Below are 57,671 nucleotides of genomic sequence, written 5' to 3'. Positions count from 1 at the left end.
CAAACATCTCTATCCTCAGGCTAAGTTCTGGGTTGGACCTGTTGTTGCAGAAGGTTTCTACTATGATGTGGATTTGGGTGACGATGTTATCAGAGATGAAGATATCGCTGCCATCGAGAAAGAGATGAAGAAAGTTGCCAAGAGCGGCAAGAAAATTGTTCGCCATGAGATTTCCAAGGAAGAAGCCCTTGAGATGTTCAAGGATGATGAATACAAGATTGACCTGATCAATGGTCTGGAAGATGGCAATATTTCATGTTACACACAGGGCGATTTCACAGACCTCTGCCGTGGACCTCACGTAGACAATGTGAAGTTATGCCGCCACTTCAAGTTGTTAAGACACTCCGGTGCATACTGGAAGGGTGACAGCAAGAACAAGGTGCTTCAGAGAATCTACGGCGTATGTTTCCCTACAGCTGAAGAATTGGAAGCACATATACAGCTCCTTGAGGAAGCAAAGGAAAGAGACCATCGTAAGATCGGCAAGGACATGGAACTGTTCATGGTAGACGATCTTGTTGGCCGTGGTCTTCCGATGTTCCTTCCAAAAGGTTATACTATCTGGCAGGAACTTGAGAACTACATCAAGGAGAAGGAACGCAAGCTGGGTTATCAGCATGTTATGACACCTTGTGTCGGTACTGTGAACCTTTATAAGACATCCGGTCACTGGGATCATTACAAAGAGAACATGTTCCCTGCCATGGAAGTAGATGATGAAGCTTTCGTACTCAGACCAATGAACTGCCCGCATCATATGATGATTTATGCGAATAAGAGACATTCTTACAGAGATCTGCCGATCAGAATCGGTGAGATCGCTCATGATTTCAGATATGAAGCCAGCGGTACACTGAAAGGTATCGAAAGAGGCAGACATTTCTGTCAGAATGATGCCCATCTGTTTGTAACACCTGAGCAGATTAAGGATGAGATTTCAAGAGTTGTAGACCTGATCTTCAGCACATACGAAGATTTCGGCATCACAGATTACAGATGCGTTTTATCTCTGAGAGATCCTGAAGACAAAGCGAAGTATCATGATGATGATGAGATGTGGAACAAGGCAGAGAACGCACTGCGTGAAGTTATGAACGAACTCGGTCTTGAATACACAGAAGAGATCGGTGAAGCAGCTTTCTATGGCCCTAAGCTGGATGTCAATGTGAAGCCTGCTGTAGGTAATGAGATCACATTGTCCACATGTCAGCTCGACTTCTGTCTGCCGGCGAAATTCCAGCTGACATATGTTGACAAAGATGGCGAGATGAAGACACCGGTTGTTCTGCATAGAGCGATCCTCGGTTCTCTTGACAGATTCATGGCGTATATCCTTGAGGAGACAAAGGGTAATCTGCCTACATGGCTGGCACCGATCCAGGTCAAAGTTATGCCTGTTAAGACAGATGATGACGACTTGAATGCTTATGCCAATGAAATCTGTGAACTGCTCGAAGCGCAGAATGTTCGTGTTGATCTGGATGACAGAGCAGAGAAACTGGGCTATCGTATGCGTGAGGGACAGATCCAGAAGGTACCATATCTTCTTGTTATCGGTTTCAACGAGAAGGATAACAGAACGGTTTCCTACAGACTTCACGGCGAGAAAGATACAACAGTTGTGGGCCTTGATGAATTTGTTGAGAAGATTGTTGATGAGATCAAGAACAAAGTTCATTAAAGTCGATTTTGGATGGATCAGTCAGATACTGAATGAAAGTCTTTGTTAGTACAGAAACACGGTTTAACGGCATGGAAGCAATGCCGATGGCACGGTACTGCGGCGGGTCAATAGGACGGATTTCCAAACTGTAATTGAGGTTTCGCAGAATCAGTTCCGGCATGATGGTGATGCCGAATCCGTGAGATACCATGGAGATAACTGACAAATCATCATTCAGGACATAGCGGACATTAGTTTTGCCGCGGGTTGAATTTAATACTGCCTGAATATCATTATCAGAGCCTTTGGTTGGCAAAACCAAGGGCTCTTTTTTGATTTCCGGGAGTGTCAGAACATTCTGCCGGGTCAGGGGGTGCCTTTCAGGAAGAAGGACATTCATGGGATCCTTATACAGCAGGTGAAAGACCAGCGGGTCAGCAACAGGAGCCGTCAGAAAGCCGCAGTCCACGCGGCCGCTTAAAATACGCTCTGTGATTTCATCGTAGTCACCCGCTAGCAGATCAAATTCCACAAGGGGATAATCTGCCTGAAACTTGCGGATGATGGTCGGAAGCCACTGGGTGGAAACACTGGTGAAGGTGGCGATTCGCAGGGTGCCGGCTACCGTTTCGTTGATATCGTAAATGGCCTGAGAAAGACCATGCTGGTCGTTGACCAGAGTTTGTATGTAAGGCAGCAGGCGTTTGCCGTTCTCAGTGAGGGTGACGCCGGAAGCACTTCTTGCCAGAAGGGAAAATCCGGTCTCTTTCTCCAAGGCGGCAATGGCATGGCTGATGCCGGCCTGGGTATAGTGAAGAATCTCAGCAGTCTTTGTAATATTGCCGATTTCGGCGGTTTTCAGAAAAATTTCATAGCGGTTTAAAATCATTGCAGGCACACTCCATAACTTTTGTGAATGATAAGCATTAATATTATTCTCTTTTCAAATGCTCAGATAGTTGTATAATACTCCATGGAAAAAAAAAAAGCAAGGCGGTGTTTTGTAATGCCAAATTAAAAAACACCTTGAAATAAGGATAGAGGAGTAGGATAAGGTTATGAGAGAGTATGGATGGACGCAGCAGAGGGCGGACAGTATGCTGGCGCTGGTTGCGATGGCATGGGGCAGTTCCTATCTGTTGATGAAGATTGGTTTGGATGGTATCCCGCCGTTTTGTATTATTGCATTAAGATTTGGTATCGCGTTTATTGCGGTTTCACTTTTGTTTTTTAAAAAGTTTAAGAAGACAACGAAGCGTGTGATGATGAAAGGTGCAGTTCTTGGCTTGTTCCTTTTTGGGCTGTTTGCGTTTCTGATGCATGGCCTTCAGACAACATCCGCTTCCAATGGCGGTTTTCTGACAAGTACAACCGTTGTGCTGGTGCCGATTTTTCATGCGGTGATTAAGAAGAAAATGCCGGATCACCAGAATGTTTTGAGTATTCTGCTGACGATGACAGGCATTTGTCTGCTGACCCTGCAGCAGTCACTGGTGTTCCACAGCGGTGATATTCTCTGTCTTGCAGGTGCAGCTGTGTATGCGGTGCAGATTCTGTTGACGGATAAGTTTGCACAGGAAGAGGACGGAATGCTCCTTGGCATCTGGCAGCTTGGATTTGCAGCGCTGTATGGTGTCATTTGTACATTTATGTTTGAAACACCGACATTGCCGTCAAGCGGTTTCCAGTGGATTGCAATTTTGGGCCTGGCATTTGTATGCAGCGCCTTTGGATTCGTGATGCAGCCAATGGCACAGAAGTATACAACACCGGAACATACAGGCCTTTTGTTTGCACTGGAACCGGTTTTTTCAGCGGTATTCTCATACATTTTCCTGCATGAGACTTTGTCCGGGAAGGGTTATATGGGCGCAATGCTGGTAATGGCCGGCGTGGTTGCAGCTTCTGTTGTCAGGGAAAAGAGACAGCCGGTACGCGTTGTGGCACATCAGTCCTAAAAGTAAATATAGTATTAATGAATAGAGATAAAAGCACTGAAACCATGATAAAAGCATTGAAATCTTTGGTCGTGGATTCAGTGCTTTTTATCGTTCAGCGCTTATTTTAAATACCGCCACATTGGTATAGGAACTCTCAAGATACAGACGATAGGCAGTGTGGTCTTTGCCGGAATTGATGCATAAAATATAAGATACAGCTGAACACATGAATTTATCGAATCATAAATGTAAGCAAATTGAATCAATCGAATCAAATATGAATTGACTCGATTGGCTCGATTTGCTATAATATAAGCAGAAAGTGATGGAGGGGATGACAAGATGGTATTTCAAGAAAGCGAAACAGTAGAACTCAAAGAAGTTGTTGTTGACGATATCAGTAAAGAAATCATTGCCTTTGCAAACTGCGATGGGGGAAAGTTATATATTGGTGTTCGAGACGATGGTACAGTTGTGGGGGTGGATGATCCTGATCGTACGGCATTGCAGATTAGTAATATGGCTCGGGATGCGATTAAGCCGGATATTACGATGTTCATGCATTATGGGACAATTGAGGAGAGTGGGAAAAAGATTGTTGCAATTGACATTCAGAGAGGAACAGATCGCCCTTATTATATAGTTAAAAAGGGAATGAGACCGGAGGGCGTGTATGTACGGCAGGGATATTCGGCAGTTCCTGCTACAGATACAGCAATTCGGCATATGATTAAAGAAACAGATGGAGACCGCTTTGAGGCTATGCGCAGTTTGAATCAGGAGCTGACTTTTAATGCTGTGAAGAAAGCGTTTGAACAGCGGAATGTTGATTTTGGCGTTCAGCAAATGCGGACATTGAAGATAATTGATTCGGATGGTTTGTATAGTAATCTGGCGATGCTTTTATCAGATCAGTGCACACATACGATTAAGGTGGCTGTTTTTCAGGGAACAGATCAGACCGTTTTTAGAGACCGGAAGGAATTTGCAGGTTCTCTTATGCAGCAGATGAATGATGTGTATGCGTTTATTGATTTCAGAAACCAGACACATGTTGCCATAGAAGGATTGCTAAGAATTGATACGAGAGATTACCCGGAGATTGCTGTCAGGGAGGCACTGCTGAATTTGCTGGTGCATCGGGATTATTCTTTTAGTGCCAGTGCTTTGATCAGTATCTATGAAGATAGGATAGAATTTGTATCCATTGGCGGACTTGTACCGGGGATAGAGCTGGAGGATGTGATGGCAGGAATTTCTATATGCAGGAATCAGGATTTGGCCAATGTTTTTTATCGCTTACAGTTGATTGAGACTTACGGCACCGGCATCAGTAAAATGATGATGGCCTATAGAGATATGCTGCAGAAACCTGTGATTGAGACAACGAAGAATACATTTAAGATTATATTGCCAAATGTAAATGTACAGAAGCAGTATGCTCAGACGAAACCGCCTGTATACAGAGTCGAAGATCAGTCAATGCAATATAGTTATAATGCTGCAAAAATAAAAGGTTTATCCGATGAGGAAGAAATTATTATGGATTATATCAGGAAGCATGATAGATTGACTAAGCAACAAGCAGCAGAATTGCTTGAAGTGAGTGCTTCCACGGCGACAAGATTGCTTAAACGGATGGTTGAGCGCCATATGCTTAAGCGTAACGGTAAGGCAAGGAACACTTATTACACGGAGATAAAATAGCACTTGAGAATAATTTCAGAAAGTTTTTTACGTTAATGTACTAAAAAATAAACATTTTTTGCCTGTGATGGTTGATTTTTGCAGAAATTTAGCGTATCATAATACCATTATTGCTTAATTAACCGGGCTTATTTGTCAGAATCCTGATAGGTTTGTCTATCAGGATTTTGTTTTGTCAATGTGCCGGTTGGAAAGAGGTTTTAACGTTTTTATGGAAGCATTTTCACAATTTGTCGGTCATGTAGACTCCATGATCTGGAGCATGGTTCTTGTGCTGCTCTGTCTGGGTGTCGGTCTTTATTTATCCATTCGCATGAAATTCCCTCAGATTCGTTTTTTGAAGGAAATGGTGCATTTACTTGGAGCCAAAGAGGAGAGTGAGAACGGTATTACACCGTTTCAGGCTTTTGCAACAACAGTGGGTGCTCGTGTGGGCATGGGCAATATTGCCGGTGTGGCATCGGCCATTTATTTCGGTGGCCCGGGATCCGTTTTTTGGATGTGGATCATCACATTGATCGGTGCGGCTTCTGCTTACACGGAATCGGCACTGGGGCAGGCCTATAAGGTAAAGAATCCGGATGGTGAGTATATGGGCGGACCGGCCTACTATATCGAGAAGGGACTTAAATGCAAGCCGTACGCTATTTTGTTTGCGGTGGTGGCATTCCTTGGCCCGGGATTTCTGATGCCCGGGGTTCAGATTAATTCACTGGTGACGGTTTTTGAGGAAGCATTTTCAGTGAATAAGATTCTGGTGGGCGCCATTTGCTGTGTGATCCTCGGTATTGTTGTATACGGCAGTATCAAGCGTATCGCCAAGATCGCCGAGATGCTGGCACCGGTGATGTGCGGTATATATATTGTCGCAGCGGTTGTTATTCTTGGACTCAATATCACAAAGCTTCCGGGAATTCTTGGAATGGTGGTTTCATCAGCCTTCGGCAAACATGCAGTTTTTGGCGGGATTCTTGGTTCTGCTGTTTCCTGGGGCGTTAAGCGAGGTATTTATTCCAATGAAGCAGGTATGGGATGCGGTGCCATCGTCTCCGCGGCAGCAGAATGTTCTCATCCGGCGAAACAGGGACTGATCCAGTCGTTTTCTATTTATGTGGATACCTTATTTATCGGAACAGCAACCGCCCTGATTATCTTGCTGACAGGTACATTTGATGTCTGTGACGGCGCAGGCAATCTGCTTCTTGACCAGACAGGCGGCATTGAAGCCGGTATCAAATGGACACAGTATGCGCTGATGAATACATTCGGTACATGGAGCGGCAAGGCGCTGGCGATCATCATTGTGCTGTTTGTCTTTACATCTATGACGGGGTATTGTTATCAGGCAGAAGCGAATATCCGTTATCTCACTCACAACAGCAAATTGGCTGTCAATATTTGCCGTGCCGTTTTCCTTGCAGCCTCATTTTTCGGAGCCATTGTGAATGCAGATGCTATCTGGTCCATGGGCGATATTGGTTATGGACTCATGGCCTGGGCCAATATCATTGCCATTGCTCTGTTGGCGTCGAAGGCATCGGCCATGCTGGAGGATTACGAACAGCAGAAGAAGGAAGGCAAGAATCCGGTCTTTGATCCGGCAAAGTTCGGAATCGAGGATGAAACAGGGGCCTGGAAACGTAAGTAAATGGTTATACCTGGAACAGATTGCCGTGATGCATCCAGCTTAGAAAAGCTATATTAAGCATAGAGAAGAAAATCAGGCATAGAGAACAAATGAAAGTGAGACAGATGAATGGAACAGGATTATATATATATGGAAGAAACAACTATGAAATCAAGTTCAGAAGTTCGAAACGTTTATATTCGCATTCGGAGTGTTGTGGAAGGTGTTGAGAACCTGTGGGAGACAACCGGAGAATACAAATGGGACGGCAGGCAGCATATGTTGGCCTATACAGATTATACGGGCAATGCTATTACCAAGAACGGTATTTTTGCAGATCATGAGAAAATGCTGCTGCATCGTGTGGGCGCGATTACCTGTGATATGCTCTTTGATCCATTGACAGCAACAATGGTAGATTATAAAGCCTACATGGTGGGGGCAAAGTTTCTGCTGCATACAGAGACATATTCTATGGAAGAGAACGAGGTAGGATTGAATATCCGGGTGCAATATACGCTGGATGACGGCGGTGGTCATACACCGATTGTCGGGGAGCAGGAGATTACCGTAGAGTATTATTGATAAAAAAACACATCAAGCTTTCGTTATTATGAATTGACATGCACCCCCTGGGGGTATATATTGACATATAGAAACAGTATGTCAGCAGGATGATATATCTGCGAGAAAAACAGCATGACTTCCGCGATAAATATGGAATTAGACAGAAGCGGTGAGCCTTGAGTGAATGACGAAAGGAAATGCATAATTATGGTAAAAACAGTATTGAAAATTGATGGTATGATGTGCGGTATGTGTGAGGCACATATGAATGATCTGATCCGCAAGAATTTCAAGGTGAAGAAAGTGACATCTTCTGCCAAGGATGGAGAGACAGTGATCATCAGTGATGCAGAGTTGGATATTCCCTGGGCAAAGAAGCAGATTAAAGATATTGGTTATGAAATGGTAGATTATACAAGTGAACCCTATGAAAAGAAGAGCCTGTTTCATTTCGGACGAAAATAGTCCTGCATATATCTTGTATCCCCGGGAAAAGTGTGATAAGATAATTTTAATGTAGTAAAGTGGTACTATTCCATAGAGGAATCTGAGAAATGTATCAGCTATGGATCAGAGAGTGGAAAATGGACCATCAGAATGGAAGGAGTTATCTGTTATGTATATTACCTGTTTGGATGTTGAAGGCGTACTGGTACCGGAGATCTGGATTGCATTTGCAGAAGCCAGCGGTATCCCTGAACTGAAGAAGACAACCCGTGATGAACCGGATTACAATAAACTTATGAACTGGCGTCTGGGAATCCTGAAGGAGCATGGCCTCGGATTGAAAGAAATCCAGGAGACTATTGCGAAGATTGATCCGCTGCCGGGGGCGAAGGCATTCTTGGATGAACTCAGAACTTTCACACAGGTGATTCTGATCAGTGATACTTTCACACAGTTTGCCACACCGCTGATGGAGAAGCTGGGTTGGCCGACATTATTCTGCAACACACTGGAAGTAGCAGACAACGGCGAGATCACAGGCTTCAAGATGCGTACAGAGCAGTCCAAGCTCAGCACAGTCAAGGCGCTACAGTCCATCGGATTTGAGACCATTGCCAGCGGTGATTCCTATAACGATCTGGGCATGATCCAGGCCAGCAAGGCGGGCTTCCTGTTCAGAAGCACAGACAAGATCAAGGCCGATTATCCGGATATTCCGGCTTATGAGACTTATGATGAACTGTTGGATGCCATAAAAAAGGCGATGGTGTAGAAAGAGAAAAAGAACATATATTTCTTAAATAAAAGACGTGTAAAAGCAAAAAGCTTAAATGTTACTTATCTACTGAAAGGTGAGCATAGCATTTAAGCTTTTTTAAATTATGTATTATTATGACTTTCTGACTCCAAAATGACATTTTCGTTTAATTATATCAACTAGACATTGAAGAACAAAAGATATAATAAAGCCGGAAATGAGATATAAAATCAGATATTGACTAAGTCCTTTTGGGACAATTTGATAATAAACGTTCGTTCGGAACTGTGACCAGTCAAAATAAGCAAGTTTGTGCCCGTGAGAATAATAATTGATGCAGGCATAACAGCAATTAAGGAGAAAGAAACCGCTTAAATGATTGATCATGATAGTGAATGAGTGATCGGCTATCCAATTTATATGTACGCTGTTTTTAGTAACAGGGCTAAGAATTTTGGCGATACGAAGCCAGAATGCAATGCCCAGAGTGCCGGCAATATAAGGCAGATAGAGACTGTCAACATCCTCAAACCATACAAATGCGTAGCCCTTTGTGCCTCCGCATTTTGTAATTAAAAGAAGCTGAAGAAATAATACGATAGTAAAGTAAGTAAAATGACTGAGTGTATCTTTTTCCTCCAGTTTTGAGCGATATAATATGCCAAGACCATAAAAAGGAAGCATGGCTAAAGATCTAGTAAGTGCAAGCCACCATCCATGGGTATATCCAAGCATGGCTAATTTTATTCCACACATACCAAAAACAAGAAAAAGAATAAAGAATATCCAGTCGTTTGCGCGCTTAAGCAATTTACGTATAATGAGATTAAGTAAATATATATAAAATAGTGGAGCGACAAACCAACTAGGACAATTTAAAGCATATTGGTGACCGTTTATTAGAGGGGCAATTATCAGCGAATGAAATGAGATGGTATCGCCAAACTGAAATCCCAGATGATGTAAAATCTGAATAATAATGGCATAGACAAAATTCCATAAATAAAATGGAATTATAAGCTTTTTGATTTTGTGCCAAATTGACTTTGTGCAATTATTGATATCGCTTTTTTTATAAAAGTATCCAGATGCAAATATAAAAAGAGGAAGATGAAATGCATATGGAGTAAACCAATCATAAAAAATAGAAACTCCGCCATTACTGCAATGTCCGGCAACGACTAAAATCATACCGATTGCATATATAAATTTAAAATCATAGTTAATGTTTTTCTTTTCAGTCATAGTTTTTCTCCATATTTCTCTTCAAGTATTCAAAAGTTCGATTTTCAGAACGAATACAGTATATCAAGTGTCATGTATGATTGTCAATTCGGATAACTACCTATTTTAAAGTGACACAAAATGAATTAATATTTATCGATGCTTTGTATGCATTTGCGCATGTAAATGTCTAGTATAAATAAACAAAATATTTTTTTAGTAAATATTATGCATAAAGCTACAAAAAGTGACTTGTAAGTAGTTGACAAAAAATTTATGCCCGTTATAATGGATATGAATATTCTTTTTATTGAAAAGAAAATATTGTGTTCTTTCGCGTCAGATATATAAAAAAGAACTATTGGGGAAGAACCGACAAGACAAGGGAGAATAGGTATGTATAAGAGAGAATCAGGTGGATGGCTGAAACACTGTGATTTTCTGCTACTGGATATGATCTGCCTTCAGATAGCATTTTTATTATCGTTTGTTGTATTAGGCAGATGGGTGAATCCATACAGTCACATATTATATCGTAAAATGGCATTATATCTGGAAGTGGCGGATGTGGCTGTTGCCTTTTTCATTGGCACATTTTCAGATGTATTGAAGAAAGGCTATTACCGCAATTTTGTAATAACTGTACAGCATGCAGCCATTGTTTTAGGATTATCTGTTTCATATCTTTTCCTTTCCAAGGATGGACAGCTGTATTCAAGACTTTCATTGACCATTACATTTATAATGTACGTGTTCATTACATATGCGGTCAGAGAACTGCGCAAGCATGAAATACGCAAGCAGATGGAGAACGGCAGTAAGGAGTCGTTATTTATTGTGACGACAGGAGATGTTGCCGGACAGGTTGTTGACAAGATGATGAAGAACAACTATGCCAGATACAGGATGGCCGGTATGGCAGTGATCGATACAGAGGCAGTTGGTCAGACAATCAATGGTGTGGATGTAGTGGCAGATGCATTGACAACGGTGGATTATGTCTGTCAGAACTGGGTGGATGAAGTATTGATCGTGCTTTCAGATAGTCAGCCTTATCCGAAGAAGTTGATTGATCAGCTGACGGAAACAGGTGTAACGGTGCATTTGAATCTGGCCAAGACATTGAATATGTCGGGTAGAAAGCAATTCGTGGAGCATATTGGCCCATACACAGTACTGACGACAACGATGAATTATGCGTCTGCACGTCAGTTATTGGTCAAGCGTGTGATCGATATCCTTGGAGGCCTTGTGGGATGCCTATTGACAGCAATTATTTTTATTTTTGTGGCACCGGCCATATATATCAGTTCACCGGGGCCTGTTTTCTTTGCTCAGGAACGTGTGGGCAAGAACGGCAAAACATTCAAGATGTACAAATTCCGAAGTATGTATATGGATGCAGAAGCACGGAAGGCGGAGCTGATGAAGGACAACAAGCTCGAGGACGGCAAGATGTTCAAGATGGATTTCGATCCCCGTGTGATCGGCAACAGGATTCTTCCGGATGGCACGAAGAAGACCGGCATTGGTGATTTCATACGACGAACCAGCTTGGATGAGTTTCCGCAGTTTTTCAACGTGTTAAAAGGCGATATGTCGATTGTGGGGACAAGACCGCCGTTAGTATCAGAGACAGAATTGTATGAACCGCATCATTTCGCACGATTAGCCATTAAACCGGGAATTACTGGCCTGTGGCAGGTCAGCGGACGAAGTGATATCACGGATTTTGAAGAAGTGGTACGTCTGGATACGGAATATATAGACAACTGGAATGTGGAAATGGATATCAAAATTTTGCTCAAGACAGTAGCGGTTGTATTAAAAAAAGATGGATCAATGTAAAATTGATTTAAATAAGGAATAATGAAAAATCAGGTGAACATTAAGCAATATTAGAAGATGATGATTGTTTAAGAACTATGAGAAAAGGAGAAAAGCTATATGAAAACAACATTACTTATTATGGCAGCCGGTATTGGTTCAAGATTCGGCGGTGGTATTAAACAGTTGGAGCCGGTTGACAACAGGGATCATATTATTATGGATTATTCTGTTCATGATGCCATAGAGGCTGGCTTTAATCATGTAGTATTTATTATTCGCAAAGATATTGAGAAAGAATTTAAAGAGGTCATTGGTGACAGAATTGAGAAGGTCTGTCAGAAAAATCATGTGAATGTTGAATATGTGTTCCAGGATATCAATGATATTCCGGGTGAACTGCCGGAAGGCCGTACAAAGCCATGGGGAACCGGTCAGGCAGTTCTTGCAGCAAAAAAAGTCATCGACAGTCCGTTTATTGTTATTAATGCAGATGATTACTATGGCAAAGAAGGTTTCAAAGCAGTACATGAATACCTGGTCAATGGCGGCAAATCCTGTATGGCCGGTTTTGTGCTGAAGAATACGCTGTCTGATAACGGCGGTGTCACCCGCGGTATCTGCAAGATGGATGCTCAGAACAATTTGACAGAAGTTGTTGAGACAAAGAATATTATTAAGACCAGTGACGGTGCAGAGGCTGATGGTATCAAGATTGATACAGAATCACTGGTTTCTATGAATATGTGGGGATTGACACCGGCGTTCCTTGAGACGCTGGAAGAAGGCTTCAAAGTGTTCTTTAAAGAAGAGGTGCCTGAAAATCCTATGAAGGCGGAATATCTGATTCCTATTTTCATCGGACAGCTGCTTGATCAGGGCAAGATGTCTGTAAAGGTATTGAAATCCAATGATACATGGTATGGTATGACCTACAAAGAAGATGTGGCAGCAGTGAAAGAGAGCTTTTCTGAGATGCTGAAGGATGGCCTTTACAGGGAAGATCTGTATTCAGACCTTTAAAATACACCCGAAAGGACGACCGGTGAAAGGTATATGGCAAAGAACAAAAAAGATATCAAGATAATCGTTGCAGCACACAAGAAATATCATATGCCGGAAGACAGCTGCTATCTGCCACTGCATGTGGGCAAAAAAGGAAAGGAAGATCTGGGGTATCTGGGCGATGACACGGGAGACAATATCTCAGAGAAAAACCCTTATTACTGTGAGTTGACAGGACTGTATTGGGCATGGAAGAATTTGAAGGCTGATTATATCGGGCTGGTTCATTATCGCAGACATCTGGCTAATGGTATACGTAAGCTAATGTTCTGGAAGAAGAATCCTTTTTATGCGGTTCTGACAGAGAAGGAGATTAGAAATATTCTGAATGAGACGGATATTATCCTTCCGGCCCAAAGGCATTACTATATAGAGAATCTGTATTCTCACTATGCACATACCCATTATGAAGAGCATTTGATCCTCACAAGAAAGATTATAGAGAAGCGAACACCGGAGTATCTGGACGCTTATGATCATGTGATGAAGAAGACATCAGGACATATGTTCAACATGTTTGTTATGTCACGGGAAAAGTGCGATGAATACTGCAGCTGGTTGTTCCCGATTCTGGAAGAACTGGAGCATCAGGTGGATTATAAGCAGTATAACCCATTCCAGCAGCGGCTTTTTGGCAGAGTCAGTGAACTTCTGCTGAATGTGTGGATTGAGCAGAAACATTATGACTATCAGAGTATTCCGTTTGTCAATATTGAGAAGAGCAATTTGATCAAACGAATTCCGGCTTTTCTGAAAGCAAAATTTCTGCATAAAAAATATGGCGGCAGTTTCTAAGGCAAACGGGCTGGGATTGTAACCATAGGCAGGTCTTTAGGTGGCAAAATAAACGTCATGCCACCTTTTGACGTTAAAACAGCCTTGACAGGCTATATATGGATGAAGATGAGAGGAATAGTGAATGAGCAAAAGGGTTCTGGTATTTGGAATGACAGACAACCCCGGCGGCATGGAAAGCTGTGTCATGAATTATTATCGGAATATCGATCTCGATAAAGTTCAATTTGATTTCCTGTGCAACTGGGAGCAAATGGTCTATGCGGATGAAGTTATGAAAAATGGCTCAAAGATTTATACCATACCTCAGAGAAGCAAAGACTATAAGGCATATAAAAAGGCAATGGATAGTTTCTTTGAAAAACATGCCGGAGAATATGATGTGTTCTGGTACAACACCTGTACATTGACAAATATTGATTATTTGGTCTATGCGAAGAGGTATGGCATTAAGAAGCGTATTATTCATGCCCATAATTCAGGCAATGAGACAACGCTGTTAAGAGGCATTTTTCATTACCTGAATAAGGCACGTATTGGCATATATGCAACGGACTTCTGGAGCTGTTCAATGGCGGCTTCGAAGTATTTTTACAGTGACAAAATCATTGCGTCGAAGAAGCATCATATTATTAATAATGCAATACAGACAGATCAATATGCATACAACGAAGAAATAAGAGATGAGATCCGAAAGGAATATGACTTGGATAATCATTATGTTATTGGTCATGTAGGAAGATTTCAGTATCAAAAAAACCATGAGTTTTTGATAGATATTTTTAATGCCTATTTGAAACTGGATGATCAGGCAGTTCTGATGTTGATTGGACAAGGTGAAGGCGAAGAAAATATTAAAAAGAAAGTTTCTGACCTTGGAATAGAGGAGAACGTACGGTTTATGGGCGTTCGTTCTGATGTCAATCAGCTTTTTCAAGCGATGGATACTTTTGTGCTACCATCCCGATTTGAGGGACTTCCGCTTGTATTAATTGAGGCACAGACGGCCGGATTAAAATGTTATGCGTCAAAAGATGTGATAACGGCAGATTCTGACATTACGGGCCATGTCGAATTCATTCCTCTGGCAAATAATGCGGAGGAGTGGGCAAAAAGAATATACATGAATTCAAAAACTGTTGAGGATCGGACAAAATGGAGACAAATGGTTTCAGATGCGGGATTTGATATCCATACAGAAGCAGATAAGCTGATTGCTTATTTAGAGGAGTAAGAGTGAAAAAGTTAGGTGGTTGATATGCAGCAGAAATCTTTAAAACTAAATTTTATCATGAATGCCATATTGACGATGTCAAGCTTTTTGTTTCCGTTGATTACTTTTCCATACGTATCAAGAATACTATTGCCAATTGGAACGGGAAAAGTATCCTTTGCCAATTCTGTGGTGACTTATTTTGTGATGATTTCACAGCTTGGTATTCCTACATATGGTATCAGAGCCTGTGCAATCGTGAGGAATGATGAGGAAAAACTGAAGAAGACAGTATATGAATTATTCCTCATTAATGTAGTCATGAGTATTTTGGCTTATATTGTTTTCTTTGTAGCTCTGATCTATGTGCCGAGATTACGAGCAGATCGGACATTATTTTTGATTACAGGAACACTGATTTTCTTTAATACAATTGGTGTAGAGTGGCTTTATAAAGCATTGGAACAGTATACGTATATTACGGTGCGTTCAATTATATTCAAATTCATTGCATTGATTGCTATGTTTGTGCTTGTGCATGATGTAGACGACTATGTTATTTATGGAGGTATTTCAATATTTGCGGCGTCTGCTTCGAATGCGTTTAATTTTATCCGTTTGAGGAAAATCATAGGTAAGAAGAAAGTATCTCAGCTCAACTTTAAGCAGCATTTTAAACCAGTATTTACATTCTTTATCATCTCATGTGCGACGACAATCTATACAAATCTGGATAATGTTATGCTTGGTTTTATGAAGGACGACGTTGAAGTTGGATATTATAATGCGGCAACAAAGATAAAGAATATTTTGGTAAGTATTGTAACATCCTTGGGAACTGTATTAATGCCGAGAGCATCTTATTATTTGCAGAATGGTATGGAGGATGAGTTTTACAAATTGTCAAAAAAAGCAATCAAATTTGTCTTTTTAGCAGCAACATCAATGATGATTTACTTTATGTTGTTTGCCAGAGAAGGGGTTCTGTTCCTGTCAGGGGAAGCTTTTGAAGGCGCTATTCTTCCGATGATGATTGTCATGCCAACGCTACTTTTTATTGGTTTAACCAATATCATGGGCATTCAGATGCTGGTTCCGATGGGAAGAGAAGACGCGGTGATGATTTCGACATTTGTCGGAGCAATTGTTGATTTGATATTAAATGCGATAGCCATTCCGATTTTAGGTGCTTCAGGTGCTGCAATCGGCACATTGGTTGCAGAATTTGTAGTTCTGATTGTGCAGCTGATTTATTTACGAAAAGATGTGGCGTTCTTATATAATGGACAAAGCTATTTGAAGTTGTTGATAGCTTTGATAGCGGCTTTTATTGCAGGTTGTGCAGTTAAGCTTTTGATATCGGGGATTTTTATTAAATTAGTGATCTCTGCGATGCTATTCTTTGGTGTCTATGCGCTGATTTTATATATTTTAAAAGAAGAAATTGTAACAGAAAATGTGAATAAGGTTATTCAGATGATTAAGTCACATATCAAGTAAAAAGAGAGGAAATTGAAAATGAAGTACGATTATTTAGTAGTTGGTTCGGGTTTATATGGTGCTATTTTTGCACATGAGGCAAAAGCATATGGTAAATCTGTTTTAGTTGTGGATAAGCGTCCAAATGTTGCAGGTAATATCTACACAGAGAATATTGAAGGCATTAATGTCCATAAGTATGGCGCACATATCTTCCACACGAATGATAAGAAAGTATGGAATTATATTACACAGTTTGCAGAATTCAACCGTTTTACCAACAGTCCGGTAGCAAATTATAAAGGAGAATTATATTCTCTGCCGTTTAACATGTATACATTTAATAAGATGTGGGGCGTTGTGACACCGGAAGAGGCAGCAGCGAAAATTGAAGAACAGCGTAAAGAGATTACAGGAGAACCACAGAATCTGGAAGAACAGGCTATTTCTCTGGTGGGGCGTGATATTTATGAGAAATTAATTAAGGGTTACACAGAAAAACAGTGGGGACGCGACTGCAAGGAACTTCCTTCATTTATTATTAAGCGACTTCCTGTGCGCTTGACATTCGACAACAATTATTTTAATGCGCTCTATCAGGGAATTCCTGTGGGGGGTTATACAAAGATGATTGAGCGTCTGTTAGAGGGTATTGAGGTGCGTCTGAATATAGATTATCTTGAACAGAAGGAAAGTCTGGATGCATTAGCAGATAAAGTTGTCTATACCGGCCCTATCGATGCTTACTTTGATTATAAGTTGGGTACACTTGAGTATCGCTCTGTCCGTTTTGAAAATGAACTGCTTGACAAACCGAATTTCCAGGGAAATGCAGCAGTGAACTATACAGATCGTGAGACACCTTGGACACGTATTATCGAACATAAATGGTTTGAATTCGGCAAGGATGAAAATGGCAATGATCTGCCAAAGACAATGATCAGCCGTGAATACAGCAGTGAGTGGAAACCAGGTGATGAACCTTACTATCCTGTTAACGATGAAAAGAATGGCGCACTGTATGCAGAGTATAAGAGGCTTGCAGATAAAGAGAAAAAAGTCATTTTCGGTGGTCGTCTGGGTGAATATAAGTACTATGATATGGATCAGGTGATTGCAGCAGTGCTTGAACGATGTGAGATGGAATTTTAATAGCTTTTTGGCATCATAAAAGGAGAGAACTTGTGAAATTATATCAGATAGTAGAAATTGCAGGTAACGGTAATCATGCAGGAACGAAAGCGACGGCGGATATTGCTGAAATTGCTGAACAAATAGGATTTACATCTGTTAAGATTCAAATGCGTTCAACGGCACTATCAAAGGCGGCTAAAATTCAGAGACAAATTGGTTACCTGAAAGACTGGCATCAGGCATGCAAGTGCATTGAGAATGAAGCTGTTGTTCTTTTGCAGCATCCTTTTCATTATCCGCAGCTGACAAGAGAAAAAACACTGAGAAAGCTCAAAGAGCAGCGACATGTAAAATATATAAGTTTGGTACATGATGTTGAAAAATTAAGAGGGTTTCGTTACAATGACTATTATGCACGTGAATTTCAGATGATGCTGGAATTGATGGATGTGCTGATTGTTCATAATGATTGCATGGCAGCGTATTTTTATGAGCAGGGTGTTGACCCAGATCGAATTGTAAAACTGGATATTTTTGATTACCTTCAGAAAAATCATAAAGACAGTGAACCTGTTTTTGAGAGAGAAATTACAGTAGCAGGTAATCTTGATACAGTAAAATGTGGGTATATCGGACAGCTGTATCAGTTGAATCCGATGAAAGTGCGTTTGTTTGGGCCTAACTTTGATGAGAAGCTGGCTTCTTATGGTAATATTCAGTACGGCGGCAATTTGCAACCCGATGAGATACCATTAAGACTTGACAGAGGGTTCGGGCTTATCTGGGATGGTAGTAGTATTGAGGGATGTCTGGGAGAAGCAGGACAGTATCTTCGTTATAATAACCCACATAAGTTATCCCTTTGTTTATCTTCTGGTATTCCTGTTGTTATTTGGAACGGTGCAGCAGAGGCCAGATTTGTAGAGAAGAATGGTCTGGGACTGACAGTTGATTCTCTTGATGAACTTCCTGAAATCATGGAAAATTTGACTGAGGAAAAATACAATGAATTTATTCGCAATATTCGCCCTGTCAGAGAACGACTGGTCAATGGCTATTATGGAAGAACAGCCATTCAAAAGGCTATTGAAATTGTAAGGAGATAAGAATGCTTTATCTATTATGCGTGATAACATTTGGCTTTGTCATATTGAATTTTAAATTGAATAAAAAAGACTGGATGGCACCGGCGGTTATTTTCAGTGCGGTTTTCTTTTTGTATACATTCGGCTGTGTTATTGAAAAAAATGCCTATGATATTGTTTTTATTCCGATGACAGTTTTTGTAATTTCTGCAGGAATCGCCGTATTTACCTTGATTTCAGGGTCAATTGAAAGGTCTGTAGGAGAGACGGTGGTGGTCAGAAATCCGAAGTCTATTGAATTTCATGATGTTTATGTTGTGCTGCTGATTATTGCACAGCTGCTCTCGATTATTTTTTTTATTAAGTACCTCGGAAATCTGGCAGATGCTTATAGTGCTGTTTCGGGAGAAACTTATGCTGGTCTTGGAGCAAAAATAGAATTATATGATACAATGACAAAATTTTGGCAAGATACCTATACACAATTGGCAGTACCGATTCCTATGGTCTATCGTTTGACGAATCCGCTTTGTGGAGCTGCAGAATATCTGCTTTTGTATATTGGTGTTTATAACTTTACAGTGAATAAAAAAATTAAGCCTTTATATTTGATTTCTATAGGCTTGTGGATTGTACGAATTGTTATCAATGGAAGTCGTTCACCAATTCTTCGTATTATCACGTTTGCCTTTTGCCTGCTGTATGTTTTCTATATGCGTCAAGGAAAACAGTGGCGATTGAATGGAAAATTGATTGGTATTATGGCAACATCAGCTGCGGGGTTATGTGTTTTGATGATTGTATTGCTGTTTGCCATGGGACGTGGAGAAAAAGGGTTTGATCTATTCGGTTATATATTTACTTATTTTGGAGCACCAGTGGTGAATCTTGATACTTTTTTGAGAAGTAACAATATTACTTTTTTTCATGGTGTGTCGGATGTTCCGATTTTTGCAGCACATATTTTCAGAGGCCTTTATGTTTATATTGACAAAATATTTGGTACAAATTTATTCCCTATTGCGGAGATTGACTTTTTTACGTTCAGTAGAAATGGTATAGAAATAGGCAATGTATATACCATGTTCTATAAAATCATTTATGATTTAGGTGTTAGTGGTGTAATATTGATGACGGGGATTATGTCTCTTTATTATTCTTTGACTTATAAGAGAATAAGAATGAAAATCAGTCCTCACCCAATTGATTTTAGATTGTTTATTTATGCCTATCTGTTTAACGATTTAATTATGTCGGCTTTTTCTAATCGTTATTATGAAACTGTATTTGATGCGCCGTTTATCAAATTTGTCCCAGTGGCTTTTATATTAGATAAAGTGATTATAGAATACCATGTTCCTGAGCGGATTTTAAAATGTTTTGCTGATAAGATAAAGGAAAAGAAGATAGTAAGAAAATAACAAAACAATATTGTTTAAACAGTGACAGTAAAATGACTGAAAAGCGTATTTGTTATGCTGAATTGTTTATAAATCTATGATATACTAAAGCCATGGGTAACCGTGGCTTTTTTTACTCAAACATAATATATTTTGGTGACATTAATGGAGGAAAGAGTGAGATTGAAAAAAAACAGTAGCATTGTTAATGGGGATAGTATTGATTTTATTGCCAGTGAGTTTAGTTCAGGCTTCGGATATGATTTATGAAAGTCAAAGTGTTACAAGTGAAGTGTTTAATGAATCAGAAAGTGAATCATTGGATTTAGATGAAAATGAATCAATGGAAACACAGTCAGAAGTAGCAGAGACTTCAATAGAAAGTACTGTGCAGAGTGAGAGGGATAATGAAATAGAAACATCAGCCAATGATGTAGAAAATGAAATGTTTCAGCAAATAGGTGCGACAAGTGGAAATATGATAGGCAGTTATATTGAATGTGAGAATGGTGGTATAAATAATGCGGATAATCCATCTGAATACATAACAGGCGATAATGATATAATTCTTAAAGTGCCAACAAAGCAGGGATATACATTAGAGGGATGGTATTTGGACAGTGATTATCAGACGCCTATTACTGTAATACCTGTAGATACTGCAAAAGAATATGTATTGTATGCAAAAATGGAACAGCAGCGCAGCAGTGGTCTGTTGTAAAGAAATAGCTTATAATTTTACAGCAAAATTAGTAAAGAAGAGGAATTTATGCAAGCAATTTTAATTATAGCCCATCGGGACATGGAACAAATTATAGAACTTACGGAAATATTAAGAAAGAAATTTGAGATATACATTCATTTTGATACGAAAATGAATGTATCATCGGAAGAAAAAGCAAATTTGCAGCAGATGGGAGCGCATGTCTATCAAGTGGTCAATGTCAATTGGGGCGGATGGGGGATTGCTGAAGCAGCACGTATTTTGATGCAAGAGGCAATGAAAAATCCTGAAATCACATATATTCATGTGATTTCAGGACAGTGTTATCCGGCGGAGAATGTTGAGAAAATCTATGATTTTTATGAGAATAATACCAACATTTACATGACGGCAAGTCCGGTGGAGGGCGCCAAGAAGTCGGGTGAGCCGTTGATCTGGTGGCAAAAGTATTATTTTAATTATGATAAAATTAATAGAAGGACGACATTTGGAAAGGTGTATCACAGGTTGAATATTGCAGTGCAGACTGTGTTGCATGTAGATAAAATAAAGAAACTGGGAATTGACCTAGAATTATTTGAAGGTGCAAATTGGATGGATCTTCCGCGAGATGCAGTGGAATATTTACTGCAGTATTTTGATACACATGAAAATGTTCAGAAGCTGTTTATGACAGGCTTTTGCCCGGATGAATTCTGGGTACAGACGATTTTGTGCAATTCTGAGTATAAAAAAAGAATTGTAAATGATCATCACAGATTTATGAAATGGGAGCATCGGTACGGCAGCTATCCGGCTATTTTGGATGAATCGGATTTTGATGAAATTTGTCATGGAAATTATCATTTTTTGCGGAAAGTTGATTTAGAACATTCACAGTTGCTAAGAAAAAAGTTGAATGATTATTACGGAAATACTATTTGTAAATAAGTTTTACATATGATGGAAAAGTCGAAACAGGAGATTTTAATAAACAATGGACGAATTACTTCTTTCGGTTATTATACCGGCATACAACGCAGAAACATCAATTACAGGAACTGTTCAAAGCATATACCGGGAATTTCAGACGTCAATCCCTTATGAAATAATCGTTGTAGAGAATGGTGCAACAGATCAGACAACTCAGGTTGTTGAAAAACTGGCAGCTCAGATGACATGTGTAAAACTTTATCATTCAGAAAAAGGTGTTTCAAATGCGAGAAATGCAGGCATTGCTAATGCTTCTGGAAAATGGTTGATGTTTGTGGATGCAGATGATGAATTGCATCTGGGATGCGGAAAGCGCATCATAGACATTATGCAGAACAGTGAAGCGGACTTATGCCTTTTTGGACATATGAATGGGGAAGAAACCCGACTGGTCTGCGAGAAAACGGAAGTTTTCAATGGTAAAAATGTTGAACAGGCAAGAATACGGCTTTTGGAAGCACCGACTCGCTATATGCAGGTGTGGTCAAAGCTATTCCGCAGACAACGAATTGTTGATGTGGGTATTCAGTTTGAACCGAAGTTAAGATTTTCGGAGGACAGTGATTTTACGTTCCAGTATACTGCTTGCTGTCAGATGATTGCGTTTTATTCGGATATTCTTTATGACTATCAGATTAATGCTGCATCTGTTATGCACACATTTGATGAGAAGAAGCTTGATGGATATGTACAGGCAATGAGGATTATGGAAAAGCGACTGGCTGGTGAATCAGCGGCTGTTCAGCAGGCTGGTCAGCAGTATATATTGGCCCATTTTCATATTGCCATGGTAAATAGTGTTTTTAGTACAGATCATTCAGGATCTTTTTCCAATAAAGTAGGAATAATCAAACAAACAGCCAGAAAAACTGTTTTCAGAAAAGCTATTCGAGGGGTATCGTTAAAATCCGGAGGCATGGTCTCGAGAGTAACGGCCTTTCTGCTAAAGGGACACTTATATGGGCTGTTGGGGTTAGTTTATGCATTCAGAGGTTGGCAGAAGAGATCCTAGCATAGGCAAGTATAGACATTCAGCATGAATTTACCGGAAGAAAGCATAGGAAAAAGTTATGAATAAAGAAATAAATATGAAAAAGGATCCAGCAGTAGAGTTGGCGCGTATTTTTGGCTGTCTTTTAGTCGTGGGCGTCCATTGTTGGATTAATAATTTTGGTGTGGCTATTCAGAGTAAAAGCGGAACATATATAGCCTGTATTTTTGCAGATGGTGTTGCAGTATTCTGGATTATATCCGGATTTTTTATGTACAAGAACTACAGTTATAAGCAAACGCTAAAGCGAACAATAAAAAGTATTGTCATACCGATGCTATTGTTGAGTGCGGCAATGTTTTTTGTTTTGAATAATTATCTGAACGGTAACGGATGGCATTTTATATTGCATAGTAAGGATGACTATAAGTGGATATTGAATAGTTTACTTATATGGACAAATCCAGTAGACAGACTGGGGCATTTCTGGTATTTGTATGTTTATATTTTATTAATGCTGTGCTCACCGGTTATTGCAGCATTTATTAAATACCTGGAGGAAGATACAAAAAGAGAAAAGTTATTTCTTGTGTTAACATTTCTCCTGTTGGTATGGAATGACTTGTCCAATAATCAAATGGGAAGATTTGAGCATCATGCATTTGCCGGTGCTTTTCCTGCGGCAATAGAAAGCGTCTGGGGATATTTGCTTTATAAATATAGAGACAGACTGAGAAAGCGTAGATATATTTTCATATCTGTCGGCGCATTTCTGGGCTTAAACGTACTTAGAATGGCTATACAGTTGGGAAGATATCATAGAATACAGGATACGGCAACGTATATTTTATACTGGTTTTCCTCTATAGGTCTGCTGTGTGCTATCTGCGTGATTGTATTTTCATTTGCAGCGATTCACAGCAGAAAAGCAACGGTTGTGAATCGGGTTATTTGCTGGCTTGCATCATATACATTTTCAATCTATCTGCTGCATCCTGTAGTTAATTCATTTTTGGATATGTATGAGGTTAGAAGTCGTTTATCAGAAGCATTGCTTGAATTTCATATAGGGGGGGGTAGGAAAAGAAATCCTTTATATGATATGCATTATTTTTATAGTAGTGAGTATTTGTCTGGCAATTAGCTGTGTGCTGCGTGGGTGTAAAATGGCGATGGTGCGAGTTGTGTCGGGAAAAGCTGATAAATGAGGAAATGAAGGGATTGCCTTTTTAATACATCAAGTGTGTCTTGATTGTCGTATAATTCATTTCTGAGACAGGTGAGATCCTTTGGATTGTCAGATCATTGTTCATAACAAAATACTTTCAGTTCAGATGTCATATGGTGAACACTTGCTGCGGGTGGCACAGGATAAGATTGTATTTTAAATGTAATATAGCATGAGGGAGAGACGGAAATGAAAAAAACAATTATTGTTACCGGTGGAGCCGGATTTATTGGATCAAATTTTGTATATCATATGTTAGGTAAATATCCTGAATATAGGATTGTGTGTGTGGATTGTCTTACATATGCAGGGAATTTGTCAACATTGAAAGCAGCTTTGGAAAATCCTAATTTTAAGTTCTGCAAGATTAATATCTGCGACAGAGATGCTATTTATAAGTTATTTGAAGAAGAACATCCGAATATAGTTGTTAATTTTGCAGCTGAATCCCATGTGGATCGCTCTATTGAGAATCCGGAGATTTTCCTTGATACAAATATCAAAGGAACAGCTGTTATGATGGATGCCTGTAGAAAATATGGTATTGAGCGTTATCATCAGGTTTCAACAGATGAGGTATATGGTGATCTTCCGTTGGATAGACCAGATCTGTTCTTTACAGAGGAAACACCAATTCACACAAGTTCACCATATTCATCTTCAAAAGCTGGGGCTGATTTATTGGCATTGGCTTATCATAGAACATATGGTTTGCCAGTTACAATTAGCCGTTGCTCTAATAATTATGGTCCATACCATTTTCCGGAAAAATTAATTCCATTAATGATTGCCAACGTATTGGCTGATAAACCGCTTCCAGTTTATGGCGAAGGATTAAATGTTCGAGACTGGCTGTATGTAGAGGATCATTGTAAAGCAATTGATTTAATTATACATAATGGTCGTGTTGGCGAAGTTTATAATATTGGTGGCCATAATGAAATGCGAAACATTGATATTGTAAAAATTATCTGTAAAGAACTTGGAAAACCGGAGAGTCTGATTACTCATGTTACAGACCGAAAAGGGCATGATATGCGCTATGCAATTGATCCTACAAAAATTCATAATGAGCTTGGATGGTTTCCGGAAACAAAATTTGCTGATGGCATTAAGAAAACGATTCAGTGGTATCTGGATAATCGTGAATGGTGGGAAACGATTATTTCTGGGGAGTATCAGAATTATTATGAGAAAATGTATGGGAATAGGTAGTTTAGCTGAAGTGTAGAATAAGCGATGAATTGTAAAAAGAGAATTCTATTCATCGCTTATTTAAAGTTTTTTGATAAACGGCAGGGTGTAAAGACTACAATAATTATGTATTGCTAAAAATTGATTTTTATATATTTGTTAAAATCACTGCTGATCTGTCGATTGTTTACATTCTTTCAAAAATTTCATTCGTAAGAAAAATATATGGGATAAGGGTTTGATTTGTAGGATGTATATTCCGTTCCGAGTGAACCACTTGCACGGTCAAACTGAGCCAGTCCCACGGAGGATGAGAGCCATCCTCACGGAGACTGAGCCAGTGCTATTTAATGCTAATTATCAGGCAACTGCCTGTTAATTATAAATACAACTGAATAAATCATAGGTTCTACCGTTTACCCAAAGGGCCTTGATCCTGCTGTTTTTTCTTTAGCAGAACAGAAAAAGTGTATTTTTATCATAAGGATCAAGTTCAAACTGAAAGCGGACAATAGAAGACAATCCATCGATCCCCCGGCGGAGATCCGTATATCCGGGGGCCAGATAAACTTTTTTGAACTGTGAAACAGCGGCATCATTCAACATGACTAAATGCCTCTACCAGACAACGGAGCAATTGGGGAGGAACTGAAGAAAATAGATTTGCCGAAAGTCCATGCCCGTTTTTGATACACATCACTGGAACTTCGGGAACAGTTGCTGTTCTTTCCGCTTTTAGACGCGAAAGTTCAACGAAAGCAGGCCTTTCTGCCTCAGGAAGCTGATCCAGGTACATCTGCCAGACCCTTTTCAGTCGATAATAGTAGTTAGCTTTTGTAATGTTATTTTGCTCACACCAGGTCGATACATCCATACCTTCCGGACGGTTCTGACATTCTCTGATCTGTTCTGCCCAGTGCATAAGGCGGACCTGCTGTGCAACCAGACTGGTTTGTTCTGCCATAGTGAATACCTCCACAAATGATAGTCAGTCTAACAAGTTAAGTTACTCAACTTTGCATGGATTTACGGTACGAACATTTATAAGTTATATGAGGATATTGTAAAAGAATACGGAAATGATTGGGCAAAGGATGAAATGGATGTTGATTTTGAATTTGTATTTGATGGTGATGTATTGCGATTGATTCCACCCTTTGATAAAAAGAAGAGATATATATGGTGTAGAGGATAAACAGATTCGAAAAGCAATAAATGATTTGCTTCATTTAAATTATGCCATATAAACAGCGAAGAGGGGAATTTCAAGTCTTTTGTGTAAGTTTTTGAAAAAAAATTTGGGAAGAAACCCCTCTTCGCTTTTTAATCATGACACTTTCTGAAGTTAATTCTCTAAAGCGTTTTCTGCAAATCTGAGGGATCTGGTCAGTCGCAATTTTACGGCACCTGCTGAGCTGGTTATAAAAAGTGCTGGGGGTGATATCACTTTCACAACATTAGTCCGCATCATTATTTGACGCTTACGAATTTTCACGTTGAAATCTCCTGCTTGATTCTGCCCATAACGCAATGCCTTATTATCTGTACTGCAAGTGCAGTGGAATCATGCTTAAACCAGAGGGGGGAAAATATTATGACGAAATACTAAATTTTATGTCGGAATAATTCGCTTGCTTCATACAAAATGAATTTGATGATACATTGGTTCAAATAAAAGAGTGGTTAAAAGAGGTGATTTAGACTATGAAGTTTTTTACATGGAAAGATGTCGAACGCTATATATTAATGCATCGCAGTGAGTGGGAAAAGGATATATATAATATAGAAATTTATCCAGATGAAATGGTAGTATATCCCAAGAATGCAGCAGATGAGGAAAGTAGAAATATATTAAGACATATTTTCAAAAAAAACATGGCGGCCGACTACTATGCAATAAAATTGGATTATCCCAATTCTTATATTACGATTTCGTATGAGAATGAATATATGGCATTTTCATCTAGTCATGCGCCGTTGTTTAAGAAAGCAATTTATCAGGATTCTGTTTATCCAACAGAGAAATTGAATGGATTGAGTTGCCCGGTTATTGCATTTCACTCATATAAGGGTGGTGTGGGACGGACATTATCTTTAATTGCATTTGCAAAAGCCTGGACGAATATTTATAAAGATCCTCAGAAAAACAAGCTATTGATCGTAGATTCAGATTTAGAGGCGCCGGGACTTACGTTGATTCAGGAAAATTTAAATGAAGAGTCCTTTAGCTATTTAGACTTATTGACTTTGGTACAGGACAATAATAATATTGATGAAATTGTTTCAAAGACTGTAAATTTTATGGGAATGAGTATATTACCTATTGAAACAAAACAACAGAAAGTGGAACATTTCTTTTTGCCAACATACCGTTATATAGAGCAATTATATGATTTATATGCGAGTCCGCAGACGATAACGGTTAGTTGCAATAAAGAATATATATTGGCTGAAGTTTTATCAAAACTTGCTGAAGCCATTGGTGCAAAAGCAGTTTTGGTTGATTTGAGGGCAGGCGTAAGTGAGTATTCAGCACCGCTATTACTTGATCCGCGTGTAAAAAAATATTGTGTTACGTCAACTTCACGTCAGTCTATTATGGGCACGAAACAGATTTTACAATTTATTTCTAAAGGGCTTTGCGTTCAATCAGATACTTTATTGCCAACAATCTTTTTAAGTATGATACCGGATTCTTTTTCGGAGAGAGAAAAAACTGAGTTAAGAACAACATTAACCGAATGTTTTCAGTCAAAGACAACAGAACGAACAGAAGAATTATTGGATAATATGGTTGTTGAACTTCCATTTGCAAGTGAATTGGTGCATCTGACAAGTTTTCAGCAAATTTTGTATTCCTTAAATGGGAGAGATATGTATTATTCAATAGAGAAGATAGTGGAACAATACTATCAAGCAGATGAGTCAAAAGCAATATTATATCCAGAAGAAATGCATGAGATATTGTTGAAAAAGATTCATGATTTTGCTATTAATCAGACAACTGCAGAAAAAAATGGTGCAGCAGAACTTCTGTTGACAGAACCAATAAAAAATTTATGTTTGCGCTATAGAAATCAAGTGCCGATAACTGTTGTGCAAGGAGCTAAAGGATCAGGGAAAACTTTTTTGTATTGTCGATTATTAGAAAAGAAGAATTGGAATATTTTTTGCTCTGAGATAAATAAAAAATTTGATAGTGAGGATAATGGCTATTTTTTGCCTGTTTTGGCGACTCAGAACAGTGAGGAAATAAAGCCGCTTCTGTCACAATGTATAGACGAGTTTAATCGTGCAATAGATTTTGCAGATGCTTCAGTGGCTGTGTATATTGATAATGCATATAAATTATCTTTAGAAAAGGATAATGATATTGATTGGATGAAGTTTTGGGAACAAATATTTGTATCGTCTGTTAATAAGAATATGACATCATTATCAGAGTTAGATGAAGCATTACAAATAAATAAAAAGAAAATTGTTTTATTAATTGATGGATTGGAAGAAATTTTACAATCTGTTCCTTCAAGTAAAACACAGCAAAAGGCGATAGCAGTTTTATGTCAGGGAGTTCTTAATACAATTTCAGCAAAATATGAAAATATTGGTCTTATTATTTTCTTACGAAGTGATATGGCACAGAATGCAATCACAGTTAATTATGAACAGTTTAAACAGACTTTTAGCTATGCAGAACTAAAATGGTCTTCTAATGAAGCACTGAAATTGGCGGTTTGGATGGTAGATCATGCTGTTAAGGGATTTTATGAAGAATCTGTATCCATAGAAAATGCCTCTCAGGAAGTGATAGGAAAGTATCTGGAAAAAATTTGGGGATTAAAGTTAGGTAAAAGTAATTCAAATGAGGCATATGCTTCAAATTGGATATTGGCAGCACTTTCAGATTTTAATGGTCAATTACAGGCACGTGATATTATTCGGTTTCTGGAATTTGCTTCAATTTCAAACGGAAAGAAGCCACCGTATTATGATAGGATTTTGATGCCTTCAGAGGTTCGAAATGCATTGCCTAATTGTTCAAGAAAGAAAATTTCTGAAATAAAAGCGGAATATGAAAATCTGAAACCAATATTTGAAAAGCTTGAAAATCTTTCTTCGAGTAAAAAGAAATTGCCTATGAATGCAGAAGATGGTATTATGACAGCAATGGAAGAAAAATTGATGATTCAAGCAGGGTATTTAATTAGGGATGGAGAAAAAATGTATTTGCCGGAAATTATTAGGCATGCATTGGGCTTTCGGTATGAAAAAGGGGCACGTCCACGTGTGTTATCACTGCTGCTTAAGCATTAGTAGAGAAATAAATCAACCAGTGATTTGATTAAGTATCGGATTACTGGTTGATTTATTGTAAACGGTAAAACATGAGTAACTTGACCAGAATACCCACCACATTCCCATTACATCTTATCTAAAAATTATTTTCACCCACCCATCTGTAATTTTTCATAGAATTAACTAATGTTAATTTCTCACCCATTTTCGCCTAAAAATCCCACATTAGTGGTTATTTTTCTACAAAAGCTCTCAAAAAAAGCCATCCTTGCAGTTGACAAAAAATGATCGCTCGATATAATAGATATGAATATACGTTAATATGAGAAAATGAGGTTCAGCATGGAGTTTTATGATATTCATTCCCATATATTAGCAAGAGTTACGGCGGCTATGGGCAGTATTATGGCCACTACGGCAAATACGGAGAGTACTAATACATAGGATAACGGTACATAGAATATAGAACATGAATACATAGAACACGAATATGCAGATATAATCTGCAGCAATTCCTATTACGCAAAAACACTGCGCGTCAGAAAGCGCAGTGTTTTTGCGGGCAGGAAGAAGTGCCTATCACAGGCACATAACAAGACTAAAAGAGGGAGATTGCTGGGGTAATTGGATACGACAGCATAAGAAAACACTTAGCCGCATGTGGTCATCACACATGAGGAATTAGAGAGAAAGACCATCTATACGGATGTGTACATAGATATAAAGGAGCAGAGGGGACAATATTGAGTGGAGAACATTATGAAAGATAGATTTGCAGTGTCCATGTTTGGACAAAAACGACTGTCCCGTGAGGGCGGGATAGAGATTGTTGTAAAAGAACTATGCACCAGAATGGCAAGAGATGGATGTAAGGTTACATGTTACAACAGATCTGGTCATCACGTGAGTGGTGCAGAGTATGACAATAAAATTGAATATGCTGGAATCCGACAGAAATTTGTCCCAACCATTGAAAGAAAAGGTCTTGCAGCGGTGAGCTCCTCTTTCTTTGCGGCCTTGTACAGCGCTTTCGGAAAATATGATGTGGTACATATCCATGCAGAGGGACCGGCCTTTTTCTCGTGGCTACCTAAGATTCTGGGGAAAAGAGTTGTGGTTACTATTCACGGCATAGACTGGCAGCGGGAAAAATGGGAGTCAGGATTTGGCTCTAAATTCATCCGGCAGGGTGAAAAGAATGCTGTAAAGTATGCAGATGAAATCATCGTTCTGAGTAAAGATGTTCAGGATTACTTCAAAGATACCTATGGTAGGGAGACACATTTCATTCCGAATGGTGTGAACAGACCAGAAATCCAAGAAGCTGGTTTAATAACAGAAAAATTTGGACTGACAAAAGATTCCTACATATTATTTCTTGGTCGACTGGTACCGGAAAAAGGTATCCGGTATTTGGTTGAAGCGTTTGAGAATGTCAAAACAGAAAAAAAATTGGTTATTGCTGGGGGCTCTAGCGATACGGATTCTTTTATAGTGGAACTGAAAGAGTTGGCAAAGGATGATAATAGAATCATTTTTACCGGATTTGTTCAGGGGCAGATGCTTGATGAATTATATAGCAATGCGTATATTTACACATTACCTTCTGATCTGGAGGGAATGCCCTTGAGCCTGCTAGAAGCTATGAGTTATGGCAATTGTTGTTTGGTTTCTGATATTCCAGAGTGCACTGAGGTTGTGGAAGATAAGGCATTGATTTTCAAAAAGTCGGATGTAGAGGACTTGCAAGAAAAATTGCAAGATGCCTGTGACCATCCTGAAATGGTTATGGAAATGAAGAAGCATGTAGCTGACTTTATCTGCAAAAAATACAACTGGGATGAAGTCGTAAAGGAAACGATGAAACTGTACAGGAGATAATAATAGATGAGAGTATTGATAATAAATAAATTTCTATATCCAAACGGTGGATCAGAAACCTACATATTTAAGCTGGGTGAGGCACTGGAGCAGCATGGACACGAGGTTCAGTACTTCGGTATGGAACACGAAGGCCGCTGCGTGGGCAACCGTGTCAATGCTTATACATCTGATATGGACTTCCACGGCGGCAGCAAACTGAGCAAGCTGACCTACCCGATCAAGACCATCTACAGCAAGGAAGCAAGAGAAAAATTAAGACTAGTACTAGATGACTTCAAGCCGGATGTCTGTCACCTGAACAATTTTAACTACCAGCTGACACCTTCCATCATTCTGGAAATTGTGAAGTGGCGCAAGGAGAACGGAAGAGATTGTAAGATCATCTTTACGGCACATGACTACCAGCTGGTCTGCCCGAACCACATGCTGAATAATCCGAATACTCACCAGAACTGTGAGAAGTGCCTCGGCGGCCATTTTGTGAACTGTATGAAAGGCAAGTGCATCCACGGCTCAACGGCGAAGTCAGCCATCGGCATGATGGAAGCGGAGTTCTGGAAGTGGAAAGGTACCTATAAGTACATTGACACTATGATTTGCTGCTCCGAGTTCATGAAGAGCAAGATGGACAGCAATCCTCTGTTTGCTACTAAGACCGTGGCAATGCACAACTTCATCGACAAGGTGGATTGGAAAGAAACGGAGAAGAAGGATTACGTCCTTTACTTCGGCCGCTTCTCGGAGGAGAAGGGTATCGGCACGCTCATCAAGGTATGTAAAGAACTGCCGGATGTGCAGTTCATCTTCGCTGGTACTGGCCCGCTGGAAGAGACAGTAAATGGTATTAAGAACATCAAGAACGTTGGCTTCCAGAAAGGTGAGGCACTGGAGAAGCTGATCCGTGAGGCACGGTTCTCCATTTACCCTTCTGAGTGGTATGAGAACTGCCCGTTCTCCGTGATGGAATCCCAGATGTACGGCACGCCGGTGCTGGGAGCGAACATTGGTGGCATCCCAGAACTGATTCAGGTTGGTAAGACCGGCGAGCTGTTTGAAAGCGGAAATGCTGAAGATCTGAAGAAGAAGATCGAGAAGCTCTGGGGTGATAAGAAGCGGTGTGCGGAGTACAGTGCGAACTGTAAGGACATCAGCTTCGATACCATTGATGAGTATTACGAGAAAATTATGAAGGTTTATAGATAAAAAGAGAGATAGAGGTATTAAAAATGTCTAACACTAGCGAAAAGAAACTGAATGGTACTGTCATCGTCACTTATCGCTGCAACGCTCGTTGCTCCATGTGCAACCGTTATAAAGCACCTTCCAAGCCGGAAGAGGAAATCAGCATCGAAACCATCAAGAAGCTGCCAAAGATGTACTTTACCAATATTACCGGCGGCGAGCCGTTCATCCGTACCGACCTGAAGGATATCGTGCGCGAATTGTACAAGAAGTCTGACCGTATTGTTATTTCTACCAACGGTTTCTTCACAGACCGTATCGTTGACCTGTGCAAGGAGTTCCCGCAGATCGGTATTCGTATCTCTATCGAAGGTTTGGAGCAGACCAACAACGAGATCCGTGGTCTGCAGAACGGCTACCAGCGTGGTTACGGCACACTGAAAAAGCTGCGTGAAATGGGCATGAAGGATGTCGGCTTCGGTATGACCGTTCAGGACAAGAATGCTCCTGACCTGGTTCCGCTGTACAAGATTTCCAACGAGATGGGCATGGAGTTCGCAACTGCTTCTCTGCACAACAGCTTCTATTTCGTTGAGGCCAAGAACATCATCCACGACCGTCCGATGGTCGCAAAGAACTTTGAAAATCTGGTCAACGAACTGCTCCGTAGCAACAGCCCGAAGAAGTGGTTCCGTGCATACTTTAATCACGGTCTGATCAACTACATCTACGGCCAGAAGCGTCTGCTGCCTTGCGATATGAGCTTCGATACCTTCTTCATTGACCCGTATGGTGATGTTATGCCTTGCAATGGCACCAAGGATAAGGAAGTCATGGGCAACCTGAACAACCAGACTTGGGATGAGCTGTGGAACAGCTCGGAGGCTGAGAAAGTTCGTGCAAAGGTTCGTTGCTGCGACCGTGACTGCTGGATGATCGGCAGCGTAAGTCCTGCGATGCACAAGTACATCTGGAAGCCGGCTATCTGGGTTCTGGTTCACAAGTTCAAGGCTCTGTTCACCAAGCATCCGTACAGTATGTACGAGTTGAAGATCTGCCGTGACTACCGCGATGGCAAAGTTACCAAAGAGGAGCTGGATAAGTGCAGCACCTGCGATATGAACTGTGTGATCAACAACGGTCTGAGTGAGGCGAGCAAGGAGCAGTTGAAGCATAAGACCGGCGAGGAAATCGTGGATGCTGATATCGCACAGCAGATGGAGACGAAGTAATGGATGGCCGATTGGATAGGACGACTACGAATTGTTGTAAAGGAATTGCGGCAATAATTATTATGTTGCACCACATATCTTTTCGGGTATCAAATTTGCCTGTGTATGTGAAAACGATTTGGTACATTGCATTTCCGATAGTGGGCTTCTTCTTCTTTATGTCAGGCTATGGCTTGATTTGTGGGTTACTGCAAAAGAAAAATTATCTTCAAGGGTTTCTGTCCAAAAGGCTTTTGAACATTATTGCTCCCTATGTGATAGTCGCAATCACTTGGATAGGGCTAGAAATTATCTGGGGGGGGCAGACACCTGTAAGAGCAATCGCTGAAGCATTTACAATTCGATACATCCAACCACTTTGGTTTATATGGGTGATAATAGCCGCATATATAATATTTTATGCAGTGTTTCGGCACACAGAAATCAATGTGGGAGCATATTGGTTTACGAGTATAACAATTGCATATATTTTGATCAGTGCTTTTGTTAATCCACGTGATGAAATGTATGCGTCCATTATTGGTATGCCTCTTGGAATTCTGTGGGCGATATATGAGAGAAAAATAGATTCTTATTTTGAAATCTGTTTTTTGAGGAAAGAAATTGTTGCAATTGTAGCTTTTGAAATTTTGTTTATCGGAAGACTCACATTAAGTGTGGTGGGTTTTGATAATCAATTGTTTCAGTCGGTTCTTCGGAATATTATCACGATAGCATTTATTGTTCCTCTAATTGAATTATTGAAAAAAGTAAAGATACAGAAAAGATTTCTGATTTGGTTAGGAACAATATCTTATGAAATTTATATCATCCATCCGTTTATTCTCTATTTCTTTGAAAAGGAGACAACGGAAGGAAAACAAGTAGGTAACTTGGAAATTATATTGTGGACAATTGGATTAACCCTACTTTTGTCAAGTGTGTTGAAGATTGTCCAGGATAATTTAGTTAGAAAAGTGAAATTATAAAAATGATAGGGGTCTAAAATGAGCAATATAACAGTTCTTACACCCGCCTACAATAGAGGAAAACTTCTGGAAAAACTATATGAATCCTTATGTGCTCAGGACTGTAAGGACTTTGAGTGGCTCATTGTAGATGATGGTAGTACAGATGATACAAGCGAACGTGTCGAGCAAATGAAGCAGACGGCAGATTTTCCAATTTCTTATCATAAAAAAGAAAATGGCGGAAAGCACACGGCACTGAATTATGCATATCAGTTTATAAAGGCTCCGTTGACATTTATTGTTGACAGCGATGATTCTCTTACCGTAGATGCAATTTCTTGTGTCAATGAGATTTATAAAAAGTACAAAAACGAGAGTGATCTTTGTGGCTTTAGCTTTTTGAGAGGAAAGCCGGATGGTGGATATTTAAGTACATCTGGTGTGCCACAGGATGGGATGAAAGAATCCTATGTTGAGTGCCGAATTAATAGAAACATTGGTGGAGATATGGCGGAAGTGTGGTATACGCACTGTCTAAAAGAATATCTATTTCCTGAGTTTCAAGGGGAAAAGTTTCTAGGTGAGGATATCGTTTGGGTTAGAATGTCTGAAAAGTATAAAATGCGATTCTTTAATCGTGTAATTTACATTTCAGACTATCTCGAAGATGGTCTGACTAATAACCGTAGAAAACACAATATAAAGTCCCCGAATGGATGCATAGCTAGAGCAGAGGCATTCTTGGACTCGAATGCTTGCATGAAAATAAGAATCAAATCAATGCTGCAGTATCAAATATACGGAAAGTTCGCTGGAAGAAAAAGTGGTGAGCTTTTGAGTAATAGTAGTGACAAAATTTTATATTGTGCCCTTTTCCTTCCGAGTCAATTGTTGTATGGAAAGTGGAAACGAGATATAAAAGAATAATTATGTCATGCAACTGCTCTAGTGAAAGTGGGATTGAGGAAGATGTGGAGAGGACAAGGATTAGGGAATGAAGAGGGGAGCATATATTTTGCCGTATTTTGACCATCTTCCCAAAGAGTTTGAAGTTGGAACGCCTATTGTCACAACAGACATTCCGCTAAATTCCACCTATATCAAAGATTATCAACTTGGCATTGCGAAGAAACAGTGGAATAAATCCGATTTGAATGACGTGGTTTCTAACAGTGAAATGTATATTGAAGACTGCATGAAATACAGATACAAACTTTCTACAAAACAAAGGGTAGAACAATTTTTAGAGATAGAAAGAGAAAGGCTTGACAATGGAAAAAAGTAAAAAACAATATTTTAATGAAATAAATATAATGCGTGGAATGGCTGTGCTTTGTGTCGTTATTGGACATTCTTTTAATCCGACAGAAACGCCTACTATTTTGGGTTTTATAAAAAGTTTTGTTTATTGTTTTCATATGCCAGCTTTTTTCTTTATTAGCGGATTTCTTGAAGGCGAGAAAAGACGTACCATTAGCGAAAAGAAACAAGCTATTGTAAAAAAAGCTAAGCGGCTGATGGTGCCGTATTTCTTTTTAACAGTGGTCACAGCCGTTCTTAAGCTATTATTTGGAGCATTTGCAAGGAATCCACTTAATTATTCTACTCTTGCAGTAGATGTTTTAATTGGAAGAAACAATCCGAATGGTGGTCTTTGGTTTCTGTATGCTTTGTTTGTTATTTCTATTTTTGGAATCTTATTTGATAGCGTGAGTCGTACAGTTTTAGCGGGTGTTATGTTTGTAGTATATGTGTTAAACACAGTTGTCTTCAAACAATCTGGCTATATCGTGGGATTTTTCTTCAGCTATGCATGGATTTATTTTGCAGGAAGTATTGCGAGAAAATACCTTTATGAAAAAATAAAGACTTCCGAACTTCTGATGTCAGTAAAAGGAATAGTGTTAATAGCGGTTGTTTCCGTAGGATATATGATGCTTGCGTTTGTTAGTATTTATAAGTCTCAGTCTTGGATTTTGGCAACTGCAGTAACCGTTATTGGCGTATTTCTGCTTTTTGTTATTGCAGTGCAGATTGAACATTACCATTGTGGAGAAAAGTTATGGATGCTGCTAGGTGATTATGGAATGGATATATATATGATTGGCTATTATGTGCAGCAGGCGATTTTTGTTGTATGTGGCAAAATTTTAGGATTTGATTATTTAGTATACGCATGGATGATGCTTTTTTTGGGTTTGATTGCTCCGATTTTTCTGTCAAAATACGTCGTTAGAAAAAATCATATGCTTTCAACATTGATTCTTGGGAGGTGAAATGGTGAATTATCTTATTTCTGCATATAGCGTGAACCCTTATAAGGGTTCAGAGGATAGTATTGGTTGGAATTGGGTTTTACAGTACGAGAAAAACTATAAAGAAGGAGATAGAATAATCCTTCTTACCAAGAAATTCAATGAGAAGGACACGAGAAGAGGTCTCAAAGAATTTAATATACAACATGTCGAATTAGTTATTGTTGATGTCCCTAATGCACTTAACTGGTTCAGAGAAAAGCATTCCGCTTTTCATCATATGTATTATATTTTATGGCAGCATTGGGCATGGCTTTGGGTTAAACATTCAGGAATCCGTTTTGATGTAATTCATCATGTTACTATGAATGATTACAGAATTCCAAGTGAGTTATATAAGGCTAAAGGTGCAAAGGTGATTTGGGGGCCAATGGGAGGTGCGCAGGTAACACCAAGGCCATTGAAGGTCTATGAAAAGAATCAACTGGTTGCGAGTTTTAGAGAGTTTGTAAATAAGAGCTGTTCATGGAATCCCTTTTATAAGAAAGCACTGCGCTCATATTATAAGATATATTGCATAAATAATGAAACTCAAAAGCAAATTTCTCGCATCGTAGGAAAAGATGTGCCATTAATGCCGGAGTTGGCATTAAGAGATGAATACAAAAATCTTCCTATTCGGAAAGGAAACAACGATATTCTCAAAATCGTTTTTGTAGGAAGATTGATTGGAAAAAAAGGAATAGCTTTTCTTGTTGACGCTCTTTCTTTGATGCCTACCGATATGAATTGGGAACTCTTGATTTTTGGTGATGGCGATGATCGTGCATTAATTGAAAAACAAATAGCAGATAGTGGTGTTGGAAAAAATGTAAAATTAATGGGTAATCGTCCGCTGAATCAAATTGCTGAAGCATATCAGCAGGCAGATGTTTTTGTTTTGCCGAGTCTTAGAGAAACAAGTGGAAATGTGCTGCTCGAGGCAATGGCATATGCGGTGCCAATAGTTGCATTTGATACAAGTTTTTGTAGGCTGCTAAAAGAAGTTGACTGCGGTGTATTTGTAAATACGGACCAGGCACTTGAAGGTATCAAGGAAGACTGGTGCAAAGCAATTGTAACATTAGGACAGGACAAAGAACTGGCAAAGCAGATGGGACTAAATGGTTATAAATATGTGAACAGTAAGCTAACATGGGATGAGAAGTATAGAATTATTGTTAACGATATGTAATTGTAGTACTGCTGTATGAAAAATACAGTTTAGCGCATCTATGAGGAGAATATGATGAAGCAAACAGAAGAAGAAATTAAATTTAGTGTTGTACTGCCAATTTATAATGTGGAAAAATATCTGAATAGATGCCTTGATAGTGTCATGAATCAGACCTACAAAAAGCTTGAAATTATTCTTGTTGATGATGGCTCTCCGGATAATTGCCCACAAATGTGTGATAATTGGGAAAAAGTTGATGATCGTATTAAGGTTGTACATAAAAAAAATGCTGGTCTGGGTGAGGCGAGAAATTCTGGCTTAGATGTTGCTACTGGAGATTATATTGCTTTTTTTGATAGTGATGACTATATTGATACAAGACTGTTTGAAGAATTATATACAGTCATAATTTCCGATAATCCAGATTTGATTGAATTTGGACATCATGATGTTGATAGACAGGGGAATATTACAAAAACATTTATTCCAAAAACACCGTTGGAAAAGTATGAAGGTGAAGAAGTTTTATCAAAATTTTTACCAGAGTTAATTTGTACAGATCCTAAAACAGGAACAGCCAGTGACTTGTTGATGAGTGCATGGAGTTGCTTATATAGAAGACAACTATTGGTAGAATGCAACTTCCATTTTGTCTCCGAACGAGAGTATATTAGTGAAGATGTGTATTCGCTAATGAAACTCATGCCGAATGTGCATAGTGTTAATGTTGTACAGAAGGCATATTATTATTATTGCGAAAATGACCAGTCGCTTACACATGTATATAAGCCAGATCGCTTTGAAAAGCTTGTCGCATTTCAACTGCATTTAGAAGAATTATGTGCATCAGATGTTTACAGCGATGAAGTGAGATACAGGATTAAAAGACCTTTTTTGGATAACTTGCTTGCTTGTATGAAAAGCGAAGTCAATTGTGTAAAAGAAATTGGTGTTAAAGAAATCCATCGTTCGATTTCCCAAATGTGTACAAATAAGATGGTTCAAAAAATTGTATGGATGGTACCAGATGCTAGTTTTTCAAGAGCAAGAAGAATGATTCATTTTTGTATTAGACATAAGATGAGTTTCAGCACTATCGTGTTGATAAGAGCTCAACAATATTTAGGGAGATAAAAGTATGCGAAGAGAATTATTTATAGTTACACCAAAGAAGTGCATATTTTGGATACTATACGCATGCATTGTGTTCTCTGTAGCGTATAGTTTGTTTGGTATTAGCCTTTCAACATTCTATTTGTGTGATGTTTTGAATTTGATGTTGCTTTACTTTGAAGCAAAGTATATTAAGGAGATTAAAAATCGATGCGCCCCTCTTCTCTATATTTTGATTGCACTTTTGCTGTTTTTAATGGTTGGCGCTGGAATAAATTATGTAAAACCGTTGCTCATTTTTTGGGGAATAAGAAATCTCTGCCGCTATTTTATATTGTTTTTTGGAGTAATTCTCTTTTTTACACTTGATGATGTCGAAAAAGTGATTCGATTTTATTTTGCGTCACAAATACTTAATGCGCTTGTTGGTATATATAAGTATTTTGTCCTTGGGCTTTTTAGCGATGATTTTGGTGGAGGAATTTTTTGGGGCGGTGGTGGCTTGAATCCATTCTGCCTGTTGCTTTTATGCTTTTACTCAAGCCTTTATTTTGCTAAAAAAACTACATTCAAAAAATTTGCGTTTATTATTGCGGCTACATTTATGCTAGGTGCAATGGCTGAGGAAAAGATGATGTTAATGTTGGCCGTGTTATGCATTATTTTGTCAGCACTGATTAATCAATATGTTGAAAAAGGTCTTACAGTTAGAAAGTTAGGTATTCTAGTTGGTTTATTACTGGGCTTTGTGGTTGTTATCAATTTGGTTGATCGTTTGGCACCGGATATGTTGAATATTCTTTTTAATAAAAAGAATTTTATGGATTATGCAACTGCGACTTTTGATGAGGGGTATAGAATTCCACGTGTCGGATCATTTAAAGTAATTAATAAATTATTCCTGAGAACTCCGATTAAAGAGTGGTTTGGTTTGGGTATTGGTAATTGTGACACATCTGCATTTTCGTTTTTTCAGAGTGACTTTTACAGAGCTTATGGTGACTATAATTATCGGTGGTTTACAAATCAATGGACGTATCTAGAATGCGGAATTATCGGTTTTGGGTTGTACGTGTTTTTCTTTGTTACATTGATTATTACATTGTTGGCAAAATTGAAAAGGTATTCTAATGCGAGTCGGCCGTATATGATAACAAGTGCTATTTTCACAGTGGCTATGATTTTTTTGATGTGGCACAGCTCAGCAATTCGAGTGGATACAGCTTATATAATTTATTTTGGAATGGCAATTGGTTTTGTAGCAATGCAGTATGGTAGCAACGAAATTAAGGAGGATTGCTAAAGTGAATATAAAAAGCATTTTGAGAAAGACCGCTTATGGGTATAAGGCAGAATCATCATCTTATATTGAACACTTAAGATCGATAGGAATGAAAATTGGAAGCGATTGCATTATATATGTCCCGACAAAGACGCTAATTGATGAGCAGTATCCGTGGATGATTACTATTGGTGATCATGTAAGGATTACTGAGGGTGTAAAAATTTTAACACACGATTATTCATGGTCGGTTCTTAAAAATTGTCGGGGGGGGGTCCTTGGAGCTAGTGGTATAGTCGAAATAGGAAACAATGTATTTATTGGTATGAATACAATTATAGAAAGAAATGTGAAAATAGGCGATAACGTTGTGGTTGGAGCAGGGAGTCTAGTTACAAAGGATTGCGAGTCTGACAGCGTTTATGCGGGCGTTCCAGCGAGAAAGTTGATGAGTATTAATGAATTCTTTGACAAACGTTACGCTAAACAAAAGGCTGAAGCGAAAGAATTAGCTCAGAGGTATTATGAGCGTTTTAAACGTCGGCCCGATCCAGAGGTTTTTCATGAGTACTTTATGCTGTTTGAAACAAAAAGTAGCGTTTTAATAAACAATGTGTTTTCAAATAAGCTTAAGCTAGGCAATACAGAAAAGCAGTCAATTGAGTATATGGAAGAACATGCTCCTGAATTTTCTAATTATGAAGAATTTATGAGGTATTGTTTTGATGATGAGGAAGAAAAATAAAAGATGTGTCTTGATTTTACCCTACTTTGGACAATTTAATAATTATTTCCCGCTTTTTCTTAAATCATGTGAGGCCAACCCTACATACACATGGATGATTTTTACTGACAATGAGTTTAAGTATGCCTGTCCAGAAAATGTTCATGTTATTAAAACTACACTTGATGAAATACGTAAGATAGCTAACGAAAAATTTGGATTTAAGATTGTACTTGAATCAGCATATAAATTATGTGATTACAAACCTGCCTATGGGTTTCTATTTGAGAAATACATTAAGGACTTTGATTACTGGGGCCACTGTGATTGCGATTTGATTTTTGGAAACCTCGAAAAAAATGTTACGCCATTGTTGAACGAGGACTATGATAAATTGTTCGCTGCGGGACATTTGACAATATATAAAAACACGTATGAAAATAATCGTCGCTTTATGAAGTCTTATAAAGGACGTGTTTTATATAAAGAAGCATTTACAACGGACAAAATTTTTGTGTTTGATGAAGACTGTAATAGTCATGACAATGTGCATAGCATTTTTCGTGAAGATGGAGCAAGGATTTATGAAAAGGATTTGAGCATGAATCCTTCTGTCTTTTCTGCAAAATTTATTAGAGCATTTTATGATGTTTCTAAACACGACTTTGTTAATGAAACGTATAAAAAGGCACGGTATTATTGGAATAATGGAAATGTTTTGCGAATCGAGTGGAATGGTAGTGAACTTGTGAAGACAGAATTTGCTTATATTCATCTCCAAATGCGTAAAATGCGTGTTAAAGTGTCTGTACAAGATGCATGCTTTGAAATCTTACCAGATAGGTTTGTTGAGCAAGAGTTGCCGAAAAATCGTAGCGAACTACATTTGTTAACAATCGGATGGCCATATTTGTACTGGATTGATAATTATAAGAAGCGGGTAATCAGAAAGTGGAAGCAGATCGTTAGAAAGACAATCTGAATAAATATATATTGTGACCTAGTTATTTAAGAGTACAAGGAAGACGAGGATGAATTTATGATACCTAAAGTAATACACTATTGCTGGTTTGGAGGGAATCCTCTTCCAGAAGAAGCAAAGCGTTGTATTGAATCATGGAAAAAGTATTGTCCAGACTACAAGATAATAGAGTGGAATGAAAATAATTACGATGTGAATAGCAATGAATATATGAAAGCCGCTTATAAAGAAAAAAAATGGGCTTTTGTATCTGATTATGCCAGAATTGATGTCGTGTATAAGTACGGTGGCATATATATGGACACTGATGTTGAGTTAGTAAAGGAGCTTGATAGTTTTTTAAATGATAGAATGTATTGTGGGTGGGAAATGAGAGACCCATTGCTAGACAAACTGGGAAGAAGCTATGAGAATTCTGTGGCGTTTGGATTGGGATTTGGTGCAGAGAAAGGCCATCCAGCTTTGAAAAAGATTCTTGATTTATATGATAGGATTTCCTTTTATAACGAAGATGGAACTCTGAATTTAATTGCGTGTCCGCATTATCAAACGGAAATCCTAAAAGAATATGGACTAGATGATACAAGGAGAACATATCAACACTTAGATGCAGGAATTGTGGTCTATGAAGAAGAAGTGTTTTCGCCGAAGTCACCACTAACAGGGAAAACAACAATTACAAATAAAACTGTAAGTATCCATCAATTTTCAATGACTTGGATTAATGCAAAAGAAAGAAAACTTCAGAATATAGAATGGAATCTTACAGAACGGTTTGGATATGGATTTGCTCATACGGTTACTAAGATTATTTCTTTGCCGTATAGAGTAGAAAAAAAGATGACTAAGATAGTGAAAAAGTCCCAATAAGGTTGACTGTGTAGAAATTCGATGTTAAATAATGGAAGGAGTTCTTGGACAATAGTCCGTAAAAGATAATGCAAAAATCATTAACTAAAAATTCAATATATAACGTAATTTATACGATAGCTAATATCCTGTTTCCTTTTGCTACATCTATTTATGTCTCAAGGATTCTTCTGCCGGCCGGCGTTGGTAAAGTGGCTTCTGCACAGAATATTGTTTCCTATTTTGTGACACTTGCAGCACTTGGATTGCCATCCTATGGAGTACGAGAGTTTGCAAAAGTTAGAGAAAAAAAACATGAAAGAAACAAATTGTTCACCGAGCTTCTACTTGTGAATATTATATCGACAACTTTGGCAGTTGTTGGATTCATTGGTCTAGTGGTTGTTAATGAGGGTTTTAGTGGACAATGGGCACTTTATGTAGCCTGTGGCCTTTCTATTGCCTTTAATTATCTTAATATTGACTGGATGTATCAGGGGCTGGAAGAATATGGATATATTACAGGGCGAAGCTTACTTATTAAAGGCCTCTCTCTTTTGGCATTATTTTTATTTGTGAAAACAAGGGAGGATTATGTAATATATGCGCTTATATCTAGTTTGGCCACAGGCGGAAATTATGTTTTTAATGTTCTGAACGCAAGAAAATATGTCGCACTTGATTTCTCTAGAATCGAGTTAAAACGCCATATGAAACCCGTTCTTTTGATTGCGTGTATTATATTCTTATCGAGTATTTACAATAAAATTGATGTAACAATGCTTAACATCTTGGCGACGGATGAATCTGTTGGGTACTACACATACGCGCAGAAGACAATTACAATGGTTTTGACCATGGCGAATGCTATTACTGCTGCATTGTTACCAAGACTTAGCTATTACTATGACAATGATAGGCAAGGATTTTATAAATTATTAGATAAAGGCTTTCAAGTCCTATGTTTTATGACTTTTCCGATGACAGTAGGAATGGCGCTTGTTGCTCCGCAAGCAGTTGAGTTCTTATACGGCGAGGCTTTTGAACCCGCTGTTTTAACAATACGCTTGATGTGTCCTCTGATTCTGATCAAAGGCTTTGGAGATTTGTTCTGTTACCAGCTTGTTTATAGTACAAAGAGCGAAAAGATTATTTTGCCTGCTTCAGCATCTGCATCTGTGATAAATATCATAACGAATGCAGCTTTAATTCCTATACTTCTTCAAAATGGTGCTGTAATAGCTTCTGTATTTAGTGAACTGGTTACAAATGCTGTTCAATTCATTTATATGAAGAAAAAAGTGAAATTTACCATTAATATGAAAGCATTGACGAAGGGGCTTATTAGTACAGCAGTGATGACATTGAGTGTCTACATCATTATGCAGTTTAAATTGCCAAATACTATTGGGCTTATATTAGAGATTTTATGTGGTGTTATCGCATACACAGCAGTAAACTTAGTTATGAAGAATACCTTGATATTCGAGATTGTGAATAAAGTGAAAGGGAAAATCTCACATAAGGCCTAAATATGAAGAAAGCGGGATGATGGATGAAGTGCAACGCAATAAAGATTACAAACTGATAGATTTGATAAAATTTTTGTGTGCATATCTTGTAATTGGGATACACACGAGACCACTTCAAGCTGTTAGTGTTCTCTTAGACAAAGTTGTGTACTATAATATATCAAACTATGCAGTACCGTTCTTTTATGCATGTACTGGATATTTCTTGATTGTTAAACAACCGGAAAAAGATTTGCATACAAAACTTGGCTACCGCATAAAAAAGATTTTTAATATTTATATCATATGGTCTATCGTATATTTGCCATTGACAGTTTATGGGTGGTTTATTGAAGGAAATAAAACAGTAGAATATGCAGCTCTTTGTATTCGGAATTATATCCTCGTGGGAGATAATTTTTATTCATGGGCGCTATGGTATCTCAATGGTTTAATCTTCGCCTTGATTCTTATAGATATTTTATCAAAAAGAATTTCAATAGAAAAGATTGTAGGTTTTGGATCAGTGGCATATCTTGTTGGTATAGTTCTTACCGCTTTTGGGGGGCATCAAGACAAGTTACCGGCATTATTAGCATTTCCAGTTAATATTTATTTCTCAATCTTTGCGACGACAAGAAATGGTTTCTTTCAATCGTTAGTATTTGTTTCTTTAGGTATGTATATTGCTGACATTGAGAAGTCAGGTGAGTTGACAAAAATTCTTCACAAGGGAAAGATTGCACTATTTGCTTATCTAATAAAAATTCCTATAAGCCTTATCGGGGGGGGCAGTACCTCAGCCAGATGCTTGACCTTCCAATCTTTTTCATGCTATTCTGCCTGATTATATATAAATGTCCAAAGATGGAACTTCATGGAGATTTTTATAAGAAACTGAGAAACTTAAGTGGAACAATATATTTTGTCCATATGTACTTTGTGGCATTGTGTGCACTTGTTTTGTATAAGGAAGATTACCATAATTTCGTATCCTTCTTTATTTGCGCAGGAAGTGCGACTTTAATTGCTATACTATTCAATTACATTAGGGAAAGGAAAAGATGCAAGCAGTAGCTGATGACGTTTTTTATAGTATATATCAATATTTAGGATTCGGGCTGATTTTCGCAGTAATATGCATGATCGCCTTGCCCGAAGTAGAACATAAAGGATTAAAAAAGTGCCTTATTCATCAGTGGCATATGCTTAGAACGGATAAGATCACTCGATATAAATTTGCATTCTTTACCATCCTGTTTATGGTGCTGTCTAGAACTTTGATTTGTCGCAGTATATGGCAATGTCCGTGGGAAAATATAATTGGGGAATGGGGAGTTTTCACTTCAGATGGCACCCTAAATACGGAAGGGATGCTTAATGTTTTTCTGTTTGTCCCACTTGCTTATTTTGGAGTGCTAGGATTTTGTCAACAAGATGGTTTGGACAAGGAAATCTTGTTTAATATTGTAAAGATCTCCTTTGGCTTTTCATGTTTAATTGAAATATGTCAGCTTTTTTTTAGAGTAGGAACATTTCAGTTATCGGATATTTTCCAAAATACGCTTGGCGGTTTTATAGGTGTAGCTGTTTGGGCTATGCAACAAAAAATAATGAAAAGAGGAAGAAAAAATATGAACACAACATTACTTATCATGGCCGCTGGAATCGGTAGCCGATTTGGAACAGGAATCAAACAGTTGGAGCCAGTGGATGATGCTGGTCATATCATCATGGATTACTCAATCCATGATGCGATTAAAGCTGGTTTCAATCATGTAGTATTTATTATACGTAAGGATATTGAGAAGGAATTCAAAGAGGTTATCGGCGATCGCATTGCCTCCATTTGCTCCTCTCACAACGTAACTGTAGACTACGCTTTCCAGGATATCAATGATATTCCGGAAACTCTGCCGGAAGGTCGCACGAAACCGTGGGGAACAGGTCAGGCAGTCCTTGCAGCAAAGGATGTCATCAAGACCCCGTTTATTGTGATCAATGCAGATGATTATTATGGCAAGGAAGGCTTCAAGGCGGTTCATGAGTATCTGGTGAACGGCGGAAAGTCCTGCATGGCTGGCTTCGTGCTGAAGAATACGCTGTCTGATAATGGCGGTGTGACTCGTGGTATCTGCAAGATGGATGAGCAGAACAACCTGACCGAGGTTGTGGAAACCAAGAACATCGTCAAGACTGCAACCGGAGCAGAAGCAGACGGTGTGGCTGTTGATGTGAATTCTCTGGTATCCATGAATATGTGGGGATTGGCTCCTGATTTTTTGGATGTGCTGGAGGAGGGCTTCAAGGAGTTCTTCGAGAAAGAAGTACCCAGCAATCCTCTGAAAGCAGAGTATCTGATTCCTATCTTCATTGGTGAACTGCTGGAGCAGGGAAAGATGTCTGTGAAAGTTCTGAGGACTAACGACACCTGGTACGGAATGACCTATCATGAGGACGTTGCAGCAGTAAAGGACAGTTTCAAGAAGATGCTGGAGAACGGCGTGTATAAGGCTGACTTGTTCAGTGATCTGTAAACAACGATGAAAGAAACGATTGATTTACTCGGAAAGATCCTCACAAACATCCTGACTGCTCTCTATGAGCCGTTTGGATTCTCGCTCCTGCTTTCCTTCCTAGTCATGTTTTTCTATCTATATGCTTATGAACCTCAAGAAGCCGGCAAAGGCTGGAAGAACGCCATAGTGATATGGTATCAGAAATTCAAGGAGAGTGTGTTCTTTCGGAAACTGTTCTTCCTGGCCTTTGTGACTTCACTTATTCTGTTCCGAACTCTGTTAAACCGCAATCTTTGGATGAATCCTTTATCCGATGTCATGGGTGGCTGGGGCATCTGGGAGACTGTGAATGGCGAACAGAAGCTGACCACCGAGTGCATCGAGAACGTAATTATGATGGTGCCGTTTTCAGCAGTAGTGATGTGGACGTTCGGAGAGAAGATAGGAAACAGTTGGAAGAAGATACTGTGGTATAGCGGGAAGATAGCATTTATGATAAATATTGAAGGAAAGTGATGTTTATGAAGCAAAGAGTAAAACAACTTGCAATAACTGAGAGATCAGTGAAAATGAAAAAGATTGTTGCAGTAGTTATTATAATGTTTATTTTTTCGATAATAATTTTGGGGGAAGGAAGTCAATTAGTGTTCCAAAAAATTTGTGAACGAAGAGAAACAGCATGGCCAGATTTGGGAACAGCAGATGATGAGCAGTATGAGTGGCTTACCGAAGCATATAAAATAAAGCGAAAAAATAATGAAAAAATTGTTATCTTGGCTTCTGATGGAACAAAGTTGGAAGGTCATTATTATGAGAGAAAGAAGAATGCTCCATTAGTAATCTTCTTTCATGGGTTTAGAGGTCATAGTTACGTGGATGGTGTGCCGATTTATAAAATTGCGCAGAAAGAAAAATGGAATGTTTTACTTGTTAGTATGCGTGCGCATGATGAAAGTGAAGGAAATATTTTCACATTGGGAGTGAAGGAACGTTATGATTGTGTAAATTGGGCTAATTGGGCTGCAAAACATTTTGGAAGAGAAACACCGATATTTCTTATGGGAATTTCAATGGGTGGAGCAGTGGTCACAATGAGTAGTAATTTGGATTTTCCAGATTCTGTTTGTGGAATTATTGAAGATAGTGGATTTACAACATCAACAAAAATGTTAGAGTTAAATTGTAAGAGCCATTTGCCTAAAGGAATGCCAGTAGAGGTATTCAAAATTTTTGCAGATGTGGGAATAAAGCTTTGGGGAGGATTTAATTTAAAAGAGGCTGATGCTTGTAAGGCGGTATCACAGACAAAAATTCCGATTTTAATTATTCATGGTGATATGGATAACTTGGCACCATTATATATGGCAAAAGAAATTTATAATAGTTGTAAAAGCAGTAAAGAAATTTATATAGTTCATGGAGCTAATCATGTAGAGAACTATAGAAAAGATCCGGAAGGATATGAGAACGTAATAGCACAGTTTGTGGAAGAACATTCAGGAGCCTTGAAGAAAGAGTACTAAACTGTAAACGCAAAATGAACTAAATATGCCCCAAAAGTTGAATGCTGTCGAATTAGTGTCTGTATTAGGAAAAATAAAACTGTGTGAATTCTCACACGGTGGCTGCTCAAACCTTCACACACCTCTTCGTGGTGAGCAGTAGGCAACGATCTATGATCGGCAGAGATGTGAAGAATAAAAACTATGATAAAATCAATTTGATAGAAAAAACTTGGAGAAAAAACAATGAATACAACATTACTTATCATGGCTGCTGGTATCGGTAGCCGCTTCGGAACAGGAATCAAGCAGTTGGAGCCCGTGGATGATGCTGGACATATCATTATGGACTACTCAATCCATGATGCGATTGAAGCTGGCTTCAACCATGTAGTATTTATCATCCGTAAGGATATTGAGAAGGAATTCAAAGAGGTTATCGGTGATCGTATTGACTCTATTTGCTCCTCTCATAATGTAACTGTTGACTATGCTTTCCAGGATATTAACGATATTCCGGGAACTATGCCAGAAGGTCGGACAAAGCCGTGGGGAACCGGTCAGGCTGTGCTTGCAGCGAAAAATGTGATTGATACCCCGTTTATTGTGATTAATGCAGATGATTACTATGGTAAGGAGGGCTTTAAGGCTGTTCATGAGTATCTGGTGAATGGCGGTAAGTCCTGTATGGCAGGTTTTGTTCTGAAAAATACGCTGTCCGATAATGGTGGTGTGACCCGTGGCATCTGCAAGATGGACGATCAGAATAATCTGACGGAAGTTGTGGAAACCAAGAATATTATAAAGACTGCAACTGGAGCAGAAGCAGATGGCGTGGTTGTTGATGTGAATTCCCTGGTTTCCATGAATATGTGGGGCTTGACACCGGAGTTTCTGGATGTACTGGAGGAAGGCTTCAAAGAGTTCTTTGAGAAAGAAGTACCGGATAATCCGTTAAAATCAGAGTATTTGATTCCGATATATATTGGTGAGCTGCTGAAGAAGGGTGAGATGTCTGTTAAGGTATTAAAAACCAATGATACCTGGTATGGCATGACCTACCATGAAGATGTTGCGGCCGTAAAGGATAGCTTTAAAAAGATGCTGGAGAACGGTGTGTACAAGGCTGACCTGTTCAGTGATCGCTAAACAATGATGAAAGAAACTATTGATTTATTCGGGAAGATCCTCACAAACATCCTGACTGCGCTATATGAGCCGTTTGGCTTTTCGCTTCTTCTTTCCTTTTTGGCCATGTTTTTCTATCTGTATGCGTATGAGCCTACCGCAGCAGGCAAAGGATGGAAGAGCGCCATAGTGACTTGGTATCAGAAGTTCAAAGAGAGCGTGTTCTTTCGAAAATTGTTTCTGTTGACTTTTGTGACTTCGATGATCTTGTTCCGAACACTATTGAACCGTAATTTGTGGATGAATCCGTTATCCAAGGTTATGGGCGGTTGGGGCATCTGGGAGACAGTGAATGGCGAACAGAAGCTGACCACCGAGTGCATCGAGAACGTAATCATGATGGTGCCGTTTTCAGCAGTAGTGATGTGGACGTTCAGAGAGAAGATTGGAAACGGTTGGAAGAAGATACTGTGGCAAAGCGGAAAGATAGCGTTCGGCTTTTCTTTAATGATAGAGATGCTGCAGTTATTGCTTCGTTTGGGAACGTTCCAGCTATCAGACATCTTCTATAACACAGTCGGCGGAGTGCTAGGCGGATTGATGTATTGTGCGGTGATGAGGGCAAGAAAGCAGGGATTGACCGTGTGGACAAACTGAATTCCAGGAGTTCACACGGTATTTTTGAAGGTGACGTATAGTTTGTAACGAAAATAAAAAATGGAGTGTGATACAAAATAAATTCCTGATGCTCACAGGTTTATCAACTTGCTATTTACTGCAGTAATAGGATAATCGCAGGTCTTACCGCATGATTGGAAACTTGTTCCCCAGCTTTACCCGTAGATCATACCTACGATCTTCTGCCGGAGTGCGGTTGGAAGAATTTTGCACAAAAGGCTCAGAAATTTGTATTGTGTACCGGCCACATAAAGGACGGAGGGTTTCTTTTTTATCACAATATCTGCGATGAAGCTGCCGATATCTTCCGGGGCCATGCCGTTTTGTTCATCATGTTCCATGCGGCTGACACTTCTGGAAATTCGTCCGTCATAGTCTTTGTCACCGAGGATGTTTTTCTGGCGCGATTTGGTGAAGCCGGTGCGGATATCGCCAAGTTCTACTGCTGTGACATAGATGCCATAAGGTCTGACTTCATTGGCCAGTGCGTAAGAATAGGATGAAACGGCAGCTTTGCTTGCAGAGTAGAAGGTCTGAAAAGGAATATGGGCTGTGGCTGCCACGGAGCTGATATTGACAATATGGCCGCTGCCCTGCTGGTGCATGACAGGGAGAACAGCCTTATTGACATTCACTGTTCCGAAAAAGTTCACATCAAACTGTGATTTGGCCTGCTCTGTCGTTGTAAATTCAACAGCACCGGATATGCCGAAACCGGCGCAGTTAACGACGGCATCAATTTTTCCTTCGGCTTTCATAATATGATGTATAGCCGAGGTGACCATTTCTTCATCCGTCACGTCCATTGACAAATGTTTTACCCCGCTAATGGGAATGTGCCTTCGGCTGAATTCGTATACAAGATAGCCTTTGTCTCTCAGTGCGGCTGCTGTGCATCGGCCGATTCCTGAACTGCCACCGGTGACGACGGCTATTTTTTTATGTCTGACTGCCATTTTTTACATCCCCCTCTTCTTAATATAAAAGCCATTGAATTATTAATCTTATATAAGAGCTATTGAAGTATTGTTCTAAATTGAGTATAACGTATACTAGGCTGGATGTCTACTTTTTTCATACTTGATAAAATCAGTTCCGCATTTACTCCATCAGGGTTTCGTGATATCATTATCTGCAGATGGTTCGCGGAAGCTTTTATTTATGAAAAATGAACCAATATTGTCATTTTATGTCAAAGTATTGCTTTTTAACCATTTCTTTAATATAATGTAATATGATTTAATGGCGGAATATGATCTGCCGAACTAATGAAAATGAGGAAAGGATGTTTATGGAACGAGAGAACAATGATGAAATTGAAATTGACCTGTTGGAAGTAGCAGGCGAGCTCTGGCGCCATTTTTGGGTGATTGTACTCAGTATGATTGTGTTTGGCGCAGCAGCTTTTTCCTATGCGAATTTTTTAATCACACCGCTATATCATTCTGAGGCGAAGGTGTATGTCAACAACTCGAATCTTTCGGTTGGAAGTACTTCTATCAGCCTGACGGATCTGAATGCAGCCCAGAGTCTGGTAGATACGTATATCGTTATTTTGAAGTCCAGACCAACATTAGAAGATGTGATTGAGAAAGCGAATGTGTCCTATACTTATGAACAGTTGGAGAGTATGATTTCTGCCTCTTCTGTGGATGGCACAGAGGTTTTCTCTATTGTGGTGGAAGATGCGGATCCTGAGGAGGCCTGCATGCTGGCCAATACGATTGTTGAAGTATTGCCGGATCATATCTCTGATATTGTGGACGGCAGTTCACCGCGTATCGTACAGTATGCAGTTGTACCGACAGCACCATATTCACCGAACGTGGCCAAGTTCCTTGTTATGGGTGTGGCCCTTGGTCTGGTGCTGAGCTGTGGTATTATTATTCTGATGATGATGATGGATAAGCGCGTGAAGTCTCCGGAAGTGCTGACGAAGCGTTATGATATTCCGATTCTGGCATCTGTGCCGGATCTTACTCAGAAGGGAGCTTCCCGATCAAGATATGGCAATTATGGAGAATACGGCAAGAAGGCAGGTAAGCGCAATGGATAATAAACGAAAGATTGTTTTTGGACCGGATGTGAGTTTTGCGGGATCAGAGGCCTATAAGCTGTTGCGAACGAACCTGATGTTTGCCCTGCCGACAGGCAAGAAGTGTCAGATGATCGGTGTCACCAGCAGTATGAGAGGTGAGGGCAAATCAACCACAGCGCTGAATCTGGCTTACACCATTGCCCAGAATGGCGAGAAGGTGCTTCTGGTGGATGCGGATATGCGTCTGCCGAGTATCTATCAGAAACTGGGCATTGAGAATGGCAAGGGATTGTCCAATATCCTGGCCGGTATGACCAGTTTGGAGTCTGTTCTTCTCAAACCGGAGGGAGACCGCAATTTCAGCCTGATTCTGGCGGGAGATATTCCGCCGAACCCTTCAGAACTTTTGAATTCCAAGAATATGGACAAGTATCTGGAGATGTGGGCGTATTATTTTGATTATGTTATTTTTGATTTTCCGCCGGTGGGTGTCGTAACAGATGCCCTTGTTATGGCGGAGAAGCTGGATGGTACGATTGTGGTTGTGCGTCAGAATTACTGTCTGCAGCCGACACTGGATGATACGATTACGAAGCTTCGTTATGTCAAGGCCAATATCCTCGGTATTGTTATGACCATGACTGATTCTCAGGATAAGCAGTACAAAAAGTATTACAGCAAGTATTACGGCAAGTACAAGAAGAATTATGAATACGGCTATGGTTATGAATACAGGCAGAGAGACATCAAACAGCCAAAGAAGAAGAAGGCTCTTAAGGCTGGAAAAGAGTGATTCTGTTGATAGATTTACATACGCATATTTTGCCGGAAATTGATGATGGCAGCCGTTCTGTAGAGATGAGTCTGAAGCTGCTTCTGATGGAGCAGGAGCAGAAAGCCGGGACGGTTGTGTTTACGCCTCATTTTTATCCATGGCGGGATCAGCCGGATCATTTTTTTGAGAAAAGAGAGCATGCCTGGGCAAGGCTTCAGGCTGAACTCCCGCAGGAGAGACCACGGCTTCACAGAGGCGCGGAGTTTGCCTGGTTTGATGGTATTTCTCATACCAGGGAGGTGCTTGATTTCAGGATTACCGGAACAGATCTGCTTCTGGTAGAGATGCCCTTTGTAAAATGGACGAATCATACAGTTGATGAGGTACTCAGACTGAATGAGACCCCCCATCTGCAGGTTGTTCTGGCTCATGTGGATCGCTATTTCAAGCTTTTTTCAAAGAAATTGCTGGAACGTCTGATGGATGAAGGGGTGATCTTCCAATTTAATGCGGAAGCCTTTCTCTCATGGAATACCCGAAGAAAGGTGATGAAGCTGGTCCGGGAGATGGATGGATTTTTTCTTGGCAGTGACTGTCATAATCTCACATCTCGTCCGCCAAGGATTGGAGAAGCCATGAAAGTGCTTCAGGAGAAGGGCGGCAGAGAAGCGGTGCATAAGCTTAGTGAGACAGAAGATTATTTTTTCGGGGAGGCGATAGATAATGGGTAAGAGAAAGTGGCTGATCGTCATTATTATTGCGGCGGCTGTTGTTCTGGTTATGGCCCTGTGGCGTCCCTGGGAACATCATCATGAGGATATGTCACAGTACCGGCAGACAGAAACTGAGCCGGAGACTGTTCAGAACTCTGAGAGTGAAACGGTTTCGGAGACAGTGGCCTACGTAAGCCCGATTGATTTTGACAGCCTGAAAGCGGTCAATGAAGATATTTATGCATGGTTGGAGATTCCGGGAACGGATATCAGTTATCCCATCCTTCAGCATCCGACAGAGGATGAATATTATCTGAGAAGGGATTACAAGGGCAATCATGCTGTTGCCGGCTGTTTGTTTACAGAGCATTCTTACAACAGTACGACGATGGAAGATCCCATGACGGTGATTTACGGACATGATATGGACAATGGGGAGATGTTTGGTTCTCTTCAGACAATTTATTCTGATGCAGAATCTCTGAAAGAACATCAGGAGATTATTATTTATCTACCGGATAAGGAACTTCACTATACGGTTTTTGCGGCAGTTCCTTTTGACAAGACACACATTCTGTACAATTATGATTTCAGCAAACAGCGTGTGGCCAATATTTTTTACCAAGATATCCTTTCGACCCGGGCACTTGGCGCCTGTATCGATCAAAAGGCATATAAAGGCGCCGATACCAATAGCATTATCCTTTCAACCTGCTTAAAAGGCAACAATCAGAAAAGATTTCTGGTAGCGGCACAATGTAACAATGACAACAAGTAATGTGGCAATGAATGGAGGAGATTCGAATGAAGAAAAAATTAAGTGCTTTATTACTCACAGCTGCACTGGTATGTGTCAGTGCGGTACCTGCATTTGCAGATAATTTTACACCTAGTGTAACACAGAAGGAGGCCCCAAAGGTTGTTACAACAAAGACAGCTGATGGTACAGAAGTTGGTGCGATCATCTACGATAAAGACGGCAACGAAGTAGAAGGCATTCCTATGGATCAGATCAAGGTTGTTCCTATTTCATCTTCTGAGGCTTCAGATGAACTGAAGAAAGCCAATGATGAAATCAAGAATGCAGCTTCTCTGAAAGATATCTGCCCGGAAGTCGAGACAACTCTGGCTGGTATTACAAGTGATGTAAAGGTTGAAGACCTCGTTGTCAGCGACCTCTTTGATGTTATTCTTCCGGAAGAAGCTCAGAAGAAACTGGAAGAAGACGGCAACACACTTACTATTAAATTCGATCTTGGTGCAAAACAGGGTGAACTTCTTATGTCCATGGTTAACTGTGATGGCACAAAGTGGGAGATGGTAGACCAGAAGGGTATCAATATCAATTCTGATGGTACAGTTGATGTGACGTTTGATAAGTTCTGCCCGGTTGCTTTTATCAAAGACAGCGCAGCAGTAGCCATTAATCCAAATGGCCCTGCTTCACCTCAGACGAGTGATATCAACATGACAGTTGCAGCAGCTGTTGCAGCTATGATCCTTGTTGGCGCTTGTGCAGCATTCGTAATGACAGGCAAGAACAGAAAAGCCGGTTTCTAAACTCGAATGAACAAATTAAAACGAAGATTAGGCAGAAAGAAATATCATCAATTGAAAAAGGTTGTCCGGCGTGTGTCCGTGCTGCTTCTGCTGATCATTTGTATTGCGGCGGTCGTTATCTGGGATAACGGCCGCCGTCATCGTGAGGCGGCTGTGGAGAACACGCAGAATAAGGTTGACAATGAGGGCGAGAAGATTTACTATGATAATCAGTGGTATCGTCTGAAGGATAATCTGGAGACAGTGTTGATTATGGGTGAGGATAAGTTTGAAGCCGGTGAAGATGATGCAGATTATGTTAACACAAGGCAGACAGACTTTCTTTTGCTGCTGATATTGGACAAGACGAATCAGTCTAGTCAGATTCTGCAGCTGAACCGTGATACGATGACAGATATTGAGAGCTATGGTGTGAACGGCAAGTCCACCGGTACATTTACCGGCCAGCTGGCTTTGGCACATACTTACGGCACTGGCGGCAAGGACAGCTGCCGCAATACAGTAAAGGCGGTATCGAATCTTTTATACGGCGTTTCTATTGACCATTATCTGTCATTAACCATGGATGCGGTACCGATTATCAATGATGCTGTAGGCGGTGTGACAGTGACAGTGCTGGATGATATGACCAGCGCGGATCCTGCCCTTGTAAAAGGCACTGAAGTGACCCTGCAGGGTAAGCAGGCACTGACCTACGTCAGAACACGCAGGGGATTGGACGACAGTACGAATCTTCATCGTATGGAACGCCAGCGCCAGTATATGGGAGAGCTTTATAAAGGTCTGATCAATAAATTAAGTGGTGATGACGGCTTTGCGGCAGATTTGATCCTGTCCATCAATGACAATCTCACATCGGACTGCACAGCATCACAGCTTCAGGAGTTGGGAGAATTCCTTGGTCAGTGCCCGGCGCCGACAATCGATACTATTGATGGCGAGAATGTCAAGGGTGAAGAGTTTATGGAGTTTTATCCGGATGAATCACAGCTCCGACAGTATGTAATTGATCATTTTTATGAACCGACAGATGGAACTCAGAGTGATTGACGAGCAGGGACATATTATTATGGATTATTCCATCCATGATGCTATTGAAGCCGGTTTCAACAAGGTTATTTTTATTATCCGCAAGGACATTGAAGAAGAATTCAGAGAAGTGATCGGCAGCAGAATTTCAGCGATTTGTGCGGAACACAATGTGACTGTAGATTATGCATTCCAGGATATCAATGATATTCCGGGTGAACTTCCGGCAGGCCGTACAAAACCATGGGGAACAGGTCAGGCTGTCCTGGCAGCAAAAGACCTGATTACAACACCGTTTATCGTTATCAATGCCGATGATTATTATGGCAAAGAAGGCTTTAAAGCTGTTCATAATTATCTGGTAGTGGGCGGCAAGTCCTGTATGGCTGGATTTGTACTCAAAAACACATTGTCAGATAATGGCGGTGTAACCCGCGGCATCTGCAGAATGGATGCAGATCACAATCTGACTGAAGTGGATGAGACAAAGAATATTGTGAAGACAGTAGATGGTGCAGAGGCAGATGGCGTGAAACTGGATGTGGATTCTCTTGTTTCTATGAACATGTGGGGACTGACACCTGATTTCCTGCAAACACTTGAAAAAGGTTTTGCAGAATTTTTCGAGAAAGAAGTTCCTGCGAATCCATTGAAAGCGGAATATCTGATTCCTATTTACATCGGTGATTTACTGAAAAAAGATCAGATGTCTGTAAAAGTGCTTCGTACCAACGATACATGGTACGGTATGACTTATCATGAGGATGTGGCAGCTGTCAAAGAAAGCTTCAGACAGATGCTGGCAGACGGAGTTTACAAAGAAGAATTATTCTCCGATTTATAAAAAGCATATGAGAACTGTGTGAAAATTCCAGAATAAAATCATGGGACGATTCACACAGTTTTTTGTTTTTCTATTTTCTTTATTTTACAGCAGTTTTGGTTTAACAAAAGTTAGCAAGAATTCTCCTTCCTCTACAGGTGGGAGATGAATTGCAGAAAAAAGAAAATAGAACGCTTGTTCTACGATACAAAGTGTGGTATACTATAATCAGTCGAAAGGATAGAAAGGACTGATTATATGGACAAAATGGATCATAATGCACATTCAGTATATTTGATGTATTATCATCTGATCATGGTTGTAAAATACCGAAGAAAAGTAATAGATGATCCGATTTCGGAACGTGCAAAAGAGATCTGGGAACGTA

At 39.5% G+C, this 57,671-nt stretch carries 53 protein-coding genes and 2 pseudogenes (1 of these 55 running past the window's edge); 50 read left to right on the top strand and 5 right to left on the bottom strand.

The features are described from left to right. Window positions 1–1,684, top strand: the 3' portion of a protein-coding gene (gene thrS, locus NBH03_RS08175; protein WP_250799019.1) for a threonine--tRNA ligase. Its footprint begins 74 nt before the window's first position; 1,684 of the gene's 1,758 nt are visible here — the last part of the coding sequence; the start codon falls outside the window, past its left edge; its stop codon occupies window positions 1,682–1,684. On the opposite strand, the gene NBH03_RS08170 is transcribed toward thrS, so the two are convergent. Beyond that, window positions 1,665–2,555: a LysR family transcriptional regulator gene (locus NBH03_RS08170; RefSeq protein WP_015512912.1), complete on the bottom strand. Its 891-nt coding sequence runs from the start codon at window positions 2,553–2,555 to the stop codon at window positions 1,665–1,667. The genes thrS and NBH03_RS08170 overlap by 20 nt on opposite strands. Window positions 2,556–2,724: 169 nt before the next feature. On the opposite strand from NBH03_RS08170, the gene NBH03_RS08165 reads away from it, so the two are divergent. The 6 genes from NBH03_RS08165 (at window position 2,725) to thrH (ending at window position 8,726) form a co-directional block, all read left to right on the top strand. Next, entirely contained in the window at window positions 2,725–3,624 is a 900-nt protein-coding gene (locus NBH03_RS08165) for a DMT family transporter (RefSeq protein WP_250799007.1), read from the top strand. Between the two features lie 324 nt (window positions 3,625–3,948). Next, the gene (locus NBH03_RS08160; protein ID WP_250799005.1) at window positions 3,949–5,313 is read left to right on the top strand and encodes an RNA-binding domain-containing protein; all 1,365 of its coding nucleotides are present in this window, start codon (window positions 3,949–3,951) and stop codon (window positions 5,311–5,313) included. Between the two features lie 211 nt (window positions 5,314–5,524). Next, window positions 5,525–6,961, top strand: a complete 1,437-nt coding sequence (locus NBH03_RS08155; RefSeq protein ID WP_250799003.1) for an alanine/glycine:cation symporter family protein — start codon at window positions 5,525–5,527, stop codon at window positions 6,959–6,961. Window positions 6,962–7,090: 129 nt separating this feature from the next. Next, a complete protein-coding gene (locus NBH03_RS08150; protein ID WP_250799001.1) occupies window positions 7,091–7,525 on the top strand; it encodes a DUF1934 family protein in 435 nt (144 codons plus the stop codon). Window positions 7,526–7,714: 189 nt separating this feature from the next. Then, on the top strand, window positions 7,715–7,972 hold the full coding sequence (locus NBH03_RS08145) for a heavy-metal-associated domain-containing protein (RefSeq protein WP_117528988.1): 258 nt from the start codon (window positions 7,715–7,717) through the stop codon (window positions 7,970–7,972). A 151-nt stretch (window positions 7,973–8,123) separates the two neighbouring features. Next, complete coding sequence (gene thrH / locus NBH03_RS08140) at window positions 8,124–8,726, top strand: bifunctional phosphoserine phosphatase/homoserine phosphotransferase ThrH (RefSeq protein WP_117528998.1); 603 nt, start codon at window positions 8,124–8,126, stop codon at window positions 8,724–8,726. A 117-nt stretch (window positions 8,727–8,843) separates the two neighbouring features. Here the strand turns inward: thrH and NBH03_RS08135 are convergent, their stop codons facing one another. After that, a complete protein-coding gene (locus NBH03_RS08135; protein ID WP_250798998.1) occupies window positions 8,844–9,956 on the bottom strand; it encodes an acyltransferase family protein in 1,113 nt (370 codons plus the stop codon). Between the two features lie 375 nt (window positions 9,957–10,331). Between NBH03_RS08135 and NBH03_RS08130 the strand changes: the two genes are divergently transcribed. The 13 genes from NBH03_RS08130 (at window position 10,332) to rfbB (ending at window position 25,063) form a co-directional block, all read left to right on the top strand. After that, on the top strand, window positions 10,332–11,783 hold the full coding sequence (locus NBH03_RS08130; RefSeq protein WP_250798993.1) for a sugar transferase: 1,452 nt from the start codon (window positions 10,332–10,334) through the stop codon (window positions 11,781–11,783). A 99-nt stretch (window positions 11,784–11,882) separates the two neighbouring features. After that, a complete protein-coding gene (locus tag NBH03_RS08125; RefSeq protein WP_250798989.1) occupies window positions 11,883–12,785 on the top strand; it encodes a sugar phosphate nucleotidyltransferase in 903 nt (300 codons plus the stop codon). A 33-nt stretch (window positions 12,786–12,818) separates the two neighbouring features. Continuing rightward, a complete protein-coding gene (locus NBH03_RS08120; RefSeq protein WP_250798987.1) occupies window positions 12,819–13,622 on the top strand; it encodes a DUF4422 domain-containing protein in 804 nt (267 codons plus the stop codon). Between the two features lie 124 nt (window positions 13,623–13,746). Next, window positions 13,747–14,856 (top strand): glycosyltransferase family 1 protein, encoded by a 1,110-nt coding sequence (locus tag NBH03_RS08115; protein ID WP_250798983.1) that lies wholly within the window; start codon window positions 13,747–13,749, stop codon window positions 14,854–14,856. Between the two features lie 24 nt (window positions 14,857–14,880). Continuing rightward, window positions 14,881–16,335 (top strand): flippase, encoded by a 1,455-nt coding sequence (locus tag NBH03_RS08110; RefSeq protein ID WP_250798980.1) that lies wholly within the window; start codon window positions 14,881–14,883, stop codon window positions 16,333–16,335. A gap of 18 nt (window positions 16,336–16,353) precedes the next feature. Further along, the gene (glf, locus tag NBH03_RS08105) at window positions 16,354–17,466 is read left to right on the top strand and encodes a UDP-galactopyranose mutase (protein ID WP_250798976.1); all 1,113 of its coding nucleotides are present in this window, start codon (window positions 16,354–16,356) and stop codon (window positions 17,464–17,466) included. 32 nt (window positions 17,467–17,498) lie between these two features. Beyond that, complete coding sequence (locus NBH03_RS08100; RefSeq protein WP_250798968.1) at window positions 17,499–18,554, top strand: glycosyltransferase; 1,056 nt, start codon at window positions 17,499–17,501, stop codon at window positions 18,552–18,554. A gap of 2 nt (window positions 18,555–18,556) precedes the next feature. After that, on the top strand, window positions 18,557–19,954 hold the full coding sequence (locus NBH03_RS08095) for an O-antigen polymerase (protein ID WP_250798964.1): 1,398 nt from the start codon (window positions 18,557–18,559) through the stop codon (window positions 19,952–19,954). A gap of 187 nt (window positions 19,955–20,141) precedes the next feature. Beyond that, a complete protein-coding gene (locus NBH03_RS08090) occupies window positions 20,142–20,654 on the top strand; it encodes an InlB B-repeat-containing protein (protein ID WP_250798961.1) in 513 nt (170 codons plus the stop codon). A 48-nt stretch (window positions 20,655–20,702) separates the two neighbouring features. Further along, a complete protein-coding gene (locus NBH03_RS08085) occupies window positions 20,703–21,587 on the top strand; it encodes a beta-1,6-N-acetylglucosaminyltransferase (RefSeq protein ID WP_250798959.1) in 885 nt (294 codons plus the stop codon). Between the two features lie 46 nt (window positions 21,588–21,633). Continuing rightward, window positions 21,634–22,641 (top strand): glycosyltransferase family 2 protein, encoded by a 1,008-nt coding sequence (locus NBH03_RS08080; protein WP_250798957.1) that lies wholly within the window; start codon window positions 21,634–21,636, stop codon window positions 22,639–22,641. 58 nt (window positions 22,642–22,699) lie between these two features. After that, the gene (locus NBH03_RS08075) at window positions 22,700–23,764 is read left to right on the top strand and encodes an acyltransferase (RefSeq protein ID WP_250798954.1); all 1,065 of its coding nucleotides are present in this window, start codon (window positions 22,700–22,702) and stop codon (window positions 23,762–23,764) included. A 273-nt stretch (window positions 23,765–24,037) separates the two neighbouring features. Continuing rightward, window positions 24,038–25,063 (top strand): dTDP-glucose 4,6-dehydratase, encoded by a 1,026-nt coding sequence (gene rfbB / locus NBH03_RS08070; protein WP_250798953.1) that lies wholly within the window; start codon window positions 24,038–24,040, stop codon window positions 25,061–25,063. A 429-nt stretch (window positions 25,064–25,492) separates the two neighbouring features. Here rfbB and tnpB read toward each other — a convergent pair whose 3' ends face one another. Further along, window positions 25,493–25,648 carry an IS66 family insertion sequence element accessory protein TnpB gene (tnpB, locus tag NBH03_RS16210; RefSeq protein WP_442872334.1) on the bottom strand — a complete coding sequence of 52 codons (156 nt, stop codon included), beginning with the start codon at window positions 25,646–25,648 and terminating at the stop codon, window positions 25,493–25,495. After that, window positions 25,638–26,006 (bottom strand): IS66 family insertion sequence element accessory protein TnpB, encoded by a 369-nt coding sequence (locus tag NBH03_RS08065; RefSeq protein ID WP_250798952.1) that lies wholly within the window; start codon window positions 26,004–26,006, stop codon window positions 25,638–25,640. The genes tnpB and NBH03_RS08065 overlap by 11 nt, the downstream gene beginning before the upstream one ends. Window positions 26,007–26,746: 740 nt before the next feature. Between NBH03_RS08065 and NBH03_RS08060 the strand changes: the two genes are divergently transcribed. From NBH03_RS08060 to NBH03_RS07960, 22 genes and pseudogenes are all read left to right on the top strand, one after another. After that, window positions 26,747–29,356, top strand: a complete 2,610-nt coding sequence (locus tag NBH03_RS08060; RefSeq protein WP_250798951.1) for a KGGVGR-motif variant AAA ATPase — start codon at window positions 26,747–26,749, stop codon at window positions 29,354–29,356. 741 nt (window positions 29,357–30,097) lie between these two features. Beyond that, a complete protein-coding gene (locus tag NBH03_RS08055) occupies window positions 30,098–31,219 on the top strand; it encodes a glycosyltransferase family 4 protein (protein WP_250798949.1) in 1,122 nt (373 codons plus the stop codon). 6 nt (window positions 31,220–31,225) lie between these two features. Next, window positions 31,226–32,425: a glycosyltransferase gene (locus NBH03_RS08050; RefSeq protein WP_250798948.1), complete on the top strand. Its 1,200-nt coding sequence runs from the start codon at window positions 31,226–31,228 to the stop codon at window positions 32,423–32,425. A gap of 23 nt (window positions 32,426–32,448) precedes the next feature. Further along, window positions 32,449–33,636, top strand: coding sequence for a radical SAM protein (locus NBH03_RS08045; RefSeq protein ID WP_250798942.1), 1,188 nt, complete (start codon window positions 32,449–32,451; stop codon window positions 33,634–33,636). Further along, window positions 33,636–34,604 carry an acyltransferase family protein gene (locus NBH03_RS08040; protein WP_250798936.1) on the top strand — a complete coding sequence of 323 codons (969 nt, stop codon included), beginning with the start codon at window positions 33,636–33,638 and terminating at the stop codon, window positions 34,602–34,604. Before NBH03_RS08045 ends, NBH03_RS08040 begins: the two co-directional genes overlap by 1 nt. A gap of 18 nt (window positions 34,605–34,622) precedes the next feature. Beyond that, window positions 34,623–35,513 (top strand): glycosyltransferase family A protein, encoded by an 891-nt coding sequence (locus NBH03_RS08035; RefSeq protein WP_008369183.1) that lies wholly within the window; start codon window positions 34,623–34,625, stop codon window positions 35,511–35,513. A 67-nt stretch (window positions 35,514–35,580) separates the two neighbouring features. Then, window positions 35,581–35,871 carry a hypothetical protein gene (locus tag NBH03_RS08030; RefSeq protein ID WP_250798931.1) on the top strand — a complete coding sequence of 97 codons (291 nt, stop codon included), beginning with the start codon at window positions 35,581–35,583 and terminating at the stop codon, window positions 35,869–35,871. After that, entirely contained in the window at window positions 35,858–36,862 is a 1,005-nt protein-coding gene (locus NBH03_RS08025; protein ID WP_250798929.1) for an acyltransferase family protein, read from the top strand. The genes NBH03_RS08030 and NBH03_RS08025 overlap by 14 nt, the downstream gene beginning before the upstream one ends. Before the next feature lies 1 nt (window position 36,863). After that, window positions 36,864–38,075: a glycosyltransferase family 4 protein gene (locus NBH03_RS08020; protein WP_250798927.1), complete on the top strand. Its 1,212-nt coding sequence runs from the start codon at window positions 36,864–36,866 to the stop codon at window positions 38,073–38,075. 51 nt (window positions 38,076–38,126) lie between these two features. Further along, complete coding sequence (locus NBH03_RS08015) at window positions 38,127–39,191, top strand: glycosyltransferase (protein ID WP_250798922.1); 1,065 nt, start codon at window positions 38,127–38,129, stop codon at window positions 39,189–39,191. A 4-nt stretch (window positions 39,192–39,195) separates the two neighbouring features. Beyond that, complete coding sequence (locus NBH03_RS08010) at window positions 39,196–40,473, top strand: hypothetical protein (protein WP_250798917.1); 1,278 nt, start codon at window positions 39,196–39,198, stop codon at window positions 40,471–40,473. Between the two features lies 1 nt (window position 40,474). Beyond that, window positions 40,475–41,197, top strand: coding sequence for an acyltransferase (locus tag NBH03_RS08005; RefSeq protein ID WP_250798912.1), 723 nt, complete (start codon window positions 40,475–40,477; stop codon window positions 41,195–41,197). Continuing rightward, a complete protein-coding gene (locus NBH03_RS08000; protein ID WP_250798911.1) occupies window positions 41,178–42,158 on the top strand; it encodes a DUF6625 family protein in 981 nt (326 codons plus the stop codon). Before NBH03_RS08005 ends, NBH03_RS08000 begins: the two co-directional genes overlap by 20 nt. A 51-nt stretch (window positions 42,159–42,209) precedes the next feature. Further along, window positions 42,210–43,028, top strand: a pseudogene (locus NBH03_RS07995) (glycosyltransferase family 32 protein); the annotation flags it as partial. A gap of 68 nt (window positions 43,029–43,096) precedes the next feature. Next, on the top strand, window positions 43,097–44,539 hold the full coding sequence (locus NBH03_RS07990) for an oligosaccharide flippase family protein (RefSeq protein WP_250798909.1): 1,443 nt from the start codon (window positions 43,097–43,099) through the stop codon (window positions 44,537–44,539). A 16-nt stretch (window positions 44,540–44,555) separates the two neighbouring features. Next, window positions 44,556–45,365 carry an acyltransferase family protein gene (locus NBH03_RS07985; RefSeq protein ID WP_250798908.1) on the top strand — a complete coding sequence of 270 codons (810 nt, stop codon included), beginning with the start codon at window positions 44,556–44,558 and terminating at the stop codon, window positions 45,363–45,365. Window positions 45,366–45,582: 217 nt separating this feature from the next. Next, window positions 45,583–46,104: pseudogene (locus NBH03_RS16205) on the top strand (VanZ family protein); the annotation flags it as partial. Window positions 46,105–46,152: 48 nt separating this feature from the next. Continuing rightward, on the top strand, window positions 46,153–47,055 hold the full coding sequence (locus NBH03_RS07980) for a sugar phosphate nucleotidyltransferase (RefSeq protein ID WP_250798904.1): 903 nt from the start codon (window positions 46,153–46,155) through the stop codon (window positions 47,053–47,055). A gap of 6 nt (window positions 47,056–47,061) precedes the next feature. Then, window positions 47,062–47,553, top strand: coding sequence for a VanZ family protein (locus tag NBH03_RS07975; protein WP_250798902.1), 492 nt, complete (start codon window positions 47,062–47,064; stop codon window positions 47,551–47,553). A gap of 5 nt (window positions 47,554–47,558) precedes the next feature. Then, complete coding sequence (locus NBH03_RS07970; RefSeq protein ID WP_250798899.1) at window positions 47,559–48,560, top strand: alpha/beta hydrolase; 1,002 nt, start codon at window positions 47,559–47,561, stop codon at window positions 48,558–48,560. Window positions 48,561–48,785: 225 nt separating this feature from the next. Next, window positions 48,786–49,688 carry a sugar phosphate nucleotidyltransferase gene (locus NBH03_RS07965; protein ID WP_250798898.1) on the top strand — a complete coding sequence of 301 codons (903 nt, stop codon included), beginning with the start codon at window positions 48,786–48,788 and terminating at the stop codon, window positions 49,686–49,688. 3 nt (window positions 49,689–49,691) lie between these two features. After that, window positions 49,692–50,324: a VanZ family protein gene (locus tag NBH03_RS07960; RefSeq protein WP_331476091.1), complete on the top strand. Its 633-nt coding sequence runs from the start codon at window positions 49,692–49,694 to the stop codon at window positions 50,322–50,324. A gap of 176 nt (window positions 50,325–50,500) precedes the next feature. Here the strand turns inward: NBH03_RS07960 and NBH03_RS07955 are convergent, their stop codons facing one another. After that, on the bottom strand, window positions 50,501–51,301 hold the full coding sequence (locus NBH03_RS07955; protein ID WP_250798897.1) for an SDR family oxidoreductase: 801 nt from the start codon (window positions 51,299–51,301) through the stop codon (window positions 50,501–50,503). 335 nt (window positions 51,302–51,636) lie between these two features. On the opposite strand from NBH03_RS07955, the gene NBH03_RS07950 reads away from it, so the two are divergent. From NBH03_RS07950 to NBH03_RS07915, 8 genes are all read left to right on the top strand, one after another. Beyond that, the gene (locus NBH03_RS07950) at window positions 51,637–52,401 is read left to right on the top strand and encodes a YveK family protein (RefSeq protein ID WP_221717890.1); all 765 of its coding nucleotides are present in this window, start codon (window positions 51,637–51,639) and stop codon (window positions 52,399–52,401) included. Then, on the top strand, window positions 52,394–53,176 hold the full coding sequence (locus tag NBH03_RS07945; RefSeq protein ID WP_250798893.1) for a CpsD/CapB family tyrosine-protein kinase: 783 nt from the start codon (window positions 52,394–52,396) through the stop codon (window positions 53,174–53,176). The genes NBH03_RS07950 and NBH03_RS07945 overlap by 8 nt, the downstream gene beginning before the upstream one ends. Window positions 53,177–53,181: 5 nt before the next feature. Further along, window positions 53,182–53,889: a CpsB/CapC family capsule biosynthesis tyrosine phosphatase gene (locus NBH03_RS07940; protein WP_250798889.1), complete on the top strand. Its 708-nt coding sequence runs from the start codon at window positions 53,182–53,184 to the stop codon at window positions 53,887–53,889. After that, on the top strand, window positions 53,882–54,649 hold the full coding sequence (locus NBH03_RS07935; RefSeq protein WP_250798888.1) for a class B sortase: 768 nt from the start codon (window positions 53,882–53,884) through the stop codon (window positions 54,647–54,649). Before NBH03_RS07940 ends, NBH03_RS07935 begins: the two co-directional genes overlap by 8 nt. A 26-nt stretch (window positions 54,650–54,675) precedes the next feature. Further along, window positions 54,676–55,431 (top strand): hypothetical protein, encoded by a 756-nt coding sequence (locus NBH03_RS07930; RefSeq protein WP_250798886.1) that lies wholly within the window; start codon window positions 54,676–54,678, stop codon window positions 55,429–55,431. 6 nt (window positions 55,432–55,437) lie between these two features. Continuing rightward, a complete protein-coding gene (locus tag NBH03_RS07925) occupies window positions 55,438–56,481 on the top strand; it encodes an LCP family protein (protein ID WP_250798882.1) in 1,044 nt (347 codons plus the stop codon). Beyond that, window positions 56,462–57,304 carry a sugar phosphate nucleotidyltransferase gene (locus NBH03_RS07920; RefSeq protein WP_250798878.1) on the top strand — a complete coding sequence of 281 codons (843 nt, stop codon included), beginning with the start codon at window positions 56,462–56,464 and terminating at the stop codon, window positions 57,302–57,304. The genes NBH03_RS07925 and NBH03_RS07920 overlap by 20 nt, the downstream gene beginning before the upstream one ends. Window positions 57,305–57,541: 237 nt before the next feature. Then, window positions 57,542–57,671: transposase (locus tag NBH03_RS07915; protein ID WP_250799126.1), on the top strand; the 130-nt coding region annotated here is incomplete at its 3' end.

The sequence above is a fragment of the Coprococcus intestinalis genome (assembly GCF_023656595.1).
Lineage (GTDB): Bacteria > Bacillota > Clostridia > Lachnospirales > Lachnospiraceae > Coprococcus_A > Coprococcus_A intestinihominis.
This window is presented reverse-complemented; position numbering and strand designations above follow the sequence as displayed.

Excerpts from the sequence above, each read along its gene's own strand:
- NBH03_RS08170 (WP_015512912.1), bottom strand. The coding sequence starts at position 2,555 with ATGATTTTAAACCGCTATGAAATTTTTCTGAAAACCGCCGAAATCGGC.
- NBH03_RS07930 (WP_250798886.1), top strand. The coding sequence starts at position 54,676 with ATGAAGAAAAAATTAAGTGCTTTATTACTCACAGCTGCACTGGTATGT.
- NBH03_RS07985 (WP_250798908.1), top strand. The coding sequence starts at position 44,556 with ATGATGGATGAAGTGCAACGCAATAAAGATTACAAACTGATAGATTTG.
- NBH03_RS08095 (WP_250798964.1), top strand. The coding sequence starts at position 18,557 with ATGCTTTATCTATTATGCGTGATAACATTTGGCTTTGTCATATTGAAT.
- NBH03_RS08115 (WP_250798983.1), top strand. The coding sequence starts at position 13,747 with ATGAGCAAAAGGGTTCTGGTATTTGGAATGACAGACAACCCCGGCGGC.
- NBH03_RS08000 (WP_250798911.1), top strand. The coding sequence starts at position 41,178 with ATGATGAGGAAGAAAAATAAAAGATGTGTCTTGATTTTACCCTACTTT.
- NBH03_RS08075 (WP_250798954.1), top strand. The coding sequence starts at position 22,700 with ATGAATAAAGAAATAAATATGAAAAAGGATCCAGCAGTAGAGTTGGCG.
- NBH03_RS08060 (WP_250798951.1), top strand. The coding sequence starts at position 26,747 with ATGAAGTTTTTTACATGGAAAGATGTCGAACGCTATATATTAATGCAT.
- NBH03_RS07945 (WP_250798893.1), top strand. The coding sequence starts at position 52,394 with ATGGATAATAAACGAAAGATTGTTTTTGGACCGGATGTGAGTTTTGCG.
- thrH (WP_117528998.1), top strand. The coding sequence starts at position 8,124 with ATGTATATTACCTGTTTGGATGTTGAAGGCGTACTGGTACCGGAGATC.
- NBH03_RS08160 (WP_250799005.1), top strand. The coding sequence starts at position 3,949 with ATGGTATTTCAAGAAAGCGAAACAGTAGAACTCAAAGAAGTTGTTGTT.
- NBH03_RS08125 (WP_250798989.1), top strand. The coding sequence starts at position 11,883 with ATGAAAACAACATTACTTATTATGGCAGCCGGTATTGGTTCAAGATTC.
- NBH03_RS08025 (WP_250798929.1), top strand. The coding sequence starts at position 35,858 with ATGGAAAAAAGTAAAAAACAATATTTTAATGAAATAAATATAATGCGT.
- NBH03_RS07990 (WP_250798909.1), top strand. The coding sequence starts at position 43,097 with ATGCAAAAATCATTAACTAAAAATTCAATATATAACGTAATTTATACG.
- NBH03_RS07920 (WP_250798878.1), top strand. The coding sequence starts at position 56,462 with ATGGAACTCAGAGTGATTGACGAGCAGGGACATATTATTATGGATTAT.
- NBH03_RS08055 (WP_250798949.1), top strand. The coding sequence starts at position 30,098 with ATGAAAGATAGATTTGCAGTGTCCATGTTTGGACAAAAACGACTGTCC.
- rfbB (WP_250798953.1), top strand. The coding sequence starts at position 24,038 with ATGAAAAAAACAATTATTGTTACCGGTGGAGCCGGATTTATTGGATCA.
- NBH03_RS07970 (WP_250798899.1), top strand. The coding sequence starts at position 47,559 with ATGAAGCAAAGAGTAAAACAACTTGCAATAACTGAGAGATCAGTGAAA.
- NBH03_RS08130 (WP_250798993.1), top strand. The coding sequence starts at position 10,332 with ATGTATAAGAGAGAATCAGGTGGATGGCTGAAACACTGTGATTTTCTG.
- NBH03_RS07955 (WP_250798897.1), bottom strand. The coding sequence starts at position 51,301 with ATGGCAGTCAGACATAAAAAAATAGCCGTCGTCACCGGTGGCAGTTCA.
- NBH03_RS08155 (WP_250799003.1), top strand. The coding sequence starts at position 5,525 with ATGGAAGCATTTTCACAATTTGTCGGTCATGTAGACTCCATGATCTGG.
- tnpB (WP_442872334.1), bottom strand. The coding sequence starts at position 25,648 with ATGTTGAATGATGCCGCTGTTTCACAGTTCAAAAAAGTTTATCTGGCC.
- NBH03_RS08010 (WP_250798917.1), top strand. The coding sequence starts at position 39,196 with ATGCGAAGAGAATTATTTATAGTTACACCAAAGAAGTGCATATTTTGG.
- NBH03_RS08120 (WP_250798987.1), top strand. The coding sequence starts at position 12,819 with ATGGCAAAGAACAAAAAAGATATCAAGATAATCGTTGCAGCACACAAG.
- NBH03_RS08035 (WP_008369183.1), top strand. The coding sequence starts at position 34,623 with ATGAGCAATATAACAGTTCTTACACCCGCCTACAATAGAGGAAAACTT.
- NBH03_RS08110 (WP_250798980.1), top strand. The coding sequence starts at position 14,881 with ATGCAGCAGAAATCTTTAAAACTAAATTTTATCATGAATGCCATATTG.
- NBH03_RS08090 (WP_250798961.1), top strand. The coding sequence starts at position 20,142 with ATGGGGATAGTATTGATTTTATTGCCAGTGAGTTTAGTTCAGGCTTCG.
- NBH03_RS07980 (WP_250798904.1), top strand. The coding sequence starts at position 46,153 with ATGAACACAACATTACTTATCATGGCCGCTGGAATCGGTAGCCGATTT.
- NBH03_RS08050 (WP_250798948.1), top strand. The coding sequence starts at position 31,226 with ATGAGAGTATTGATAATAAATAAATTTCTATATCCAAACGGTGGATCA.
- NBH03_RS08135 (WP_250798998.1), bottom strand. The coding sequence starts at position 9,956 with ATGACTGAAAAGAAAAACATTAACTATGATTTTAAATTTATATATGCA.
- NBH03_RS07935 (WP_250798888.1), top strand. The coding sequence starts at position 53,882 with ATGGGTAAGAGAAAGTGGCTGATCGTCATTATTATTGCGGCGGCTGTT.
- NBH03_RS08020 (WP_250798927.1), top strand. The coding sequence starts at position 36,864 with ATGGTGAATTATCTTATTTCTGCATATAGCGTGAACCCTTATAAGGGT.
- NBH03_RS07950 (WP_221717890.1), top strand. The coding sequence starts at position 51,637 with ATGGAACGAGAGAACAATGATGAAATTGAAATTGACCTGTTGGAAGTA.
- NBH03_RS08085 (WP_250798959.1), top strand. The coding sequence starts at position 20,703 with ATGCAAGCAATTTTAATTATAGCCCATCGGGACATGGAACAAATTATA.
- NBH03_RS07975 (WP_250798902.1), top strand. The coding sequence starts at position 47,062 with ATGAAAGAAACGATTGATTTACTCGGAAAGATCCTCACAAACATCCTG.
- NBH03_RS08065 (WP_250798952.1), bottom strand. The coding sequence starts at position 26,006 with ATGGCAGAACAAACCAGTCTGGTTGCACAGCAGGTCCGCCTTATGCAC.
- glf (WP_250798976.1), top strand. The coding sequence starts at position 16,354 with ATGAAGTACGATTATTTAGTAGTTGGTTCGGGTTTATATGGTGCTATT.
- NBH03_RS08040 (WP_250798936.1), top strand. The coding sequence starts at position 33,636 with ATGGATGGCCGATTGGATAGGACGACTACGAATTGTTGTAAAGGAATT.
- NBH03_RS08145 (WP_117528988.1), top strand. The coding sequence starts at position 7,715 with ATGGTAAAAACAGTATTGAAAATTGATGGTATGATGTGCGGTATGTGT.
- NBH03_RS08080 (WP_250798957.1), top strand. The coding sequence starts at position 21,634 with ATGGACGAATTACTTCTTTCGGTTATTATACCGGCATACAACGCAGAA.
- NBH03_RS07960 (WP_331476091.1), top strand. The coding sequence starts at position 49,692 with ATGATGAAAGAAACTATTGATTTATTCGGGAAGATCCTCACAAACATC.
- NBH03_RS08015 (WP_250798922.1), top strand. The coding sequence starts at position 38,127 with ATGATGAAGCAAACAGAAGAAGAAATTAAATTTAGTGTTGTACTGCCA.
- NBH03_RS07965 (WP_250798898.1), top strand. The coding sequence starts at position 48,786 with ATGAATACAACATTACTTATCATGGCTGCTGGTATCGGTAGCCGCTTC.
- NBH03_RS08045 (WP_250798942.1), top strand. The coding sequence starts at position 32,449 with ATGTCTAACACTAGCGAAAAGAAACTGAATGGTACTGTCATCGTCACT.
- NBH03_RS08030 (WP_250798931.1), top strand. The coding sequence starts at position 35,581 with ATGAAGAGGGGAGCATATATTTTGCCGTATTTTGACCATCTTCCCAAA.
- NBH03_RS07925 (WP_250798882.1), top strand. The coding sequence starts at position 55,438 with ATGAACAAATTAAAACGAAGATTAGGCAGAAAGAAATATCATCAATTG.
- NBH03_RS08150 (WP_250799001.1), top strand. The coding sequence starts at position 7,091 with ATGGAAGAAACAACTATGAAATCAAGTTCAGAAGTTCGAAACGTTTAT.
- NBH03_RS08165 (WP_250799007.1), top strand. The coding sequence starts at position 2,725 with ATGAGAGAGTATGGATGGACGCAGCAGAGGGCGGACAGTATGCTGGCG.